At 73.5% G+C, this 57671-nt stretch carries 45 protein-coding genes, 2 pseudogenes and 1 riboswitch (1 of these 48 only partly in view); of the genes and pseudogenes, 25 read left to right on the top strand and 22 right to left on the bottom strand.

The features are described from left to right. On the bottom strand, positions 1–115 hold the 5' portion of the coding sequence (locus tag ACIQTO_RS20260; protein ID WP_402389641.1) for an AAA family ATPase. It extends 551 nt beyond the left edge of the window; 115 of the gene's 666 nt are visible here — the first part of the coding sequence; it begins with the start codon at positions 113–115; its stop codon lies beyond the left edge, outside the window. Positions 116–581: 466 nt separating this feature from the next. Between ACIQTO_RS20260 and ACIQTO_RS20255 the strand changes: the two genes are divergently transcribed. From ACIQTO_RS20255 to ACIQTO_RS20240, 4 genes are all read left to right on the top strand, one after another. Then, entirely contained in the window at positions 582–767 is a 186-nt protein-coding gene (locus ACIQTO_RS20255) for a hypothetical protein (RefSeq protein WP_402389638.1), read from the top strand. A 97-nt stretch (positions 768–864) separates the two neighbouring features. Then, entirely contained in the window at positions 865–1929 is a 1065-nt protein-coding gene (locus ACIQTO_RS20250) for a TIGR04222 domain-containing membrane protein (RefSeq protein WP_402389634.1), read from the top strand. A 222-nt stretch (positions 1930–2151) separates the two neighbouring features. Continuing rightward, positions 2152–2961, top strand: a complete 810-nt coding sequence (locus ACIQTO_RS20245; RefSeq protein WP_402389632.1) for an aldolase — start codon at positions 2152–2154, stop codon at positions 2959–2961. A gap of 1 nt (position 2962) precedes the next feature. Next, a complete protein-coding gene (locus ACIQTO_RS20240) occupies positions 2963–3850 on the top strand; it encodes a dihydrodipicolinate synthase family protein (protein WP_402389629.1) in 888 nt (295 codons plus the stop codon). A 7-nt stretch (positions 3851–3857) separates the two neighbouring features. Here ACIQTO_RS20240 and ACIQTO_RS20235 read toward each other — a convergent pair whose 3' ends face one another. The 4 genes from ACIQTO_RS20235 to ACIQTO_RS20220 all read right to left on the bottom strand — a co-directional run bounded on the left by ACIQTO_RS20235 (position 3858) and on the right by ACIQTO_RS20220 (position 11791). Next, positions 3858–4433 (bottom strand): helix-turn-helix domain-containing protein, encoded by a 576-nt coding sequence (locus ACIQTO_RS20235; protein WP_402389627.1) that lies wholly within the window; start codon positions 4431–4433, stop codon positions 3858–3860. Positions 4434–4525: 92 nt separating this feature from the next. Continuing rightward, entirely contained in the window at positions 4526–5515 is a 990-nt protein-coding gene (locus tag ACIQTO_RS20230; RefSeq protein ID WP_402389624.1) for an ABC transporter ATP-binding protein, read from the bottom strand. A gap of 154 nt (positions 5516–5669) precedes the next feature. Beyond that, on the bottom strand, positions 5670–8480 hold the full coding sequence (locus ACIQTO_RS20225) for a hypothetical protein (protein WP_402389622.1): 2811 nt from the start codon (positions 8478–8480) through the stop codon (positions 5670–5672). Further along, positions 8477–11791, bottom strand: coding sequence for an FtsX-like permease family protein (locus ACIQTO_RS20220; protein WP_402389619.1), 3315 nt, complete (start codon positions 11789–11791; stop codon positions 8477–8479). Before ACIQTO_RS20220 ends, ACIQTO_RS20225 begins: the two co-directional genes overlap by 4 nt. A gap of 352 nt (positions 11792–12143) precedes the next feature. On the opposite strand from ACIQTO_RS20220, the gene ACIQTO_RS20215 reads away from it, so the two are divergent. Then, a complete protein-coding gene (locus tag ACIQTO_RS20215) occupies positions 12144–12854 on the top strand; it encodes an ABC transporter ATP-binding protein (protein WP_402389616.1) in 711 nt (236 codons plus the stop codon). Between the two features lie 126 nt (positions 12855–12980). Here the strand turns inward: ACIQTO_RS20215 and ACIQTO_RS20210 are convergent, their stop codons facing one another. The 3 genes from ACIQTO_RS20210 to ACIQTO_RS20200 form a co-directional block, all read right to left on the bottom strand. Next, positions 12981–13256: a hypothetical protein gene (locus tag ACIQTO_RS20210; protein WP_402389613.1), complete on the bottom strand. Its 276-nt coding sequence runs from the start codon at positions 13254–13256 to the stop codon at positions 12981–12983. A gap of 607 nt (positions 13257–13863) precedes the next feature. Further along, a complete protein-coding gene (locus ACIQTO_RS20205; protein ID WP_402389611.1) occupies positions 13864–14757 on the bottom strand; it encodes a carbon-nitrogen hydrolase family protein in 894 nt (297 codons plus the stop codon). Then, entirely contained in the window at positions 14751–15404 is a 654-nt protein-coding gene (locus ACIQTO_RS20200; protein ID WP_402389608.1) for a hypothetical protein, read from the bottom strand. Before ACIQTO_RS20200 ends, ACIQTO_RS20205 begins: the two co-directional genes overlap by 7 nt. A 267-nt stretch (positions 15405–15671) precedes the next feature. On the opposite strand from ACIQTO_RS20200, the gene ACIQTO_RS20195 reads away from it, so the two are divergent. After that, positions 15672–16322, top strand: coding sequence for a LysE family translocator (locus ACIQTO_RS20195; RefSeq protein ID WP_402389605.1), 651 nt, complete (start codon positions 15672–15674; stop codon positions 16320–16322). A gap of 49 nt (positions 16323–16371) precedes the next feature. Here the strand turns inward: ACIQTO_RS20195 and ACIQTO_RS20190 are convergent, their stop codons facing one another. Both ACIQTO_RS20190 and ACIQTO_RS20185 read right to left on the bottom strand, forming a co-directional pair. Further along, positions 16372–17097, bottom strand: a complete 726-nt coding sequence (locus ACIQTO_RS20190; RefSeq protein ID WP_402389603.1) for a dienelactone hydrolase family protein — start codon at positions 17095–17097, stop codon at positions 16372–16374. 352 nt (positions 17098–17449) lie between these two features. Continuing rightward, positions 17450–17614, bottom strand: coding sequence for a hypothetical protein (locus ACIQTO_RS20185; RefSeq protein ID WP_402389600.1), 165 nt, complete (start codon positions 17612–17614; stop codon positions 17450–17452). A gap of 282 nt (positions 17615–17896) precedes the next feature. Between ACIQTO_RS20185 and ACIQTO_RS20180 the strand changes: the two genes are divergently transcribed. Next, positions 17897–18178: a nitronate monooxygenase gene (locus ACIQTO_RS20180; protein WP_402389597.1), complete on the top strand. Its 282-nt coding sequence runs from the start codon at positions 17897–17899 to the stop codon at positions 18176–18178. Then, complete coding sequence (locus ACIQTO_RS20175) at positions 18178–18894, top strand: NAD(P)H-dependent flavin oxidoreductase (protein ID WP_402389748.1); 717 nt, start codon at positions 18178–18180, stop codon at positions 18892–18894. Before ACIQTO_RS20180 ends, ACIQTO_RS20175 begins: the two co-directional genes overlap by 1 nt. Before the next feature lie 97 nt (positions 18895–18991). On the opposite strand, the gene folP is transcribed toward ACIQTO_RS20175, so the two are convergent. Further along, positions 18992–19840: a dihydropteroate synthase gene (folP, locus tag ACIQTO_RS20170; protein WP_402389595.1), complete on the bottom strand. Its 849-nt coding sequence runs from the start codon at positions 19838–19840 to the stop codon at positions 18992–18994. Between the two features lie 130 nt (positions 19841–19970). On the opposite strand from folP, the pseudogene ACIQTO_RS20165 reads away from it, so the two are divergent. After that, positions 19971–20735, top strand: a pseudogene (locus ACIQTO_RS20165) (methylenetetrahydrofolate reductase). Positions 20736–20863: 128 nt separating this feature from the next. Here ACIQTO_RS20165 and metE read toward each other — a convergent pair. Further along, a complete protein-coding gene (metE, locus tag ACIQTO_RS20160) occupies positions 20864–23173 on the bottom strand; it encodes a 5-methyltetrahydropteroyltriglutamate--homocysteine S-methyltransferase (RefSeq protein WP_402389592.1) in 2310 nt (769 codons plus the stop codon). Between the two features lie 137 nt (positions 23174–23310). Further along, positions 23311–23535, bottom strand: a riboswitch (cobalamin riboswitch). 43 nt (positions 23536–23578) lie between these two features. Between metE and ACIQTO_RS20155 the strand changes: the two genes are divergently transcribed. The 3 genes from ACIQTO_RS20155 to ACIQTO_RS20145 all read left to right on the top strand — a co-directional run bounded on the left by ACIQTO_RS20155 (position 23579) and on the right by ACIQTO_RS20145 (position 26942). Then, positions 23579–24082, top strand: coding sequence for a hypothetical protein (locus tag ACIQTO_RS20155; RefSeq protein ID WP_402389589.1), 504 nt, complete (start codon positions 23579–23581; stop codon positions 24080–24082). A gap of 499 nt (positions 24083–24581) precedes the next feature. Beyond that, entirely contained in the window at positions 24582–25652 is a 1071-nt protein-coding gene (locus tag ACIQTO_RS20150; RefSeq protein ID WP_402389746.1) for a serine hydrolase domain-containing protein, read from the top strand. Positions 25653–25766: 114 nt separating this feature from the next. Continuing rightward, positions 25767–26942: a serine hydrolase domain-containing protein gene (locus tag ACIQTO_RS20145; RefSeq protein ID WP_402389586.1), complete on the top strand. Its 1176-nt coding sequence runs from the start codon at positions 25767–25769 to the stop codon at positions 26940–26942. A gap of 148 nt (positions 26943–27090) precedes the next feature. Here ACIQTO_RS20145 and ACIQTO_RS20140 read toward each other — a convergent pair whose 3' ends face one another. Continuing rightward, a complete protein-coding gene (locus ACIQTO_RS20140) occupies positions 27091–27294 on the bottom strand; it encodes a hypothetical protein (RefSeq protein WP_402389584.1) in 204 nt (67 codons plus the stop codon). A gap of 18 nt (positions 27295–27312) precedes the next feature. On the opposite strand from ACIQTO_RS20140, the gene ACIQTO_RS20135 reads away from it, so the two are divergent. Further along, entirely contained in the window at positions 27313–27624 is a 312-nt protein-coding gene (locus ACIQTO_RS20135) for a transposase (RefSeq protein WP_402389581.1), read from the top strand. A gap of 857 nt (positions 27625–28481) precedes the next feature. Here ACIQTO_RS20135 and ACIQTO_RS20130 read toward each other — a convergent pair. Continuing rightward, complete coding sequence (locus ACIQTO_RS20130) at positions 28482–30110, bottom strand: FAD-dependent oxidoreductase (protein ID WP_402389579.1); 1629 nt, start codon at positions 30108–30110, stop codon at positions 28482–28484. A gap of 886 nt (positions 30111–30996) precedes the next feature. On the opposite strand from ACIQTO_RS20130, the gene ACIQTO_RS20125 reads away from it, so the two are divergent. Beyond that, positions 30997–34878 (top strand): Pls/PosA family non-ribosomal peptide synthetase, encoded by a 3882-nt coding sequence (locus ACIQTO_RS20125; protein ID WP_402389577.1) that lies wholly within the window; start codon positions 30997–30999, stop codon positions 34876–34878. Positions 34879–34955: 77 nt separating this feature from the next. Beyond that, positions 34956–36287 carry a M1 family metallopeptidase gene (locus ACIQTO_RS20120; RefSeq protein ID WP_402389574.1) on the top strand — a complete coding sequence of 444 codons (1332 nt, stop codon included), beginning with the start codon at positions 34956–34958 and terminating at the stop codon, positions 36285–36287. An 87-nt stretch (positions 36288–36374) separates the two neighbouring features. On the opposite strand, the gene ACIQTO_RS20115 is transcribed toward ACIQTO_RS20120, so the two are convergent. Beyond that, positions 36375–37454 carry an alpha/beta fold hydrolase gene (locus ACIQTO_RS20115; protein ID WP_402389571.1) on the bottom strand — a complete coding sequence of 360 codons (1080 nt, stop codon included), beginning with the start codon at positions 37452–37454 and terminating at the stop codon, positions 36375–36377. Between the two features lie 270 nt (positions 37455–37724). Then, positions 37725–39398 (bottom strand): carbohydrate binding domain-containing protein, encoded by a 1674-nt coding sequence (locus ACIQTO_RS20110; RefSeq protein ID WP_402389568.1) that lies wholly within the window; start codon positions 39396–39398, stop codon positions 37725–37727. Between the two features lie 330 nt (positions 39399–39728). On the opposite strand from ACIQTO_RS20110, the gene ACIQTO_RS20105 reads away from it, so the two are divergent. Continuing rightward, positions 39729–41108 (top strand): serine hydrolase domain-containing protein, encoded by a 1380-nt coding sequence (locus ACIQTO_RS20105; RefSeq protein WP_402389566.1) that lies wholly within the window; start codon positions 39729–39731, stop codon positions 41106–41108. A gap of 4 nt (positions 41109–41112) precedes the next feature. Here ACIQTO_RS20105 and ACIQTO_RS20100 read toward each other — a convergent pair whose 3' ends face one another. After that, a complete protein-coding gene (locus tag ACIQTO_RS20100) occupies positions 41113–41664 on the bottom strand; it encodes a hypothetical protein (RefSeq protein ID WP_402389563.1) in 552 nt (183 codons plus the stop codon). Between the two features lie 227 nt (positions 41665–41891). Here ACIQTO_RS20100 and ACIQTO_RS20095 point away from each other — a divergent pair, with 227 nt between their 5' ends. The 3 genes from ACIQTO_RS20095 to pip all read left to right on the top strand — a co-directional run bounded on the left by ACIQTO_RS20095 (position 41892) and on the right by pip (position 44873). Then, on the top strand, positions 41892–42851 hold the full coding sequence (locus ACIQTO_RS20095; RefSeq protein WP_402389560.1) for a GNAT family N-acetyltransferase: 960 nt from the start codon (positions 41892–41894) through the stop codon (positions 42849–42851). After that, complete coding sequence (locus ACIQTO_RS20090) at positions 42848–43672, top strand: lysophospholipid acyltransferase family protein (RefSeq protein ID WP_402389558.1); 825 nt, start codon at positions 42848–42850, stop codon at positions 43670–43672. The genes ACIQTO_RS20095 and ACIQTO_RS20090 overlap by 4 nt, the downstream gene beginning before the upstream one ends. A gap of 232 nt (positions 43673–43904) precedes the next feature. Further along, a complete protein-coding gene (gene pip, locus ACIQTO_RS20085; protein WP_402389556.1) occupies positions 43905–44873 on the top strand; it encodes a prolyl aminopeptidase in 969 nt (322 codons plus the stop codon). Between the two features lie 162 nt (positions 44874–45035). On the opposite strand, the gene ACIQTO_RS20080 is transcribed toward pip, so the two are convergent. Continuing rightward, positions 45036–45647, bottom strand: a complete 612-nt coding sequence (locus ACIQTO_RS20080) for a MarR family winged helix-turn-helix transcriptional regulator (protein WP_402389553.1) — start codon at positions 45645–45647, stop codon at positions 45036–45038. 76 nt (positions 45648–45723) lie between these two features. On the opposite strand from ACIQTO_RS20080, the gene ACIQTO_RS20075 reads away from it, so the two are divergent. Together ACIQTO_RS20075 and ACIQTO_RS20070 are read left to right on the top strand one after the other, a co-directional pair. Beyond that, a complete protein-coding gene (locus tag ACIQTO_RS20075) occupies positions 45724–47073 on the top strand; it encodes an MFS transporter (RefSeq protein WP_402389551.1) in 1350 nt (449 codons plus the stop codon). Positions 47074–47103: 30 nt separating this feature from the next. Beyond that, positions 47104–48105, top strand: a complete 1002-nt coding sequence (locus tag ACIQTO_RS20070; protein ID WP_402389550.1) for a YdcF family protein — start codon at positions 47104–47106, stop codon at positions 48103–48105. Between the two features lie 107 nt (positions 48106–48212). Here ACIQTO_RS20070 and ACIQTO_RS20065 read toward each other — a convergent pair whose 3' ends face one another. Next, positions 48213–48755, bottom strand: a complete 543-nt coding sequence (locus ACIQTO_RS20065; protein WP_402389547.1) for a PaaI family thioesterase — start codon at positions 48753–48755, stop codon at positions 48213–48215. 188 nt (positions 48756–48943) lie between these two features. Here ACIQTO_RS20065 and ACIQTO_RS20060 point away from each other — a divergent pair, with 188 nt between their 5' ends. Further along, entirely contained in the window at positions 48944–50614 is a 1671-nt protein-coding gene (locus ACIQTO_RS20060) for a PHB depolymerase family esterase (RefSeq protein ID WP_402389545.1), read from the top strand. 122 nt (positions 50615–50736) lie between these two features. Here ACIQTO_RS20060 and mca read toward each other — a convergent pair whose 3' ends face one another. Then, complete coding sequence (mca, locus tag ACIQTO_RS20055) at positions 50737–51618, bottom strand: mycothiol conjugate amidase Mca (protein WP_402389543.1); 882 nt, start codon at positions 51616–51618, stop codon at positions 50737–50739. A gap of 142 nt (positions 51619–51760) precedes the next feature. On the opposite strand from mca, the gene ACIQTO_RS20050 reads away from it, so the two are divergent. The 3 genes and pseudogenes from ACIQTO_RS20050 to murQ form a co-directional block, all read left to right on the top strand. After that, complete coding sequence (locus ACIQTO_RS20050; RefSeq protein ID WP_402389540.1) at positions 51761–52405, top strand: TetR/AcrR family transcriptional regulator; 645 nt, start codon at positions 51761–51763, stop codon at positions 52403–52405. Between the two features lie 159 nt (positions 52406–52564). Beyond that, positions 52565–53245, top strand: coding sequence for a DUF6445 family protein (locus tag ACIQTO_RS20045; RefSeq protein ID WP_402389537.1), 681 nt, complete (start codon positions 52565–52567; stop codon positions 53243–53245). A gap of 252 nt (positions 53246–53497) precedes the next feature. Then, positions 53498–54385 (top strand): annotated as a pseudogene (gene murQ / locus ACIQTO_RS20040) (N-acetylmuramic acid 6-phosphate etherase); the annotation flags it as partial. Between the two features lie 64 nt (positions 54386–54449). Here murQ and ACIQTO_RS20035 read toward each other — a convergent pair. Both ACIQTO_RS20035 and ACIQTO_RS20030 read right to left on the bottom strand, forming a co-directional pair. Further along, the gene (locus ACIQTO_RS20035; RefSeq protein ID WP_402389534.1) at positions 54450–54962 is read right to left on the bottom strand and encodes an isochorismatase family protein; all 513 of its coding nucleotides are present in this window, start codon (positions 54960–54962) and stop codon (positions 54450–54452) included. Between the two features lie 148 nt (positions 54963–55110). After that, a complete protein-coding gene (locus ACIQTO_RS20030; protein ID WP_402389531.1) occupies positions 55111–57603 on the bottom strand; it encodes an ATP-binding protein in 2493 nt (830 codons plus the stop codon). Positions 57604–57671: the final 68 nt, after the last annotated feature.

Raw genomic sequence — 57671 nt, 5'->3', positions numbered from 1 at the left:
CGGTGAAGGCCGCGCCGGCCGCGCCCCTGAGGTCGACCAGGCCTCGCGGTTCCATCCCCGTCTGCGCCCCCTGCCGTACCGCGGTCCGCCCGCCCGTCGTGGTCGGCCTGTCCATGGTGCTCACTCATCCCCGTCGGTGCTCGACCTGGAACGATAACAACACCGACCGCCTGCCGGAGCGCGCGGTCCCCCGTCCGTTCCGCCCCTGGCCCGTTCCCCGGACGACACGATGAGGTGATGGGCGGTCAGTTCGGTTCGGACGCCGGAACAGCCGGACGGACGGGAACGGGCGGACGGTGCCACCGAGCGGGCGGGCGGCGCCACCGAGCGGGCGGACGAGCCGCGCCGGGAGCGGGTGCGCCGGGAGTGCCGGCAGCGGCCGTCCGAAAGAGGCGCACGGACGTACCAGGGGCGCAGGTCGGCGAGCCCCCGCGCGCCGCCAATGCTTCGACCGCCCGCGCACGCGACCACACCCACGGCGGGCGCACCACGGAACCGCCCGTGGACACTCGACCCTGCGGGGCGTCCTGCCGATATCCCCGGCACAACTCCCGTCGCACCGCCCTCCGGAGGCACCTGTCGTGACCTGGCTCCGCGTCCTGACCGCGCTCGGCATCCTCGCCGCGGCGGCCAGCGCCCTGCTCGTCTTCGCCCTCTGCACCGCCGCCGCCCGGGGCGACCGCGGCAGCCGGGAGGACCCGCAACGGGACCTGCGCGCGGACGCCGAGCGCAGCGGGCTGATCCGGCGCCCGGGCGGCGACCGCTGAACACTGCCACACACCCCCAAAGCCCTTGCGGGGAAGGGCTGGTGACGAGACCCTCACATAACGGGCGCGCGGGGCGCCGCGGCAGGGGGGCCGGCGGGTGTGGTGTGACAGGTACGTCTGGATCGCGGCCGGGCTGACGCTGGCGGCCTGGGCCATCGGCCTCGGGGGCGCGCTGGCGAGGGACCACGCCGTCGACCGGGCAGACATCCTGCGCCGCGATCTGTCGCTGCTCGACGTGGCCTTCCTGGCCGGCGGTCCGGGCCGAGTGGTGGACACCGTCCTGGTCACGATGGAGGGTCAGGGGCGGCTCGTGGTCTCCCGGGCGGGCCGGGTCACCCTGACGGACGCCGGAGCCGGCGGAACCGCTGACGGGACCGCGGCGGCCGACCCGGTCGAGCAGGCGCTGATCACGGCCGTCGGCCCGCTGCGCGGCGCCGAGCTCACCACCCTGCGGGCGGCGGTCGCGCGCAGCGCCGCCGTCCAGGGCATCGGCGACCGGCTGGAGGCGGACCGGCTGCTGATCGGCCGCTCGCTGCGGCGCCGCTACGCCCGGACCCGGCAGGTGGTGCTGGCCGCACCCCTGGCTCCCGCCCTGGTGCTCGGCGTCGCCGGGGCGGTCGCCCTGATCGACGGCTCCGCGCACCGGCCGACCTGGTGGGTGCTGCTGATCGTGATCGCGGCCGCCGCGGCCATGGCGCTGCTCGTCCGGCTGGTCGGCCCCGGGCGGGACCGGGTCCCGGTCTGGGTGCGCCGCGAGCTCTACCAGATCCGCAGGACGACCGTCCGCTCGACGCCGAAGGTGCGGCCGCACATCGCCACGGAGGTGGTGTCCGTGGCAGGGCTGACACTCCTCGGCGCGGTGGCGGTCAACGGCGCGCTGTCGGTGGCGGATCCGGCACTCCAGACCGCGCTGCTCACCGCCTCGACGCAGGAGGAGGCGGTGCGGGCCCAGGCCGCGTCCGGCACCGGCCGGCAGTCCGGCGACGGCGGTGCGGGCGCCGGCGGCTGGTGCGGGAGCGGCGGCGGCGATTCGGGCGCGGGCCACGGGTGCGGGGCGTCCGCCTGCGGCGGCTCGGGGTGCGGGGGGTCCTCCGGCTGCGGGGGCGGCTCGGGTTGCGGGGGCGGCTGCGGGGGCTGCGGGGGGTGCGGCGGCGGCCTCTGACCCCGGGGCGGGCCGGACGCCCGGGCGGGAACGGCACGGCGGACCGGGGCGCGCGAGGCACCCGGCCGTCTCACCACCGGGCGATGTCGACGCAAGGACACAAGGTGTCCTATGGTGAACGACGTGTCCATCCCGCGGTTCCCCGGCGGGTGACACGGCGCCGGCGCCGGCCCGACGGCCGCGCCGCGCCCGGGCGTTCCCGAACGAAGGAGAAGCACGGCCATGGCAGAGACCCTCGCCGCCGCCAAGGCGGACCTGGTGGACCTCGCCCACCGGAGAATGCTGACCGCCATCCCCGACAACGACTGGACGATCAGGCAGAAGCTCGCGCTCACCTGCCGGATCCTGTTCGACGCCGGCCACGACTCCGGGCTGGCCGGCCAGATCACCGCCCGCGCCGAACAGCCCGGCACCTACTACACCCAGCGGCTGGGCCTGGGCTTCGACGAGATCACCGAGTCCAACCTGCTGCTGGTGGACGAGGACCTCAACGTGCTGGCGGGCGAGGGGATGGCCAACCCCGCCAACCGCTTCCACAGTTGGGTGTACCGGGCCCGCCCGGACGTCACCTGCATCATCCACACCCACCCGCTGCACATCTCCGCGCTGTCGATGCTGGAGAAGCCCCTGGTCGTCTCGCACATGGACCTCTGCCCGCTCTACGACGACTGCGCGTTCCTGGAGACCTGGCCCGGCATCCCGGTCGGCAACGAGGAGGGCGAGATCATCACCGCCGCGCTCGGCGACAAGCGCGCACTGCTCCTGGCCCACCACGGGCAACTGGTGGCCACCGGCACCGTCGAGGAGTCCTGCGTCCTCGCCGTGCTGTTCGAGCGGGCCGCCGAACTCCAGTTGCTGGCCTCGGCCGCCGGCCGGATCCGGGAGATCCCCGACCTCCTGGCCCGTGAGGCGCACGACTGGATCTCCACCCCCAAGCGCGGCCAGGCCTCCTTCGGCTACTACGCCCGCCGCGCCCTGCGGGCCGGCCACGGCGACGCGCTCGACACCTTCGCCCCGGAAGGCGGTTCCTGACATGGCCGGTCCGACCCTGGAGGGGATCATCGCCTACCCGGTGACCCCGTTCTCCCCCGCCGACGGCGGTCTCGACACCGCCCGCCTCACCACCCTGATCGACCGCCTGGTCGACGCCGGCTGCCACGCCGTGGCACCGCTCGGCTCGACCGGGGAGAGCGCCTACCTGGACGACCAGGAGTGGTTCACCGCCGCCGAGGCCTCGGTGGCGGCGGTGGCCGGGCGGGTGCCCACCGTGGTCGGCATCGCCGACCTCACCACCCGCAACGCCGTCCGCCGGGCCCGGTTCGCCGAACAGGTGGGCGCCGACGCGGTGATGGTCCTGCCGCTGTCGTACTGGAAGCTGGACGAGCGCGAGATCACCCGCCACTTCACCGAGGTCGCGGGCGCGGTCTCCATCCCCGTGATGATCTACAACAACCCCGCCACCAGCGGTGTCGACCTCTCCCCCGAGCTGATGGTCGAGCTGGTCGAACGGGTCGAGAACATCACCATGGTGAAGGAGAGCAGCGGTGATGTGCAGCGGATGCACCGCCTCACCCAACTGACCGGTGGCGAGCTGCCGTTCTTCAACGGCAGCAACCCGCTGGCACTGGAGGCGTTCGCCGCCGGCGCGGCCGGCTGGTGCACCGCCGCGCCGTGCCTGATACCCGGGGCGGTCCTGGAACTGCACCGGGCGGTACGGGTCGGCGACCTGGACGCCGCCCGCCAGGCCTTCTACCGCCAGCTGCCCGTCCTGCAGTTCATCCTCCGGGGCGGCCTGCCCAGCACGATCAAGGCCGGACTGGCCCTGCGCGGCCTGGACGTCGGGCAGCCGCGCCGGCCGCTGCTGCCCCTGGACGACGCGCGCACGCGCCACCTGGCCGAACTGCTCGAGTCCCTGGACTGACCCGCCGTCAGGGCAGGCTGGGCACCCGGTCCGACGGGCCGGCCGGGTCGTCGTGGATCACCACGAGGATCGCGGCCGGCTCCGGGCCGGTGCTCCGGCAGCGGTGCGGCAGCGCCGAGTTGAAGTACACGCTGTCCCCCGGCGCGAGCTCGACCGTCCGCTCGGGGAACTCCAGCTCGACCGTCCCGGCATGGACGAAGAAGAACTCCTCACCCGCGTGGGACTTGAAGGGCGAATCACCCGGTTCGACCGGCGGGTACATCATGAACGGCACCATCCGCTTGCCGCTGAGGCCGGTCGCGATGCCCTCGTAGTGCGGGGCGCCGCGGCCGGCGCCGCCGGCCATCGGCGTCCGCTCACCGGCCAGGACCACCGTGACCAGCTCGGGCTCCACGTCCTCGGAGAACAGCCGGCCGACATCGACGTTCAGCGCGTGCGCCAGCTTGAGGGCGGTCGAGATGGAGGGATCACTGAGCCCCCGCTCCACTTTGGAGAGGTAGCTCTTGGTCACCCCGACCCGCGCCGCCAGCGCCTCCAGGCTCAGCCGGTTCTGCTTCCTCAGCACTCTCACTCGGCTGCTCATGCGGCACCTCTCACCCCGGAACGTCCGGTTCAGTATCCCACCGCCGCCCGGCCCCGGTGCCGTGGGGCCGAGCAGCGGTCCGGCCCCGTCCGTCAGTGACCGGCGATGTCGTCCGGGCGGACGGCGATGTGGTCGGCGCCCAGGTCGACGGCGACCCGGTGCTCCATCCCCAGGGCCTCCAGGAACTTCACCGGCAGCTGCACCCGCCCGGTCCGGTCGAGCATCACGTACTCGCGCTCGTTCACGGACTCCTCGCCGTGCTCGTCCGTCACCGTCCGGCGCAGCACCTCGCTGCTGGTGCGGCCGTCGCGGATGGCGACGGTGCGGCGGACCTCGGTGGCGACCATGGGGTCGTGGGTGACGATCACGACGGTCGCGCCCAGCTCCCGGTTGACGGTCCGGAAGGCCTCGAAGATCCCGGCCGCGGTCTCGGAGTCGAGTTCACCGGTCGGCTCGTCGGCGAGCAGGACGGGCGGGTTGTTGGCCATGCCCACCGCGATGGCCACCCGCTGCTGCTGGCCGCCGGAGAGCTCCGCGGGCCGCCGGTGGGCGAGGTCGCCCAGGTCCATCGCCTCCAGGAGCTCCGCCACCCGGGCCGACTGCCGCTTGGCGCGCGCCGCACCACCGGAGCGGCCGCGCAGCTGCATCGGCAGGGCGATGTTCTCGGCGGCGGTCAGGAAGGGGAGGAGGTTGCGGGCGGTCTGCTGCCAGATGAAGCCCACCACCTCGCGGCGGTAGCGCAGCCGCTCCCGGGCCGACATCTCCAGCAGGTCGCAGCCGGCGACGGTGGCCGTCCCGGCGGTCGGTACGTCCAGCCCGGCCAGAATCGTCAGCAGCGTCGACTTGCCGCTGCCGGACGCGCCCACCAGAGCCACCAGGTCACCCTGACGGATCGTCAACTCCAGCCCCTGCAGCGCCTGTACCTCCACGCCCTCGGCGCTGAAGATCCGCACCAACCGCTCGCAGACGATCGCCGCGTCCCCCGCGGCCACCCGCGGCGCCGCGGCCGCCAGCGCCCGCTGCCGCAACTCGTCGAGCGTCGGGACCTCGACGACCGCCCCGCCCTCGGACACACTGCTCACCACTGATCTCCTGTCGCCGCCGCGCCTGGGCGCGCTCCTGGTCGCGATTGCCGCGAGTCGGTTCCCTTGCCGACCGTCCGGCCGGCTGCCCCGCCGTCGGCCGGTGGCCGGGCGGGCCGGGCTGACCGAGCCGGCCCGGCCGACCGGGCGTCGGTCATCGCTGGTCCCCCACCCGCAGTTCGGTGCTGATCTGGCGCCGGCCGGAGATCAGTGCCTCGGCCAGCACTCCGGTCGTGACCAGCGCCGCCAGGCCGAGGACCTGGAACAGCACCGGCAGCAGCGCCGGCTCCAGCCCGGCCGGAACGGGGGCGCCGACCAAGGCCGACAGGTCGATCGCCGGCCCCAGCAGCGCGACCGCGGCCAGCGCCACCACTCCCCCGCCGACGGCCGCGACCAGGGTCTGCGGCAGGGTCTCGACCACGATCAACGCCAGCCCCTGCCGGGGCCGCAGCCCCATCGTGCGCAGGCGCGCCAGCATCGCCGCCCGCTCCGGAGCCGCCCGGAGCAGCGTCAGCAGGACGGCGAGCAGGGCGAACCCGGCGGCGCCGATCACCGCGGCCCAGAACAGCCGGCCGGCCGAGTGCTGCAGCGGATCGTTGGCCAGCTCGGCGGCCCGGGCCGCACTGGTGCGGAGCAGGTACCCGGCCGGCAGCGCGTCGGCCTCGGCCTCGGCCGACGCCTGGGCCGCCGGGGCGACGGTCGACGGCGCGCCGCCGCCGCGCCGCGCCGGTGCCAGCTCGCGCATCAGCCCCTTCAGCTGCCGCTCGTCGATGTCACCGGTGGCGACCCAGAGGTTGGCGCGCTTGAGGTCGGGCAGCCGCGCGGTCGAAGGGCCGGCCAGCACGACGAAGCGTCGGGTGGAACTCTCCAGCGCCGGGGTGCCGTCGAGGGTACCGGCCGACTTCGCCAGCAGCTCCCACCCGTTGGGCATCCGCAGGCGGTAGCTTCCGCCACCGATCTTCTTGGCGACCTCGGTGCTGAACAGCGCCGGCACGGGGGTGTCGGTCCCGCCGTCGTCGCCCGCCAGGACGGCCGGGTCGAACGCGCCGCGCCCCACCGTCCGGGACAGCTCGGCATACGCCCGCGGGTCCACCACCAGCGCGCTGACCCGGGTCGGGCCGCTGTCCGCGCCGAGCAGGAACACCTCGCTCTCCCACCAGACGGGGGTGGCCGTCCTCACCCCGGGCAGGGCGCCGGCCGCCGCGATGAAGCCGGGCGGCAGCACCGCACCGGTCGGTGCCCCGACGACCGCGTCACCACCGACCGCGCTCAGGGCGGCATGCGCCCGACCACGGTCGACGGCGTCCAGCACGGTGGCGCCGAAGCCCGCCGTCGTCACCGCCAGCATCAACGCCAACAGCGGCAGCACCGACGGGCGCGGCCGCCCGCCCGCCCCGCGCGCGGCCCGGGCCAACCCCAGGAACCCCACGACTCCCGAACCCCGGCCGACCACCCGCGCCAACACGCCGACCAGCACCGGCTGCAGCCGCGCCAGCGCCAGACCACCCGTCAACGCCAGCAACAGCGGCGCCGCCACCAGCATCGGATCCAGCCCGCCCCCCGGCGGCACCACCCCGCGGCGCCGGACCTCCAGCACCGCCGCCACCGTCACCGCCACGACCACGAGCTCCCCGACCAGCCGGCGCCGCGCACCCGGGGCACGCGGCACCGACCACAGCAGGGCCGCCCGGACCGGAAAGCCCAGCAGTGCCAGCAGCGACACCGCCAGCGCCACCACCACGGACCCCCACCACCGCGGCGTCGGCAACAACCACCACATCAGGGCGGTCGCCACCACCGCGGCCGGCACCACGGTCACCGCGCCCTCACCGAGCAGCCGCCGCACCACCCCGCCCCGCGACCCGCCCCGTGCCTGCAGCAACCGCAGCTCGCCGACCCGCCGGTCGCCCGCCAGCCCCGCGGCCAGACAGAGCACCACCACCGCCACCCCGGCCAACCCCGCCGGACCGACCGCCGCCAACGGCGCCGCCGCGTCCCGCCGCGCCACCGCCTGCCCGAACAGCTCCGGCAGCTCCGAGGCGACCCGCAGGTCCTCTCGGCCGGTCAGCGTGGTGAGGCGGGTCCCGGTGGAGCCCGCCACGTAGGAGGAGATCTCCTCCCTGGTCCGGTCCAGCTGGTCGGCGCGCAGGGCGCCGGTGTCGACGGGCAGTCGCCAGAAGTCCGTCGCGCCCCCTCCCCACGGGGCGATCAGGTCCGTCGTGCCGGTGGCGACCACACCGCCGGTGCGCCATGCGCGCTTGGTGGCGGCCTCCAGACAGGCCCGCTCGGGGCAGGGCAGGTCGGCCCAGTACGGGTCCTTCGGGTCGGCGGCGCTGTAGAGGCCGACCACCTCGGCCCGCACCGGGTCGCCGGCCGTCGAGGAGCCGGCGTCGACGACGTCGCCGAGGTGGATGCCGATGGTGTCGGCGGCGCTCCTGCTGACCGCGATCGGGACCGGTCCGCCGCCGCCGCCCGCGCCGGGCCACCGGCCGGCCACCAGGGCGGCACGGTCGGTGAGGCCCTGCACGTAGAGCAGGTCGAGCAGGGGCGGCGCGTCGTCGTCGAGACGGGTGTACCCGGGATTCAGCATCGGACGCGCCTTGTTGCCGCGCGTGCCGTACACCGGACCGCTCGCCGCGAGCCGGAAGGTCTCGTTCGGGTAGGAGGTGAGCTTCGCCGCCACCCGGTCGAGGTCGGCGGGGTCGTTCTGGTGGCGCCCGGTGGCCTGCAGACTGGTCCAGGACGGGCCGCGGTCGTGCAGGAACTCGCGCAGCGCGGCGTCCGTCCCCCGGTCGACGGCGCGGGGGAAGGCGGCGGCGAGGAGGACGGTGACGAAGGCCAGCGCCGCCATGAGCGCGGCGGCCAGCGGTGCCGTCCGCAGCCTGGTCCGCACCCAGGGCGCGGGGCGCAACCCGGCCGTGGTGTCCGTGGGGCTGGGCGTGCCGGTGCCGGCCTGGGTGGTCACATCTCCTCCACATGCCGCAGCCGGGCGGCCACGTTTCGACGGCGGCGCCCACTGAGGGAGGCCGACAGCAGGGCGACGACGGTGATCGCGGCCGCGAGCAGCAGGGCCGGGCCGAACGGCAGGTCGACCAGCACCTCGGGCACCGGCCGGCGGGCGGCCGGGGTGAGCACCACCAGCGGCACCACCAGGTGGACGGTCACGGCGCCGAGAGCCAGTCCGACGGCGCTGCCCAGCGCGACCAGCAGGCCCTGTTCGGCGGCGACCGTCCGGCGCAGCCACCGCCGAGGGGTGCCGAGCGCGAGCAGCACGGTGAACTCCCCCGCGCGTTCGCGGGCCGAGGCCGCCGACGCGGCGGCGAAGCCGATCGCCGCCAGCACGGCGCTGACCACGGCGATCGCGGCGAGCGCGTTCTGCGGTGCGGAGCCGATCGGGTCCGCGAGCAGGTCCGCCGCCACCTCGTCGCGCAGCAGCAGTCGCTGGCCACCCGGTTCGGCCCGCAGCTTGGCCGCGGCCTCGGCGGGCACGGTGTCTCCCGGGCCCGCGGCGGGCAGCCACCACTCGGAGGCGGCCGGCAGCTGCCGGCCGGCGGCCGCGAGCAGCCGGCCGGTGGTGGCGAGGTCGATCGTGATCGCGGTGTCCCCGACCACGGGCAGCGACTCGACCGCGCCGGTGATCCTGACCTGCAGGGTGGTGCCGGCGAACGGCACCTGGACGGTGTCGCCGACCGCCGCGCCGACGGCGTTCAGATAGGGGCGGGTGGCGACCCCGGAGACATGGTCCGGGGCCGTGGTGCCGGCGGGGGCGACGACGGCCTGGAGACTGTCGACGCCGCCGCGCCCCTTCTGGTAGTGGATCTTGAGCAACCGCTGCTCTCCCGCCCCGGCGGGCACGACGGTGGACGCGGACGCGTCCTTGCCCGCGACGGTGACCGTGCTCCAGGCCGGACCGGCCGGCGCGGCGACGGGACCGGCCGGGCCGGTCGCGGTGTCGGAGACACCGATCCGGTGGACGGTCAGGTCGCCGGTGAGCGCGGGAGTGCGGTCCGAACCGAACACGACGACCATTCCGGCCAGCGTGAGCGGCGCGGCGGCGGAGCCGACCGGTGCGTCGGTGAGCGCCGCGAGATCGGCGGTGGCCACGGCGTCGCCCTGGTTGGGGACGCCCGCCAGCGGAGCGCGGAACGTACTCCCGAACCGGTCGCGCAGCACCAGCCAGACGTCCGGGTGCGCATCGGCCTCCCCGGCCGGCGCGTTGGTGAGGTGGACGTCGACGCGCTGGGGGTTGCCGGGCAGCGGCAGCCCGGCCTGGAGGCCGGTCGGCGCCGGCTCGGCCAAGGGCGCGAACACCTCCCGCGCGCTCTGCCCGCCCAGCAGGTCCGCCCGCACCGGCACCCGGTCCGCGAACCCGGCGGCGTCCAGCGCCAGCAGCTGACCCGTCGCACCGCCCGGCAGCGAGTTCTCCTGCCGCACCACCGGAACCACGCGCTCGCCGCCCGGCAGCGCCCCGTACCGGCCGCCCTGACCCATCGACGCCGTCGCCGACCCGAAGATCCGCAGGCCGCCCGCCGACACGAAGTCCGCCTGATCACGCTGCGAACCGGACCAGCTGGCGTGCTGGCCCAACGCCAGCACCCCCGTCGACACCGCGAGCACCAGCAACAGCACCGGCCCCGCGGCGCGCCCGGGCCGACGCGCCAGCTGCCAACCCGCCAGGGCCGGCACCAGACCCCGGCCCCGCGCCGCCGCCCTGCCGCCGAGCCGGGCGGCGAACGGCAGCAGCCGCAGCACCAGCAGCGTCCCCGCGCACAGCAGCAGGGTCGGAGCCGCCACCAGCACCGGGTCCAGGCCCAGCTCGCCGTCGGCATCGGCCGACAGCCCACCGCTGTACCGCGACAGCTGGAAGTAGGCCAGCACCGCCAGCGCCACCACCGCGAGGTCGGCGCCCGAGCGGACCGCTCCCGCCACCAGCGCCTGTCGCCGGCCCGCCCGGCGCAGCACCGCCCCACCGGCGCCGCGGAACACCGCCGGAGCCGCCGTCAGCACCACACAGGCCAGCGCGCACAGACCCGCGACCGGCCACAGCGTCCAGGTCAGCCCGGTGTCCAGCGGTACCCGGGACAACGACCCGAAGCGCGCCAGCACCCGCAGCAGCACCGGTACCAGCAAGGGCGCCAGCACCGCCGCCGGCAGCGCCAGCAGCAACGACTCCGCCGCCGTGAACGCCCCCAGCCGCACCCCCGAGGCACCTCGCGCCGCGAGCAGGGCGTTCTCCCCCACCTGCCGGGCCGCCATCAGGTGCACCACCAGCAGCAGCACCGCGGCGGCGAGCACCACCAGTTGCCACGCACCGATCAGCAGGGTGGACCGGGCGACCAGCGCACTGGAATCCAACTCCTGCAGAAGCAGCGGAAGTTCGGTCGCGACCTGAAGGCCGGCCGTCCTGCCCAGCTCATCGGCGAGGCCGGCGGCCCGGCCCCGGAGGGCGGCGGCCTCGGAAGCCCGGACGGTGGAGAAGTCCGCGCCGAGCAGCCAGCTCCGGCCGTTCTGCGGAACGCCGGCGGCGGTGAAGGCACTGTCGTCGACCAGCAGCGGCCCATAGGTGGCGAACCCGCCGACCAGGATCTCGCGACCGCCCACCGGGTCCAACCGCCAGTACGGGTCCGCGAGATCGGTGGCACGGTAGACGCCCGTGACGCGGACGGTGAGCGGCGCACCGCCCAGGCGGTCGTCCAACCGGACCTCGGCCGGCAGCGCCCCGGCGGTCAGGCCCAGCCGCACCAGCGCCGCCTGCGGGACAGCCACCTGCACCGGCCCCGCGCCGGCCGCTGCCGCCGCCGGCCACGACCCCGCCACCAGGGTGACCCGGTCGCGGGCGAGCGTGGCGAGCAGGGTGAGATCGGTCTGCTTCCCCGCCGCCTGGGCGCCGCCGGGAGCGGGCGCGGTGGCAGGCGCGCCGCCGGCAGCGGGCGAGGGCGTGGGCGCGGTGGCGGCCGCGGCGGCCGGGAGCCCGTAGGAGCGGCTGCGGGCCAGACTCTCACCGTGCACGGGCAGGCCGCCGAAGAGCCGCTCGGCGTAGCCGGCCACCGCCGCGTCGTCCGCGGCCCGCTTGTCCTGGCCGTGCTCGGCCTTCACCAGGACGGTGCTCCGGGCCTGGCCCGACACCTGGAGCGACTGTCGAAGCCCCGCCTCCCCCACGGTGCGGTTGAACGCCACCAGTGCGGTGAGCACCGCCGTGGTGATCAACACCGTGAGTAGGACGGCGGTGGCCAACGGCAGTCGCCCGCGCAGACGGCGCACGACAAAGCCGAGCATCCTCTTCCTCCCCCGCTGCATCCCGGTCGCGTCCGGCACCTCCGTCCGGTACTCGCTGCCCCGGGATGGATGTCTGTCGCGCACCGCTACGGTGATCACCGGCGCTTGATCACCGGATAGCGGACGATGCTGTCAGATTCACTCTTCAAACGGAAGGGACTTGCGCGAATCATGTAACTAGTGAGCAAATTCTCCGCGTTGGCAGCAGATCGAATCGGCACCGGCGACACGTCAACAACGTCACGCCCGTGCCGCGCGGTTCAGTGGCCGATCAATATGCCATGTACAGCTCATTTGTTTCGCCCGTCATGAGTACTTCACTTCAGCCGAGGAACACCCAGGGGGACGCCCAATGACGCAGCAACCGGCCGCCACCGTCACCACCGGCATGGTCACCGTCACCGACCTCACGCACAGTTTCGGCACCGGCGACCGCACCGTGCACGCGCTGCGCGGCGTCTCCTTCACCGCCCGGCGCGGCGAACTCACCGCCCTCAAGGGCCGCTCCGGCTCCGGCAAGACCACCCTGCTCAACCTCGTCGGCGGCCTCGACACCCCCACCGGCGGCACCATCACCCTCGACGGCACCGACCTCAACCAGCTCGACGAGAACGGCCGGCTGGCCCTGCGCCGCGACCGCATCGGCTTCGTCTTCCAGTCCTTCGGCCTGATCCCCGTCCTCACCGCCGCCGAGAACGTCGGCATCCCCATGCGCCTGCGCGGCACCCCCGCCCAGGAACGCGAAGAGCGCGCCCGCACCCTCCTCGCCCTCGTCGGCCTCACCGAGCACGCCCACCAGCGCCCCGCCGAACTCTCCGGCGGACAGCAGCAGCGCGTCGCCATCGCCCGCGCCCTCGCCAACGAACCCGACCTCATCATCGCCGACGAACCCACCGGCCAACTCGACTCCGAGACCGGCCGCTCCATCATGGAGCTCCTGCGCGCCGTCGTCCGCAGCCAGGGCGTCACCGCCCTCGTCGCCACCCACGACCCCACCCTGATGGAACTCGCCGACCGCGTGATCGAACTCCGCGACGGCCACATCCACACCCCGGAGGCCTGACCGGCTCGGCCCCTCCGGGCAGCGCCGAGGCCGGCCCGGGCAGCAACCGGTTGCCCGTCCGGCCCCACCCGCGCCGGTCCGGGCCGGCGGCGCCGGGGACCGGACGGGCAACCCCGGGGCGGGCGGTCAGAGCGCCCTGAGCGCGGCCTCGCACTCGCGGCACCGCCGTGTGCGCTGGGACGGCGGGTACCAGGGCTCCCCCGGACCGGACGGCCGGTAGCCCTCCCGTTCGAGATCGCCCGTCCCGATCCCGCAGAAGGTGACCGGCCCCGGGTCCTCCGGCACCTCCGGGTCGGCCGGCGCCGCGTGCACCCAGCGGATCCGCGCGCCCACGTCGACCTCCTCCGCGTCCAGCACCTCCGTGGACGGCTCCAGCTCGACCAGCACGATCACTCCGCTCATACCTCGACCCTGCCCCCGGCCCGCACGAGCCGCATCCCGGCCGCCGGGGGCAGCCGGCCACGACCGCACGTGGTGGCGCGGCCACGCCCCGTCCCGGATCCTCCCGGTCTTCCGGAGCCGGGCACGGTTCTGCCCGCCGTCACGAGGCCGACGTCTCCGCCCGGCCCAGGAGCGTCACCACGCGGCGGGGCCGGCCAAGGGTCAAGCCCGTGCCCGCACGCCCTCAAGAACGGGTCACGCACCACGCCGGCGCCGCGGACCGGGGAATGCGGCTCCGGCCCGCAGGAAATGCCCGGGACCCCCCTCGCCGAGGTCCGCCGCGCGCACAAGAACTCGCCGCCGTTCCCGCTCAAGGCGGAACGCATCAAGAACTGCGACATACGCCCTTCACAGCCCGTCCCGCCGAATGGCGGAAAGGCCGACGGCACCGGATTCCGGCCTCGCCGCGGAACGGCAGGCCTGGTGTTCCCGGCGCATATGAGCACCGTTGTCGCCACTCGCCGAACGCGGCATCCTGCCGACACGGCACCCGTCGCCGGCTCAGCGGGAGACCTGACGGCGGCGGTACTCGATCACGCCTGTGCCGGCCTGTCGCACCAGCGGGGTCTCAGAAGAGTGTGCCGGTGTCGCTGCGGGGGTCGTCGACCGGAATCCGCGCGTCGTAGAGACCGGTTCGGGCCGAGCGGCGCCACGGTCGGGCGTAGCGGACGGCCATGTCGATGTCCTCGTCCTTCGAGTCGAGGTCGATGTCCGCGATCGCCAGGGCGGGACGTCCGTCCGTGGGACAGCGGGCGAGCCATCGCCCACCGGGTGCCACGATCCCGGCCGGAACCGTCGTGCTGAACTGCGCCGGTACGGAGTAGCCGAGCCAGTAGGTGTAGAGCGTCCCGTACGCCTGGGCGACGCGCGCCCGGGGCGCGTCGTCCACCATGACCGACAGCAGGACGCAGTCGACCTCCAGGCGCTCGTACTCGGCGAACACCTCCGGGAAGTTGGCCTCGATGCACAGCGCGAAGCCGAACCGGATGCCGTCCACCTCGACGACGAGCGGTCGCTTCCCCGGGGAGTACAGGAAGGAGACCTCGGTGTGCGAGAGGAATCGCTTGTCGTACCGTGCGACCAACCGGCCGTGGTCGTTGACGACGTAGAGGCTGTTGTGCGGCCGGTTGGGCGGTGTGAGCGGGTGGATCGATCCGAATACCGTCCACAGCCCGAGTTCCCCGGCGAGCCCGGCGATCGACTCCGCTTCCTCGCGCAGGACGTCCCATGCGGCACGACTCCAGTCGGCCGGGACGAGAGCGCCGGCCGGCCCCGCCGCCATCACCTGCTTACTGGGATAGGTGATGGCCCCCTCCGGGAACTGCGCCAACCGCGCGCCCGCCGCGGCGGCCTCGACCATCAGGGCCCGGATCTCCAGCCCGGCCGCCCGCAGCGCTCCCCGGTCGGTGGGATCCTCCGGCACCGTGCTCTGTGCGACTGCGATCCGCAGCGTCCTCACCACGCCGTGGACCGTACGGCATGCCCCGAGACAAGACCAGCGCCTTGGCGGAACCCGGCCGGATACGGAAGCGATCTGCCCGACGACGTATCAGGACGTCGCGCTGCACGGGCAGTGTGACGGAGTCGGCCGACCTGGTCCGCGAACCGGATGAGCGGAGCTTCCCGCAGGGCCTTCAAGGAGAGCGCGACCTGCCCGGAGCGCGTCTCGGCGATGATCACCTCAGCGGTGACGCGCCGGCCTGCTTCGACCGCCTCGGACGGGTGGCTGATCAAACCCCACGTCAGGTCCGGCCCCCGGATGAAGCCCGTGCAGAGCCCGTCGGGTTCGCCATCGACGTGGACGAGGACCCCGAAGCCGTGCACCTCGGCGACCGTCCCGGCGACCAGCTGCCCCGGTTCGAGCGCGAGGAGGAAGGACCGCAAGGCCGGTATCTCGCACGCCCTGGCGGAGAACTGACGTTGGCCTTCGCGCCAACGCCCGATCTCTTCGGCACTGATCTCCCGGCCGACCTCGAACAGCCGGGACGGATGCTCCCTGCGGAGCATCGACGCCTCGTGCCCGGGAATCCGGCCGATCTCGGCTCCCTCCCCTTCGGCAGCCATGAGTTGGACCAGGACGTCCGCACCGTCGAACCCGGTGACCTTCACCGTCCTCACGGCCCCCGGCCGGAGCTGGTTCATCACGGACTGCGGGCGCGGGTCGGGGCTGGTTCGGACATGGAGGTGAGCCCATTCGGCGCCGGCCGACGGGTTCCCGCCCTCGCGACCCTGTCTCACCCGGCGTGTCACGGCACACGGCTGCGGCCGGTTCCGCGCACCGCCGGGTGACAGCTGCCGCGGCCCGGCACTCCGCGCCGCACAGGGCCGCGACCTGCTACGTTGCGCCCAAGCGAACGCGCGTACGGAGGTAGTGCTGTGATCGGGCTGGGAGCAATAGCGGGGATCGCGCTGGTGGAACTCGGCATGGTGCTGACACCGGGGCCGAACATGATCTACCTGGTTTCCCGCTCGATCGCCCAGGGCCGCCGGGCGGGGCTGGTCTCGCTGGCCGGGGTCGCCCTCGGTTTCCTGGTCTACCTCTTCGCGGTGTCCGCCGGTATCGCCACCGTCTTCGCGCTCGTGCCGGAGATCTACCTGGCGATCAAGCTGGCCGGAGCGGGCTACCTGCTCTGGCTGGCCTGGAAGGCCGTCCGACCGGGGGGCCGATCCGCCTTGGCGAACCAGGAGTTGGCGCAGGACGGGACCGGCAAGCTGTTTCTGATGGGCTTCCTCACCTGCCTGCTCAATCCCAAGGTGGCCATCCTCTACATCTCCCTGCTGCCGCAGTTCGTCGACCCGGCGCTCGGCCATGTCGGCCTGCAGGGGGTGCTCTTGGGGCTGACCCAGATCGCGGTGGGGGTCGCGGGCAACGCGTTCTTCATCGTGACGGCCGGCTCCGTCGCCGGGTTCTTCGGCCGGCACCCGCTCTGGCAGCGCCTGCACCGCTATGTGATGGGCACCGCGCTGGCGGGCTTCGCCGTCAGGATCGCCACCGAGCGGACGGGCGCGGTGGCCGCCCTGCGCTGACGGCCGGCCACCGGCCGCCGGGACCCGAGGGACCGGCGGCGGCTCCGGATCACTCCGTGACCGGCAGGCACTCGGCGAGCAGGTCGACGATGTCGCGCCAGGCCCGCCGCGCGTGCCGGGGGTGGTGGCCGACTCCGGGCACCACCGTCTGGTCGACCGGCGGGTGATGGAAGGCGTGCAGGGCGCCGCCGTAGACCACGAGGCGCCAGTCGACGCCCGCGGCCTGCATCTCGGCGGCGAACGCGTCCCGTTGCGCGGCGGGCATGATCGGGTCCTCCGAACCGACCCCGGCCCACACCGGGCAACGGATGCGCGCGGCCTCACCCGGTCGGCCCGTGGTCAGCGCGTTGACCGTCCCGATCGCCCGCAGGTCGACACCGTCGCGCCCCAGTTCCAGCACGATCGCGCCGCCGGTGCCGTAGCCGACGGCGGCGATCCGGTCGGGGTCGGTCCGCGGTTCGGCGCGCAGCACATCGAGTGCCGCGTGACCGATTCCCCGCATCCGCTCGGGGTCGGCGAGCAGGGGGATCGCGCGCGCCAGCATCTCCGCGGGATCGGTGAACCAGCGCCCGCCGTTGATGTCGAAGGCCAGCGCCACGTAGCCGAGTTCGGCCAGGGCGTCGGCCCGCCGGCGCTGGAAGTCGTTCAGGCCGGGCCCCTCGGGCCCGAGCAGGACGGCGGGCCGGCGGTCGGCACCCGCCGGAAGCGCGAGGTGTCCGACCATCGTCAGACCGTCGGCCGGATACTCGACCGTGTGTGTGGTAACCGTCGGCATGGGTCCAGACTGTAGTGACCGCCGCGCCCGATCGGGCCGGTGTTAGCCGGCGGCAGAACTGGGCGGCACCGCCAGGCACTCGACGCACGCACGCCCTGCGCGGCCCTCACCACACCGTCGGCCCGCTTCTGCCCTCGGACCTCGGGCATCGTCGCGGGCCACCTCACCCCCGGGTCCGCGGAGTCCGTGGGTGTGGTCGGCCGGGCCGCCGGACAGCGGAAGTGACAGGTCGTCCGTCCAGGGGCACGGCGGCACTTCGGGCCCCTGCCGTCCGGTCAGGTAGACCTGGACGCGGCGAGCGGGGCCGTCGCCGACGCTGGCCGGGCGTCGGCCGGCGCCCGGCGCGTCGAGCTCAGGATGCCTCGGCCGGGGCCGAGGTGTGCGTCACGGCCACGGGTCGGGCGGTGGGCGCGGTCCGCGAGCGGTCGCGCGCGAGGACGGCCAGGCCCAGCACCACGAACCGCGCGGTGCCGGCGAGTGCGGAGGCCGACAGGTAGACGGCCTGTTCGAGCGGCACGCCGGGCGATGCCACCGTCTGCCGCGGGAGGGCCGTCGCCGCGCGGGTCATCGCGGAGCCGGCCGCCGCGCAGGCGGCCGGCTGGACGTGCTGACGCCGGGTCGCGCGCCCGCCCGCGCCGAACGCCGGATTCCCCGTCCGCGGCCAGTTGACGGGGAGTCGTCCGGCCGCGGATGTCACGACACGTGGTCGCCGACGGGCCGGCGGTTCGATGTGGTGCTCGTGGAGGCGGGTCCCCCGATTCCTTCCCCGTTCGTCGCGGCAGGAGCGATCATGAGGGCCATGGCATTGTCGACGGAGTTCACGGAGTTGTTGGGCGTGCGGCACCCGGTCGTGCTGGCGCCGATGGGCGGTGCGGCCGGGGGCGCGCTGGCGGCGGCCGTCTCCCGGGCGGGCGGGTTCGGGCTGCTGGGCGGCGCGTACGGGAACCGGGAGTGGTTGGCGCGCGAGCTGTCGATCGTGGCGAAGGGCACCGATCAGCCGTGGGGTGTCGGCTTTCTGACCTGGGCGGGGTCGACGTCGGCGCAGTGGAGCAGGCGTTGGAGGCCCAGCCCGCGGCAGTGATGCTCTCCATCGGGGACCCGAGCCCGTTCGCCGATCGAATCCGCAGGTCGGGTGCGGTTCTGATGGTTCAGGTCACTGATCTGGACGAGGCCGGGCGGGCTGTGGACCTGGGCGCCGACGTCATCGTGGCGCAGGGAACGGAGAGCGGTGGGCACGGCGCCCGCCGCGGGCGGTCCACCCTGCCGTTCGTGCCGCTCGTGGTGGACCTCGCGGCACCCGTACCCGTCCTGGCGGCCGGCGGGATCGCCGACGGCCGGGGCGTCGCCGCGGCACTGGCCCTGGGCGCCGCCGGAGCTCTCATCGGCACCCGTTTCCAGGCCACGACCGAGGCCCTGGTCGACCCCTCCGTCAGCAAGGCCCTCATCGAAGGACACGGACAGGACACCGAGCGCAACAGCGTGCTGGACATCGCCCGCGGCGCGAGCTGGCCGACCGAGACGTACACGGCCCGCACACTCGGCCACCCCTACCTCGACCGCTGGCGCGGCCGGGAAGCCGAGTTGGCCCGCGACCTGCGGGCCCGTCAGGACTACCGGGACGACGTCGCACGAGGGGTCATTCCCCCGATGCCGGTCTGGGCGGGCGAGGCGGTCGACCTCATCACGGATCTACCGTCCGCGGCCGACCTCGTCACCACCTTGGCCGCCCAGGCCGAGGACGCCCTGTCCCGAGCCGGAAAGCGCGGGCCGGAGAACCGGCCACGAACCCGCGACTGACGACGCCCGCCCGCTCGCACGTCGCGGGCTCGGCGGCGACCTCGCCAGGCAGGCCCGTCACTCCCGTTCCCGGCCACGGCGCGAACTCGGCCACCGGTCAGCCGGCCGCCGCTCGCAGGGCGGCCACCACGCGGACCGCGTCGGCGGTGCCCGGGACGTCGTGGACACGCACGGCCCATGCGCCCTGGACCGCTGCCAGCGTGGACACGGCCGCCGTGGCGGCGTCGCGGGCGCGGGCGGGCCGGGGCTCACCGGTCGCCGGGTCGGCGAGCAGTGTCCCGAGGAAACGCTTCCGGGACGCCGCCACCAGGACGGGGCGGCCGAGGGCGGCCCAGGCGTCGAGCCGGGCGAGCAGGGCCCAGTCGTCCTCGCGGCCCTTGGCGAAGCCGAGGCCCGGGTCGACGACGAGCTGGTCGAGGTCCACCCCGGCGGAGACCACCACGGCCATCTGGTGTGCCACCTCGCTGATCGCCTCGGCCACGACGTCCTCGTACTCCGCGAGTTCGTCCATCCCGGCGGACTGTCCCCGCCAGTGCATCACCACGAAGGGAACACCGGTACGGGCCACGACGGACGCCATCCGCGGATCCGCCCGGCCTCCGCTGACGTCGTTGATGATCCGCGCGCCGCAGTCCACCGCCGCCTCGGCGACGTCCGCGCGCATCGTGTCCACGCTGACGGCCACTCCGGCGGCGACGAGTGCCCGCACCACGGGAAGCACCCGTCTCGTCTCTTCCTCCGGGGTCACCCTGACGGCACCCGGACGGGTGGACTCGCCGCCGACGTCCACGATGTCGGCGCCCTGCGCCGCCAGCCTCAGCCCGTGGGCGACCGCCCGGCCGGGATCGAGCCACAGGCCACCGTCGGAGAACGAGTCGGGAGTGACGTTCACGATTCCCATCACTCCGCAGCGACCCCAGTCGTCCACTCCGGGCAGCTTGTCCATGCGCATATGCGTGGGACCATTGTGACTCATGGTGCCTCATTCACTTCCCGACTCAGCTCCGGCCTCAATTCGGTGTATCAACAAGTGGACAGGGTGAGCCAGCACCACCGGCCGACCCGATCATGTCCCCATGGCTCTCGGAACCCCCAGCACAAGGACTGATCGGGCACTCTCCATCCGCGAACTCCTGGCAACGGGGGAACGCTCGTACTCCTTCGAGTTCATGCCACCCCGAAGCGCGCAGGCGGAAGCGGGACTGTGGAACGCGATCCGCAGGTTGGAGGTACTTCCTCGGTCACTATGCTGACCAGGGAGTTCGCAACGTCCTCGCGCTGCGCGGCGATCCGCCCGGCGATCCGCTCGGCGCGTGGGCGCGCCACCCGGACGGCGTGGAGTACGCGGCGGAACTCGTCCGGCTGATCAAGGAGTCGGGGGACTTCTGCGTCGGGGTGGCCGCCTTCCCGGAGCTGCACCCCCGGTCGCCCGACTGGGACAGCGAGATCCGGCACTTCGTGGAGAAATGCCGGGCGGGGGCCGACTACGCGATCACCCAGATGTTCTTCGACGTGGACGACTATCTGCGCCTTCGGAACCGGGTGGAGAAATCAGGATGCGACATCCCGATCATCCCGGAGATCATGCCGATCACCACGACGCGGTCCCTCGACCGTATTCCGGCGCTCAGTACCGCGGTCATTCCGAAGACATTCTCCGACCGCATGAGAGCCGCCCGGGACCGCCCTGACGAGGTCCGCGCCATCGGCATCGACCACGCCACGGAAATGTGCCGGCGACTGATTTCCGAGGAAACCCCGGACTGCATTTCATGACCATGAACTTCTCCACGGTCACGACGGAGATCTACCAGAACCTGGGCCTCGACGGCCGGGGGTGAACGGTGACCGTCCCGTGGAGCGCGGGACGGTCACCGCACCGGCGGCGCCCGGCCCGCACGTGACGTTCTGCCCCGGACGGTGCCGGGGCGGGTGGTCGCGAGGTCGCACCCGCCCCGGCAGGACGACGTCAGCCGGCCAGCTCCCCCCGGACCGCGCGGGCCGCGGCGACCAGGTTCTCCAGGGAGGCGCGGGTCTCGGTCCAGCCGCGGGTCTTCAGACCGCAGTCGGGGTTGACCCAGAGCCGCTCCGCCGGAATCGCGGCCAGGCCGGCCCGCAGCAGCGAGGCGGCCTCCCCGGCGCTCGGCACCCGGGGCGAGTGGATGTCGTAGACACCCGGGCCGACCTCGCGCGGGTAGCCGGCCTCGGCGAGCTCGTGGGCGACCTCCATGTGCGAACGGGCCGCCTCCAGGGAGATCACGTCGGCGTCGAGCTCGTCGATCGCGGTCATGATCGCGCCGAACTCGGCGTAGCACATGTGGGTGTGGATCTGGGTGTCGGCACGGACCCCGGAGGTGGAGAGCCGGAACGACCCGGTGGCCCACTCCAGGTAGCCGGGGCGGTCGGCCGCCCGCAGCGGCAGGGTCTCGCGCAGCGCGGGCTCGTCGACCTGGATGACGGCCGCGCCGGCCGTCTCCAGGTCGGTCACCTCGTCGCGCAGGGCGAGCGCGACCTGCCGGGCGGTGTCGCCGGTCGGCTGGTCGTCCCGGACGAAGGACCAGGCGAGCATGGTCACCGGGCCGGTGAGCATGCCCTTGACCGGACGGTCCGTCAGGTCCGCCGCGTAGCGGTACCAGTCGACGGTCATCGGGTGCGGGCGGGAGATGTCGCCGGCCAGCACCGGCGGGCGGACGTAGCGGGTGCCGTAGGACTGCACCCAGCCCTGCTGGGTGGCCAGGTAGCCGGTCAGCTGCTCGGCGAAGTACTGGACCATGTCGTTGCGCTCGGGCTCGCCGTGGACCAGGACGTCGATGCCGGCCTTCTCCTGGTAGGCGATCACCTCGCGGACCTCGGCCCGCATCCGGTCCTGGTAGGCGCCGTCGTCGATGCGGCCGGCCCGCAGGTCGGCGCGGGCCGTGCGCAGTTCGGTGGTCTGCGGGAAGGAGCCGATGGTGGTGGTCGGCAGCAGCGGCAGGTTCAGGCGGGTCCGCTGCGCCTCGGCGCGCTCGGGGTAGGCCTGGGCGCGGTGGGCGTCCGCGGGGGTGGTGGCGGCGACGCGGGCCCGGACGGCCGGGTCGTGGGTCAGCGCGGAGGCGGCACGGGAGGCCAGGTCGGCGCGGTTGGCGGCCAGTTGGGCCGCGATGGTGTCGACTCCGTCGCGCAGGCCGCGGGCGAGGATGGTGATCTCCTCGGTCTTCTGGCGGGCGAAGGCGAGCCAGCGGGCGACCTGCGGGTCGAGGTCGCGTTCGGCGTCGGCGTCGAGCGGGACGTGCAGGAGGGAGGAGGACGGCGCGACGTCGACCCGGTCGGCCAGCCCGAGCAGGGTACCGAGGGTGGCGAGGGACTTCTCCAGGTTGTTGATCCAGATGTTGCGGCCGTCCACCACGCCCGCGACCAGGCGCTTGCCGGGCAGGCCGCCGACGGCGGCAAGGTCGTCGAGGTTGGCGGCGCCCGGGCCGGTGAAGTCCAGGCCGATGCCCTCGATCGGGGCCTTGGCCAGGACGGGGAGGGCCTCGCCGAGGCGGTCGAAGTACGTCGCGGCCAGGATGCTCGGCCGGTCGGTGAGCGCGCCGAGTTCGCGGTAGACGCGGGCGGCGGCGTTCAGCTCGGCCGGGGTGCGGTCCTGGACCAGGGCCGGTTCGTCGAGCTGGACCCACTCGGCGCCCGCGGCGCGCAGGTCGGCGAGGAGTTCGGCGTAGACGGGCAGCAGCCGGTCCAGCAGGGTGACCGGCTGGAAGTCGGCGGCCACGCCGGGAGCGGGCTTGGCGAGCAGCAGGTACGTCAGCGGGCCGACCAGCACCGGCCGGGCCCGGTGGCCGAGGCCGAGGGCCTCCCGCAGTTCGGCGACCGGCTTCGCGGAGTTCGCGACGAAGACCGTGTCCGGGCCCAACTCGGGTACCAGGTAGTGGTAGTTGGTGTCGAACCACTTGGTCATCTCCAGCGGCGCGACATCCTGCGTGCCGCGGGCCATGGCGAAGTAGCCGTCCAGCGGGTCGGCCTCGACGGCGGCGCGGTGGCGCGGCGGGATCGCGCCGACCGCGACCGTGGTGTCCAGGACGTGGTCGTAGAGCGAGAAGTCGCCGGTGGGGACTTCGGTGACGCCCGCCCCGGTCAGCCGGCGCCAGTTGTCACGGCGCAGTCCGGCGGCGGTGGCGTGCAGGGCGGCGGCGTCGACACGGCCGGCCCAGTACCCCTCGACGGCCTTCTTCAGCTCCCGGTTCGGGCCCTGCCTCGGGTAGCCGTACACGGTGGCCTGCGGGGTGGTGGAACTCGATGACACGGAACTCTCCTTCGCGAGTCGCGCTGCGATCCCGGGAGAGCACGACGGCGTGGAGGTACGACAGTGGGGGCACGGCACCAGGATGGGCCCGCCCGCTCCGCCGACCCGCCCTCGAGGTCACCGAGATCACCGCGTGCGGGGTGCACGCGGACAGTGGCAGGTCTTCGGACTCGCGGGCACATCCACCTGTCGAACCAGGCGGACCCCTACTGGCCGTCGCTTCCCGGACCCCGCTGGGGCCCAGTGCATGTGACGGCGGTCGTTCCCACTCACCGCTGCGGGGCAGTCCCGGATTCCCACCGGGTTCCCTCTTACGACGCCATGGCTGGAGGACACGGCGAACCTACTGCGAGGCCCAGCCTAGGCCCAGCGAGGCGCGCCTGTCGCCGCTTGTCCGGATACCGGATGGCCACGTGGACCGTTTCCGGCCACGCAAGCGCCCCGGCGCGCTCCGGCGCGGCCGGGCCGATGGCCTCGGCGGTGAAGGGCCCGGCTCCACCGGCGTCGGCGGCCTTGCCCCGCCGCAGCCGGACCGCCACGATCACCAGGCAGGCCGTCGGCGTGTTGAAGGTGGCGAGGACGGGTGCAGGGCGCCTTGAAGCGTCCGACCTCGGCACCCTGCTTCGCACGACCGTAGACGCGCCGGTGGGTGGGGTCGATGTCGACGAACGCGACCTTGTCCGCGCCCGGCAGCAGTGGCGTCGTCCGGGCCAGTCGGGCAAGGAAGTGCCTGTGCACCGCGTGGAGTTGCCGGTTGTGGCCGTGCGTGAAGGCGCGCAGGGAGGTACCCAGCGTCGAAGGTGCGCGCTCCCCGCCGAACAGCAGGCCCAACGCGCCGTGCCGCAACCGGTCGGTGTCGTCGATGGGGGCATCTCCGCTTTCATGTCCGGGCCCTGGACCGGCCATTGACCGGTGGATTCGGACTCAGGTCGCGGTTGCTCGTCATCCCTGTGACCCCGGGGGGGGTGAGCTGCCGGGCTGTCGAGCATGGCCACGAACTGGTCGACTCGCGTCGGCCAGGAGGGGGAGCCCCACCAGTCCTCGACACAACGGTTGCGCCACGCACTGTCGGTGCTGTCGATCGCGAGAACATCCAGCAGCGCGTTGAGGTCGGCGGGATCGATCCCCGCCCTCGCTTGAAGCATCTCCTCGACGGCTCCTTCGGTCGGCGTCGGTGGCCAGGAGCACGGTCCTGGCCGGGGGCGGTTCCCGGAGCCTGCTCCCGGGTGCGGTCTCGTCCTGGGTGCGGACGAACTCCCCTGCCCTCGAATGGTCCTCTTGATCAAGGCCGGGAATCACCGGCGCCATTCATCGGAGGGTTCCTTTCGTGTACGAGCATGCACCGCACAGCCGCTTTTTGAACCGGCATCGGGTGGTGGCGGTCGTGACCGCCGTGGCAGCCGGGGTCATGGCGGCCGGAGCACTGGCACCGACCGCGGCGTTCGCGGGCGGCAGGCCGGACAGTGTCCAGTCGAGCCTGAACGCGCTGGTGAAGGACGACGGCCTGCCCGCCGCGCTGGCCGCCGTCAAGGGCCGTGACGGCCGCACCCGCAACTACACGGCCGGCGTCGGCAATCTCGCCACCGGGGCCAAGGTGCCCGTGGACGGGCAGGTACGGATCGGCAGCAACACCAAGACCTTCACCGCCGTCGTCGTGCTCCAGCTCGTCGCCGAAGGAAAGGTGGGCCTGGACTCCCCCGTTGAGACCTACCTGCCGGGTCTCCTGCGCGGTGACGGTATCGACGGGCGCCACATCACCGTCCGTCAGCTGCTGCAGCACACCAGCGGCCTGCCCGAGTACGTGGACAAGGACTCGATCCTCACCAGTCCGACGCGGTACTACGAACCGCGTGAACTCCTTGACGTGGCCCTCGCCCAGAAGGCCCACTTCGCCCCGGGCACGCGGTGGGAGTACAACAACACCAACTACCTGCTGGCGGGCCTGATCATCCAGAAGGTCACCGGGCGGCCGATCGGTGAGGAGATCAACCGGCGCATCGTCGACCGCATCGGCCTGCGCCACACCTACTTCCCCTCCCCGGGGGACATGAGCATCCACGAGGACCACCCCAAGGGCTACAACCGGGACGCCGACGGCTCGCTCCGCGACTACACCGAACTGGACCCGTCCTGGGGCTGGGCGGCAGGCGCAGTCGTCTCCACCAACAGCGACATCACCCGCTTCTACACCGCGCTCCTCGGCGGCCGTCTCCTGCCCGCGGCGCAGCTCGCCCAGATGCGCACCACGGTCTCTGCCGACGAGGTAGGTCCGGGCGCCCGCTACGGGCTGGGCCTGGTGAGCCGGCCGCTGTCGTGCGGTGGCCTGTACTGGGGCCACGGCGGGACCATTCCGGGCTACGACACCGCCGGGGGTGCCACCGATGACGGCCGCGCCGTCAGCATCGCCGTGACCATGATCCCGAGTGGCGCGGCCGGGCAGCACGTGGAGGCCACGGTGGACTCGGCCATGTGCCGCTGACCTTCCCCGATCCGGCCTGAGCGTCCGCACCGGTACGACCAGCGGGTTCTGCGCGCACCTGCGGGCAGAACCCGCGCGCCCCCCAATTCCACTCTCCAGCAGAGGAGTTCCTCCGTGAACGAGCACGTACAGCCCGCCCGGGCCCACCGCCGCCGCCGTGGTCGGCGCGGGGTGGTGGCGGTCGTGGCCTCCGTGGCCGTCGGCGTCGTGGCGGCCGGAGCACTGGCACCGACCGCGGCGTTCGCGGGCGGCAGGCCGGACAGTGTCCAGTCGAGCCTGAACGCGCTGGTGGAGGACGACGGCCTGCCCGCCGCGCTGGCCGCCGTCAAGGGCCGTGACGGCCTCACCCGCAACTACACGGCCGGCGTCGGCAATCTCGCCACCGGGGCCAAGGTGCCCGTGGACGGGCAGATACGCGCCGGCAGCAACACCAAGACCTTCACCGCCGTCGTCGTGCTCCAGCTCGTCGCCGAAGGAATGGTCGGCCTCGACGCGCCCGTCGACACCTATCTCCCCGGCCTGCTGCGCGGCGACAGCATCGACGGACGCCACATCACCGTCCGCCAGCTGCTCCAACACACCAGCGGCCTGCCCGACTACATGGACGCCCCCGCGCTCTCGGACTTCACCACCGTGCAGTACCGCTACTTCGAGCCCCGCGACCTCCTCGACGGTGCCCTCGCCCAGAAGGCCCGCTTCCCCGCCGGTACCAGCTGGGAGTACAGCAACACCAACTACATCGTCGCCGGACTCCTTGTCCAGAAGGTCACCGGACGACCCGTCGGCGAGGAGGTCACCAAGCGCGTCATCGACCGCATCGGCCTGCGCCACACCTACTTCCCCGCCCCCGGGGACACCGGCATCCACGAGGCCCACCCTCAGGGCTACTTCCGCAGCTCGCCGGATGCGCCTCCGATCGACTACACCGAGATGGACACATCGATGGCCTGGGCGGCCGGGGCGATCGTCTCCACCAACACCGATCTCAACTCGTTCTTCACCGCGCTCCTCGGCGGCCGACTCCTGCCCGCAGCGCAGCTCGCCGAGATGCGGACCACCGTCCCCGCCGAGCTGCTGGGCCCCGGGGTCCGCTACGGGCTGGGTCTGCAGAGCAAGCCGCTCTCCTGTAGCGGCCTCTCCTGGGGCCACGGCGGCACCTCCCCGGGCTACCGCTCCCGCGGCGGCGTCACCGACGACGGTCGCGCCGCCACCATCACGGTCACCACCATCCCGGGCGGGGTCGGCGCGCAGCACATGGCGGACGCCTTGGACGCGGCCCTCTGCCGCTGACTCACCCCTCGGGCCGGTCACCTCTGCGTACAGGTGCCGGACACCGGGCGGACGGCCTCGCAGCTCCCGTGGACGTGGGTCGCGAGGCCGTCCGCGATGTAGCGCTCCGGTGCCGTGGCCAGGAATCGCGACTGGCCGCGAGGCGGCTTCAGAGCAGGCCGAGGAGCGCGCCGCCCACCACGAGCGCGGCGGCTTCGCCCAGACCGCCACCGACCTCTACGTGCCTGGCTTTCGATGCCTTGGTCGCCGTCACGCTGATGGCGGCGCAGATCGGCAAGCCGGTGCCCGCCTGGGAACGGTGTGAGGTTCCCCCGGCGTGCGGAAGGTTGCCGGAGATGGCCTGATGGGCCATGAGAAGGGAGCCTCTGCCATGGCTTCACCGATGAAGTACCCACCCGAGTCGCGACAGCGAGCTGTTGCCACGTACCGCGCCGCCGCCCCGAAGCCGGTGATCCGGCAGATGGCCCGCGACCTCGGGGTACGCCACGAGGCCGTGCGCAACTGGATCCGCCAGGACAAGGCGGACCGGGGTGAGCGCGACGACCGGCTGACCACCATCGAGAAGGAGGGGCTGGCCGCTCTACGGAAGGAGAACGCCGAGCCCCGCCGGTCCTGCGAGATTCCCAAGGCCGCCTCGGCTTCCTTGGCCCAGGAGCTCGACCCGACCCGGCGACGGTACTGAAGCTCATCGACGAGCACCAGGACCGCTTCGGGGCCGAGCCCGTCCTCCGGGAACTGCACATCCCCGCCTCCACCTACTACCGCTGGCGCCGCGACGTCCACGAGCCCGGCGAGCGCAGACGCCACGACGCCGAACTGACCGAACACATCCGCCGCATCCACGCCGACTCCGACGAAACCTACGGCTCCCGCGCATCCACGCCGTCCTGCGACGGGCAGAGGTGTCGATCACCACGTCCGAGGGGCAGTGCCGGGCGAGCCGGCGAGGCCTTCAGGCTGCTCGCGATCTCCGCGCAACGCGATCGCACCGGGCACCAGGTGTCCGGACCAGCCCCGCGTGAAGGTGCTCACCTCACAGTTCTGTTCCAGCACGCCGGTCACGATGGCCAGACCCCAAACTGCCGGCCAGGACCAGAATCCGCATGGAGGTGGCCATGCCAGCCGCCGCCCTCGGCTGCAGCTCACTCCCGGGCCCGCACACCAGCCCGCCCGGGTGCCGATCAGCAGCCAGGCCATTTCCGCGCATGCTCATACAGAAGGCGACACAGAACGATTCCAGCCCTCGCCCGGCGTCTCCGACCGCTGCTGCTCGAACAGCTGCCCCTCATGCCGACCTGACCTGACTGACCATCAGGTCAGGTCAGGTCAGCAAGTCAGCATCAGTCCGAGCCCACCCTCACAGATGTGCGCATACCTGAGAGCTCAGCGCAGGGCACGACGGACTCGCGCCAGCGCTGTGAGGTGGTCCGGCCGAGCCCGCCGCGCTCGGGGTAGCACCCTACGCCGACCCCTTTGCCCGCATGATTCGCCCCGATGTCATCGGTTTTCCGGATGGTCGGCGTGGCACTGCGTACCGGGTCAGGACGGCAGGGTGATCGACTGGGCGTGGTGGAACACGTTCTTGTCGTCCCAGGTCTTCTTGGTCCGCTGCAGTCGGCTGTAGTTCCGTTTGTAGTAGAGGCGCTGGTAGGCCGGGTGCGCCTGGTCGGCCGTTCCGAGGTCGACGTCGGGGTAGTTCACGTAGGCGCCGTCGGTGTCGGTGTCGATCTCCGGGATGCCGTTGGTGGCCTTGTACACCGCCCGGTAGAGCCCGCTGAGGTAGGCGAGGTGGGCGGAGTCCTTCGCGGGGTCCGTCCAGTACGTCTGGTACTGGAGTTTCATCACCGAGTCGCGCTGCGGGATCGCGGTGTCGGCCGGCTTCCGCTCGTTGATCCTGCAGCCGTAGGAATCGATCTGGACCAGCGTCTGCTGGAGGTCCAGGCCGGGGACGGTCTTCGTCAGCCACTCCCAGAACGCGTCGATCTGCGTGCCGGTGAAGCGGCGCCGGTGGTAGGCGGACTTGTACTTGCCGCGCTGGTTCTCCCCGGACGGGTTCAGTGTCATGGTGGCCTGGAACCAGGGCATCTGCCGGCGCTTGTCCGGATAGGGCAGGAACAGACCGCCGGCGGCGTTGGTCTGGACCGTCGGCCTACTCGTCAACCCGGCCTCCATGGCGGCCAGGAATTCCTCCAGCGGCGCCGGATCGTCCTCGTCCCACTGGCTGAGCAGGACGACGTTCCCGTTCGACCAGTGGGTGAGCTTGAGGATGGAGAAGAGGCCCCGGTAGACCGTCTCCTCCTCCCCGCTGTGCTGGGCGAAGAAGGCCCCGAAATTGTCCACCAGCCGGCGGAAGTCCTCCGGGTGCTTGAGCAGGTCGGCCCAGGACCAGGCCACGCTGCTCAGCCAGACGCGTGGCGGCGGCTTCGGGAGATGGCCGAAGTGGTAGCGCATGACGACGCCGAAGTTCCCACCGCCACCACCGGTGTGCGCCCAGAAGAGGTCCCGCTCCGGCGAGGCCTCGGGGTCGTCCCGGTGGGCCCTGGTGACCTCCACCGTGCCCCCGCGGACCGTGACCACGTCCACCTGGACGAGGTGGTCGACCGTCAGCCCGTCCCGCCGGGAGAGCAGTCCGTACCCGCCGCCGCTGATGTGGCCGCCCGCCCCGACCGAGTAGCAGGACCCCGCGGGCAGCGTGACGCCGAAGGTGCGGAACAAAGTGGTGTAGACGTCCCAGTTGGTGGCGCCGCCCTCCACGCAGTACGTGGGCGCACCGAACTTGTCCCGCGCCGCGCGGACCCCGCGCAGGGTGCTGAGGTCGAGGATGACGCCCCGGTCGTTGTCGACGAACCCCTCGTAGCAGTGCCCCCCGGCGCGGATCGTCGGACGCAGCCCCTTGTCGAGCGCCGCCCTCAGCTCCGTCACCGTGTCCGCGTCGTTCCCGACCAGCCGGATGTAGGCCGGCGTGCTGGCCCACCGCTGATTGAAGCCCTGACTGAGCGTCTGGTACCGCGAATCACCCGGGAGCACCGACTGACCCTCGGGAGCCTGGGCCGGCTCGGCCATGGCCCGGCCGGTGGCCGCACCCAGGCCGAGCGGGACCGCGGAGGCCCCGGCGGCGGCCATTCCGGCGCTGCCCAGGAATCCACGACGGGAGAATTCTTGACTCATATCAGGACCCACTTTCTCGACTCCGAGCAGCTGGAATCCGCACGCTAGCACGGACATTCGGCCCTGTGAATACCTGTACGAATTAGTGTGACTGTAAGCCCTTTCGGTCCCCCTTTCCACGACTCCGGCCACGGCCCCGTTGTCAGTGGCGCCGGTTAATGTCCCACCATCGATCGAAATCCCGATCAGGGGCCAGGTTTCAGGAGAATGCCATGCGCAATACGAATGTCCATATGATTACTCGCGCCCCGAATGCGAAGATCCGCCGCCCGCCGTCCGGCGATCGGCGCGGAGCACCCGTCGGCCCGTCCTGCGCCACGCCGACCGGGCACCGCCGCGCGTCACCCCGGCCCGAGCCCGACCCCGACCCGGCCCGTCGCCGTACACTCGCTGGAGAAGGCCTCTCGGGAGCGGCCCGCCGGACACCGACGGCCGCGGCCGTCGGCCGCTCGCCCGCCGCCGCAGGTCCGCGGGGCCCGCGGGGCGGAACGGCAGCACCTGAAGCGACGACCGGACCCACCCGGGAGCACGGCCAGGAGTCGACCGGAAGCAGCGGAGTCGGCCCCGCCACCCGAAGGGAGCACAATCCGGTGTGGCGTGGCTCACTTCCGCACAATTCATCTGACGATCAGTCAAGTCGACTGACGTGTCGTCACATCAACCCCAGGGCAGATCAGTTAATGACTGACGATCTGTCAGATTCGGCCATTTCAAGGCAAGTTGATTGAAGTGTCGGGCAGTACGCCGTTCATCACCCGGGGCTACCATCGGTCGGGTTGTCCATTCCGTCCCCGGAGTGGGGTCACCCGATCACCGAGTGCTCCCACCGCCCCAAGGGCCGGACACGGTCGGAACCAGGGGCGAGGACGAGGAGCGCACGGCTGCCATGACAGCTGAACCGAGCCAGACAGAGCAGAGCGAGCGGTCACCGCGGGCCCTCTTCCCCGGACGCCCGGCCCCGGCCCCGCGCACCCTGGTCGACGTCCTGGACGCCGCCGTCCACGCCCACCCGAACGAGCCGGCCCTGGACGACGGACACGCCGTCCTCGGCTACCGGGCGCTCGCCGCCGAGGTCGAACAACTGCGCCGCCGACTGGCCGGCGCCGGAATCGGCCCGGGCGACCGGGTCGGCGTCCGCGTCCCCTCCGGCACCAACGACCTCTACATCGCGATCCTCGCCGTGCTGGCCGCGGGCGCCGCGTACGTCCCCGTGGACGCCGAGGACCCCGACGAGCGCGCGCAGCTGGTCTTCGAGGAGGCCGCCGTCGCCGGGGTGCTCGGGGCCGGGCGTGCCCTGACCCTCACCGGCGACCAGCGGCCCGCCGTGCCCGCGGACACCCGGCCGACCCCCGAGGACGACGCCTGGATCATCTTCACCTCCGGCTCCACCGGCCGGCCGAAGGGCGTCGCCGTCACCCATCGCAACGCCGCCGCGTTCGTCGACGCCGAGGCCGCGCTGTTCCTCCAGGAGGAACCGATCGGCCCCGGCGACCGCGTGATGGCCGGCCTCTCCGTCGCCTTCGACGCCTCCTGCGAGGAGATGTGGCTGGCCTGGCGCTACGGCGCCTGCCTGGTGCCCGTCCCCCGTTCCCAGGTGCGCAGCGGCGCCGACCTCGGCCCGTGGCTCGCCGACCAGGAGATCACCGTCGTCTCCACCGTCCCGACGCTGGCCGCGCTCTGGCCCGCCGAGGCGCTGAACGAGGTCCGGCTGCTGATCTTCGGCGGCGAGGCCTGCCCGCCCGAGCTGGTGCAGCGCCTGGTCACCGAGGGCCGCGAGGTCTGGAACACCTACGGTCCGACCGAGGCGACCGTGGTGGCCTGCGCCGCGCTGCTCACCGGCGACGGCCCGGTCCGGATCGGTCTGCCGCTGGACGGCTGGGACCTCGCCGTGGTCGACGAGGCCGGCGAGCCGGTCGCCGCGGGCGGCACCGGCCAGCTGGTGATCGGCGGCGTCGGCCTGGCCCGCTACCTGGACCCGGTCAAGGACACCGAGAAGTACGCGCCGCTGCCCTCGCTCGGCTGGGACCGCGCCTACCGCAGCGGCGACCTCGTCCAGGCCGACCCCGCGGGCCTGCTCTTCCTCGGCCGCGGCGACGAGCAGATCAAGCTCGGCGGCCGCCGGATCGAACTCGGCGAGGTCGACGCCGCGCTGCAGGGCCTGCCGGGCGTCGCCGGCGCGGCCGCCGCCGTCCGCACCGCGCGCGGCGGCAACCAGCTGCTGGTCGGCTACCTGGTCACCAAGGACGGCTGGGACCGCGAGCTGGCCGTCGAGCGGCTGCGCGCCGAGCTGCCCGCCGCCCTGGTGCCGTTGCTCGCCCCCGTGGACTCGCTGCCCACCCGCACCTCCGGCAAGGTCGACCGGAACGCGCTGCCGTGGCCGCTGCCCGACCTGGAGGCCGCCGGCCCCACCGAACAGCTCTACGGCACCGAGGCCTGGCTGGCCGAGCAGTGGTCCGAGATCCTCGGTGTGCCGATCAGCGGCCCGCGCGAGGACTTCTTCGCCATCGGCGGCGGCAGCCTGGCCGCCGCCCGGCTCACCACCCTGCTGCGCACCCGCTACCCGAGCGCCGCCGTGCTGGACATCTACCAGCAGCCGACCCTGCGCAAGCTCGCCCGCCATCTGGAGCGGACGGTGGCGGACAGCGGCGAGAGCCGCACCGTCGCGCTGGTGCCGACCAGGGCCAAGCTGCTCCAGCTGCTCCTGCTGGTCCCGCTCTTCACCGTGGTCGGGCTGCGCTGGACGGTCGCCCTGCTGGCGCTCGGCAATGTGCTCACCTGGTTCGGGGACTACCCGTGGGCGCCGACCGCCTCCTGGTGGGCGATCGGCGCCGGCGCGCTGGCACTGTTCTCCCCGGCCGGCCGGCTCGCGGTCGCGGCCGGCGGCGCCCGGCTGCTGCTGCGCGGCCTGCGGCCCGGCAGCTACCCGCGCGGCGGCAGCACCCATCTGCGGCTCTGGACCGCCGAACGGCTGGCCGAGGTCAGCGGCGCCACCTCGCTCTCCGGGGCCTGGCTGACCCGCTACGCGCGGGCGCTCGGCGCCAAGGTCGGCCCGGAGGTCGACCTGCACTCGATGCCGCCGGTCACCGGCATGCTCAAGCTCGGCCGGGGCTGCGCCGTGGAGGCCGAGGTCGACCTCTGCGGCTACTGGCTGGACGGCGACCGGCTGGAGATCGGCCAGGTCAAGGTCGGCTCGGGGGCCGTGGTCGGCACCCGCTCGACGCTGCTGCCCGGCGCCCGGGTCGGCAAGCGGGCGCACGTGGTGGCCGGCTCCAGCGTCACCGGACAGGTGCCGACCGGCCAGCGCTGGGGCGGCGCGCCCGCCGTCAAGCTGGGCCGGGCCGAACGGACCTGGCCCAAGGACCGCCCGATCCGCCAGGCCCGCTGGGCGGCGCTGTTCGGCGCCAGCGGCACGGCCCTCAGCCTGTTGCCGGTGCTCCCCGCGCTCGCCGGGCTCGCCGTGCTCTCCCGCTTCGTCCTCCCCGGCCAGGACCTCGGCGCCGCGCTCGGCGGCGCCCTGCTCGGCCTCCTCCCCGCCACCCTGGCGTACGGCGTCGTGTACGCGGCGCAGCTGGTGGCGGCCGTGCGGCTGCTGAGCATCGGGTTGGCGCCGGGCGTGCACCCGCTGCACGGCCGGGTCGGCTGGCAGGCCTGGACGGTCACCCAGCTGATGGACCAGGCCCGCGAGATCCTGTTCCCGCTGTACGCGGGTCTCGTCACGCCGCTGTGGCTGCGGGCCCTGGGGATGAAGGTCGGCCGCGGCGCCGAGGTGTCCACCGTGCTGGCGCTGCCGAGCCTGACCACGGTCGGCGACGGCGCCTTCCTGGCGGACGACACCCTGATCGCCCCGTACGAGCTGGGCGGCGGCTGGCTGCGGCTCGGTGAGGCGAAGGTCGGTGAGCGGGCGTTCCTCGGCAACTCGGGGATGACCGCTCCCGGGCGGGCGGTCCCGGCGCGCGGGCTGGTGGGCGTGCTGTCGGCGACGCCGAAGAAGGCCAAGAAGGGCAGCTCCTACCTGGGTATGCCCCCGATGCGGCTGCCGCGCTCGGCCGACCAGGCCGACCAGAGCCTCACCTACGAGCCGCCGGCCCGGCTGCTCTGGGCCCGCGGGCTGGTGGAGGTGGCCCGGCTGCTGCCGGTCCTGGCCTCCGGCGCGCTCGGCGCGCTGACCCTCGCGACGCTCTCCTGGCTGGCGGCGAACTGGTCTCCGGTGGCGGCGGCACTGCTGTCCGGGCTGGTGCTGCTCGCCGCCGGCGGGCTGGCCTGCGCGGTGGCGGTGGCGGCGAAGTGGCTGCTGGTCGGGCGGTTCCGGGCGGTGGAGCACCCGCTCTGGAGCGGCTTCGTGTGGCGCAACGAGCTCGCGGACACCTTCGTCGAGGTGCTGGCCGTGCCGTGGCTGGTGGGCGCGGTCCCGGGCACGCCGGTCCTGAACGTCTGGCTGCGGGCGCTCGGCGCGCACGTCGGGCGGGGCGTCTGGTGCGAGAGCTACTGGCTGCCGGAGGCCGACCTGGTCACCCTCGGGGACGGGGTCACCATCAACCGGGGCTGCGTGGTGCAGACCCACCTCTTCCACGACCGGATCATGCGGATGGATACTGTCATCCTCCGCGAGGGCGCCACCCTGGGCCCGGGCGGCATCGTGCTGCCCGGCAGTACGGTGGGCGCGCGCAGCACGCTGGGCCCGGCCTCGCTGGTGATGCGCGCCGAGTCCGTCCCCGCCGACACGCGGTGGCTGGGCAATCCGATCGAGGTGTGGCAGGCCACCTCGTGACCGCCGTGTCCGCAACGCCCGCCACTTCCACGTCCCCCAGCTCGCAGGGAGCGCACGACCCGGTGAAACCCCGCCCGGTGAACCACCAGCACGCCTCGGCGGCCCCCACCGCCGCCCCGGACCCGTACTTCCCCAACAACGGGGATCCCCGCTACAAGGTCCACCGCTACGAGCTCGCCCTGGACTACCGCCCCGGGCCCAACCGGCTGGGCGGTACGGCCCGGCTCAGCGCCGTCGCCAGGACCGCGCTGTCCGAGTTCGCGCTCGACCTCGCCGAGTTCCGGATCGGCCGGGTCCTGGTGGACGGCAAGCCCGCCCGCTACACCCACCGGGCCGGCAAGCTGCGGGTGCGTCCGGTCAAGGCCCTCACGGCCGGCGCCGCGTTCACGGTCGAGGTGCACTACACGGGGAACCCGCGCCCGGTGCGCAGCCCGTGGGGCGGACTCGGCTGGGAGGAGCTGACCGACGGCGCGCTCGTCGCCAGCCAGCCCGTCGGCGCCCCGTCCTGGTTCCCCTGCAACGACCGGCCCGCCGACAAGGCGACCTACCAGATAGCGGTCACCACGCCGTCCGTCTACACCGTCGTGGTCGGCGGCCGGCTGCTCACCCGCACGACGCGCGCGTCCAGCACCACCTGGATGTACGAGCAGAGCGCACCGACCTCGACCTACCTGGTGACCGTCTCGATCGGCCAGTACCGGCCGGTGGTGCTCGCCGAGCGCCCCGCCGTCCGGCAGACCGGCTACGTGCCCGAGCGGCTGGGCACCGAGTTCGCCGCGGACTTCGGCCGGCAGCCGGAGATGACGGCGTACTTCGAGGAGGCCTTCGGCCCCTATCCGTTCGGCGAGTACGCCGTGGTCGTCGCCGACGAGGAGCTGGACGTCCCGGTGGAGGCGCAGGGCGTCGCCACCTTCGGCACCAACCACCTCGGCGGAGGCTGGGAGCGCGAGCGGCTGATCGCCCACGAGCTGGCCCACCAGTGGTTCGGCAACAGTGTGTCGGTCGCCGACTGGAGCCATATCTGGCTCAACGAGGGCTTCGCCAAGTACGCGGAGTGGCTCTGGTCGGAGCGGGCCGGCGGCCCGGCCGCCGCCGTGCACGCCGCGGCCGCGCACGGCCTGCTGGCCGGTCTGCCCCAGGACCTCCGGCTGGGCGACCCGGGGCGGAAGCTGATGTTCGACGACCGGCTCTACCAGCGCGGCGGCCTCACCGTCCACGCCCTCCGGCTCACCCTCGGCGACGCCTCCTTCTTCCCGATGCTCAGGGACTGGGCCACCATCCACCGGCACGGCGTCGTCGGCACCGCCGACTTCCGCACCCACGCGGCCCGCTACTGCGACCACTCGTTGGACGCGCTGTTCACGGCCTGGCTCGACCGCACGGAACTCCCCCCGCTCCCCCGGGGCTGACCGGCGGGACGGCGGGTCCGACGACCCCGGGCCCGGGCAACGGGGGTGCGCCCGGGCCACGAGGGGGTCTCACGCCCAGGGGTTGAATCAGAGCCGGTCGGCGTCGACGACGGCCTCGGCGAAGGCGGCGGGAGCCTCCTGGGGCAGGTTGTGTCCGACGCCCCGGAGGGTGCGGTGCAGGTAGCGTCCGGTGAACATCTCCCGGTAGGAGGAGCCGTCACCGGGGGCGGTGAACGGGTCGCACTCGGGGTCCAGGGTGACGGTGGGCACCGTGATGACCGGGCGCGCGGCGAGTCGCTCCTCGATCGCGTCGTAGCGCCGTTCGCCGTCGGCCAGGCCGAGCCGCCAGCGGTAGTTGTGGATCACAACGGCCGCGTAGTCGGGGTTGTCGAAGGCCGCGGCGGTGCGCTCGTAGGTGGCGTCGTCGAACGCCCAGGTCGGTGAGACCGTGTCCCAGACCAGGCGGCACAACGCGCGGCGGTGGTCGCGGTCCTCCATCGCGAGACGACCGCGTTCGGTGGCGAAGTAGTACTGGTACCACCAGCTGTGCTCGGCCGCGGGCGGCAGTGGACGCCGCTGGGCCGCACGGTCGGTGATCAGGTATCCGCTCACGGACACCAGCGCCTTGACGCGTCCGGGCCAGAGGGCCGCGACGATGTCGGCGGTGCGCGATCCCCAGTCGAAGCCGGCCAGCACGGCTCGGTCGATGCCGAGTGCGTCCATGAGGGCGACGATGTCGAGGGCGATCGCCGACTGCTGGGCGTTCCGGACGGTCCGGGCGGACCGGAACCGGGTGGTGCCGTGGCCGCGCAGGTAGGGGACGATCACCCGGTAACCCTCCGCCGCGAGCAGGGGTGCCGCGTCGGCGAAGCTGTGGATGTCGTAGGGCCAGCCGTGCAGGCAGACGACCGCCGGGCCGTCGGCCGGGCCGGTCTCGGCGTAGCCGATGTCGAGGACGCCGGCCCTGACCTGGCTCGGCCGGGCGAAGGCGGCCCCGGCCGCCGCGGGTTCGGCGGGTGCGCCGGGTGCGGTGGGTGTCGCAGGTGCTGCAGGTGTGGCAGGTGCTGCGGAGTCGGGTGCGGCCGTGGCGGGCCGTGGGCCGGCCGTCGACGCGGCGGCCGCGCCGAGGCCGACGACGGTCCTGCTGAAGGTGCGCCTGTTGAACATGGGAATCCTCCGTCATCCGGGCACGGGGTACCCGGTACCGGGCCCCACTGTTCCGCGCCGCTCACCCCGGGACATCGGTCATCCGACGGCGTGCCACGACTCTCCGCCGACCGGCTGCGGGCCGGCGCCGGGACCGGGACCGGGATCGGGATCGGGTGGGTGGAAGGACGGCCGGTGGCGCGGGCGGGCGGCCGGAACGGACACCGGCCGGCCCGGACGCTCCGCGGGGGAGACGTCCGGGCCGGCCGGAGCAGTACTGCGGACGACGGGTCAGCCGGTGAAGCCGGCCGTGATGGAGGTGAACTGCCAGTCGTTCTGGGCGATGCCGGAGCAGGTCTCCTGGAGGCCGCCGCCGGCGCAGCCGCGGTCGCGGTTGACGGACCAGAAGGCGAGCCGGGCGATGTGGTGGCTGTTGGCCCAGTCGCGGATCGCGGTCCAGTTCTGGACGGTGGTGACCTCGTTGGTGTCGCTGAGGCCGTTCATCCCGGAGATGCCGACGTGCGCGTAGGCGGTGGCGTCGTCCCAGCCGAAGGTGGACTTGAGTTTGGCCTTCAGGCCCTCGGCCGCGCTGACGGTGGCGGCGTACATGTCGGTGGAGGCGTTGCCGAAGTCGAACGGCATGATGGTGAACACGTCGATGTCCGCGCCGAGCGCCTTCGCCTGCTCGATCAGCCGGTTGCCGTAGTAGGTCGGGCCGGTGGTGTCGGTGCCGAAGGTCAGGATGGTGCGCAGACCGGGGTTGTTCTGCTTGACGATCTTCAGCGCGCCGAGGATGCGGTCCTGGACCGCGGTGTTCTCGAACTCGTCGGTGTTCTCGATGTCGACGTCGATCGCCTTCAGGCCGTAGGCGTCGATCACCTTCTGGTAGGCGGCGGCGAGGTCGGCGGTGGTCGCGCAGTTGGGGCCGAGCTTGTTGCCGCTCCAGCCGCCGATGGACGGGACGACGTCGCCGCCGGCCGCGCGGACGGCGTTGATCGTCGCCTGGTCGACCCCGTTCAGCAGCGGCCGCTGGCTGTCCCAGGTGGGGTTGCAGCCGTTCTGCGCGAGGATGAAGGCCAGGGTGAACCACTTGACGCCGGTGGCGTTCATGACGGTCGCCGCGGCGGGCGGGTTGCCCCAGCCGTTGTAGAGGTAGGGCGCGGCCTGCTTGAACCCGGTCGGGGTACCGCCACCGCCCGGGTCGGTGGTGACGGCGAGCGCGGCGGAGGAGCCGGAGGCGTTGCCGGCCGCGTCGCGGGCCTTCACGGTGAAGCTGTACGCGGTGGCGGCGGTCAGTCCGTTGACGGTGGTGGCCGTACCGGTGGCGGTGGCCACCTTGGTGGCGCCCTGGTAGACGTCGTAGCCGGTCACGCCGACGTTGTCGGTGGCGGCGTCCCAGGCGAGGCCGACGCTGGTGGCGGACTTGCCGGTGCTGCGCAGGTTGCCGGGGGTGGTCGGCGCCTGGGTGTCGGCGGGGGTGCCGCCACCGGGGCCGTCCAGGCTCAGGTCGTCGGCGTGGTAGGTGCCCTGCCCGTACCAGCCGTTGAGGTAGACCTCCGCGCTGGTCTGGGTGGCGCCGGTGGTGAAGGAGACGCTCAGCTTGGTGTAGTCGGCGGCCGAGGTCCAGGCGGAGCCGCCGCCGGTGACGCCGAGGTAGACGTAGCTGCCGCGCACCCAGCCGGAGAGCGAGTACGTGGTGTTGGGCTGGACGGCGACCGTCTGCGTGCACTTGGCGTTGTCGCTCGCGGTGGCGGCGCCGGCCAGCGCCTTGCCGCCGCCGTGCACGGGGGTGGACACCACCGAGCCGAGGCCGCCGGAGCAGGACCAGCCGGACAGGGTGCCGGTCTCGAACCCGGGGTTGCCGAGTTGGTTCGCCGCGTGGGCGACGGTGGGTGCGGTGAACGCGGCGGCGGCCGCGAGCAGGGCGGCCGCGCCGACGGCGGGCAGTCGGGTGCGCTTGAGCACCGGTGACCTCCAGTGGGGGTGTGGGGGTGGAGGTGCGGGGAGGAGCCCAAAATGGACTGGACCAATTCATGCTGTCAAGTACCGTCCGGCGAGCGGACGGTGACCGGCCGGCGATCGGACGGTGGCCGGACCGCGATCGGGCGATCAGTGGCTGTCACGGCGGTCCCGTCACCGCGGAAAGGGACCGCCGGCGCCCCGGGGCGGCCCGGGAAAGCAGGTGAAATGCCATAGGTGTCCGAAGTAGGTTGAAGGAGCCGCCCGGTGACGGTCGACCGCGCTGCGGTCCGGCCCACCTGTTCAGCCGCTTCATCAGACGATTCAGAGGATCAGATGACCGACCAGTACGACGAGCTCCTCCCGACGACCCGCCGCGCCCTGCTGCACCGGGTCGCGGTCGCGCAAGCCGAGGGCCGCACGCCCTCCCTGGTCGCCGCGGTGGTGCGGGAAGGCCGGCTGGTCTGGAGCGGCGCCCGCAGCATGATCGACGATCACGCGCCCGACACCGACGTGCAGTACCGGATCGGCTCGCTGACCAAGACCTTCGTCGCGGTCCTGGTGCTCCGCCTTCGTGACGAGGGCCTGCTCGACCTGGCCGACCCGCTGAAGCGGCACCTGCCCGGGACCCCGGCCGACGAGGCCACCGTCGCCCAACTGCTGGCCCACTCGGCGGGCCTCGCCTCCGAAACCCCGGCACCCTGGTGGGAACGGACCGACGGTTCGCTGCGCCCGGAGCTCGGCGACGTCCTGGAGCGCGAACACCCGCTGAAGCACCCGGCCGGGCGGCTCCACCACTACTCCAACCCGGGCTACGCCCTGCTCGGCGCGCTGGTCGAGCGCCTGCGTGGCGAGCCGTGGGACGAGGTGCTGCGCCGCGAGATCCTCGCGCCGCTCGGGATGGACCGCACCACCCTTCTCCCCCAGCAGCCGCACGCCGGCGGCTTCGCCGTCCACCCCTGGGCCGACGTCATGCTGCCCGAACCGCTGACCGACACCGGGGTGATGGCACCGGCCGGACAGCTCTGGTCGACCGCCGCCGACCTGGCCCGCTGGGCCGCCTTCCTGACCGGCGGTGACCCGAAGGTGCTGGCCGCCGACAGTCTCGCCGAGATGCGCCGGCCCGCCGTCGGCCCGGAGGGCGAGAACTGGTCCGGCGGGTACGGGCTCGGGCTGCAACTGCTGCGCCACGAGGGCCGCGTGCTCTACGGCCACACCGGCTCGGTGCCGGGCTTCACCGCCGGGCTCTGGGTCAGCGAGACGGACGGCCTGGCGGCGATCGCCCTCGCCAACGCGACCAGCGGCGGCAACACCCCGCGGGTCGCGGCGGAGCTGATCGCCCTCACCGCTCAGCACGAGCCCCGGCTGCCCGAGCCCTGGCGTCCGCTGCCCTCCCTCGACAAGGACCTGCTCGCACTCACCGGCCCCTGGTACTGGGGCGCCGCCGGGCACACGCTGCGCCTGAAGGCCGACCGCACCCTGGAGCTCGCACCGCTCACCGGCGGCACCCGCAGCTCGCGGTTCCGCGCCGAGCCGGACGGCACCTGGACGGGGCTGGACAACTACTACGCGGGCGAGACCCTGCGGGTGGTCCGGTCCGCCGACGGGTCGGTCAGCCACCTGGACCTCGGCTCGTTCGTCCTCACCCGCGAGCCCTACGGTCCGGCCGACGCCGTCCCGGGCGGGGTCGACCCGGCCGGCTGGCAGACCTTCTGAGGCGTCAGGGCCCCCTGGTCTCGCCTGTGGTACGGCGGGCCTCCGGCGCGGTACGGCGGGCCTCCGGCGCTTCGGCGGCGGCGGCCCGCGTCCCCTCGTCCGGGGCCCCCGCCCCACCGCCGGCCGGCCACCCGACCGGCCCCGGGCCCGAACGGCGAGCCAGGCGCACCAGGTGGGCCGTGCGCAGCACGTGCGAGGCGAGCAGCAGACCGACGACCGTGCTCGGGGGCAGGGCCGCGTCCGTCGCCTCCTCGTCCCAGTCGAGGAGGGCACCGACCGCCAGGAACGGGACCACCCCCACCACGGGGGCGACCAGCAGCGCGAACACGAGGGTGCTCCGCCGACGGCACTCCTCCCAGCACCGGTCGGACGTGATCTGGAGAGCGCCGGCCATCGCCACCACCAGCATCCACCAGGGTGAGGCGGGCAGTCCGACGAGCCTCGCCAGCAGGTGCAGGAGCAGCAGGACGACCGCCAGCTGTACCTGCACCCGCAGGACGTCCCGCAGCTCCGCGGTGATCGGCCGCCGCCGTGCCGCCCCCGGTTTCCACCCCATGGAGCGGAGCATACGGTGGCGCCCGCACACCGGACAGGTGTCCGGCAGACGGTGAGTGGCCCCATTCAGCAGGTGCACATCTGCGCTCCGCCGAACCGCAACGTGGACGCCAGCCGACCCGGAGAAACATACGGATACCGGTTCGCACGCCCCACGACCGAGCGGTGCGGGCCGGTGCCACGGCGTTCCGTGGCTGCCGTCGTCCGTGCCGCCCTGGAGGGTCCGCCATGACCACCGTCCCCACGTACGCTCCGCCCGCAGTCACCCCCGGCCACACCTCGGTACTCCCCGCCCCGCTCCCCGTCCAGCTCCCCGCGCAGCCGGCCGGCGGCCGGCCGGTCGCCGGCCGCCCCGCTCCCGCCGGCCCGGCACCGACCGCCCCGGCACCGGTCCTGCTCGGCGGGGCGCCCGCGTACACCGTCGCGCTCGCCCGCGACGAGGACGACGTACGGGCCGCCCAGCTGCTGCGCCACCAGGTCTTCGCCGCCGAGCTCGGCGCCCTGCTGCACAGCCCGGTGGCGGGACTGGACGTCGACCCGTTCGACGAGTTCTGCGACCACCTGCTGGTGCGCGAGGGCGAGGACGGCCCGGTGGTCGGGACGTACCGGCTGCTGCGGCCGGAGGCCGCGCGCCGGGCCGGACGGCTCTACTCCGACGGCGAGTTCGACCTGCGCAACCTGACCCCGCTCCGCGACGGCCTGGTGGAGCTGGGCCGCTCCTGCATCCACCCGGACCACCGGGGCAACGGCGCCGTCATCAACCTGATGTGGGGCGGCATCGCCCGCTACCTCGCGGACACCGGCAACAGCTGGGTCGGCGGCTGCTGCTCGATCCCGCTGGACGACGGCGGCGCCACGGCGGCGCGGGTCTGGGACACCGTCAGCGCCAAGCACCTCGCCCCCGAGGAGTACCGGGTCACCCCGCACCGGCCGTGGGACCCGACCGGGCTGCCGCGGGCCGAGCGGGCCGCCCTGCCCGCGCTGCTCCGCGGCTACCTGCGGCTGGGCGCCTGGGTCTGCGGCGCTCCCGCCCACGACCCGGACTTCGCCACCGCCGACCTGTACGTGCTGCTGTCCCTGGAGCGCACCGACCCGCGCTACCTGCGGCACTTCCTCTCCGGGATGACCGCCGGTACCCCGGCCACCGCGCACAGCGGTGCGGAACCCGCTCCCGGGCCGATCTCATGAGTGCCTGGCTGCCGACGGCCCCCTGCACGCCGGAGTCCTGTCTGACCGAGCCCGGCCCGGTGGTGGCGGTCCCCCGGCGAGTCCTGCGGCTGGCCGCCTTCCTGGCCGTGCTGGTGGTCGGCCTCGCGCTCACCCCGTCGGTGCGGGCCCTCCCCGGGGGGCCGCGCGACGGACTGGTCCGGTTCTGGGCCCGCACCCTGCTCGGCGCGCTCGGCGTCGCCGTCCGCCTCGCGCCGCCCCCGGCCGGCGGGGGCGGCGTCCTGGTGGTGGCCAACCACGTCTCATGGCTGGACATCCCGCTGATCGCGGCCGGCCGGCCCGGCCGTTCACTGGCCAAGACCGAGGTCCGGCGCTGGCCGGTCCTCGGCCCGCTGGTGGCCTGGGGCGGCACCGTCTTCCTCGACCGCGACCGGCTGCGCACCCTCCCGGGCACCGTCGCGGCGGTCGCCGAACTGCTGCGCGCGGGCCGGCCCGTGGTCGTCTTCCCCGAGGGGTCGACCTGGTGCGGGCGGGAGAGCGGCCGGTTCCGCCCGGCGCTCTTCGAGGCCGCCGTCCAGGCCGGGGCGCCCGTGCAACCGGTGACGGTCCGCTACCGGCTCGCGGACGGACGGGCGACCAGCGTGCCCGCCTTCGTCGGCGAGGACGGGCTGCTCGCCTCGATCGCCCGGGTGGTGTCGGTCCGTGGACTGGTGGCCGAAGTGACGTTCCTGCCCCCGATCCCGGCCCCCGAGGCCCGGACCGGACGGCCGGTGGACCGGTGGCAGCCACGCCGAGAGCTGGCACGCGCCGCCCAGGCGGCCGTGGAGGCGACCGGCCGGTGACCTCCGGCCGGCGCGACCGGGTGCCCACCGCGGGCACCCGTCGCGTCCGGCCACCGTCCGCGAACCGGCGGAGAGCGGGACCGGCGCAGAGCGGGACCAGCCTCCGCCCGGGACCGGCGGACGATCGACGGGCCGCAGACCGGGCGGGTAGCCTCACGACGTCCCGTCCGTTCAGCGCCACCGGCCGCCCGTCACCGCGGTCGGCCACCGATCGCCCAGGAGGACTTCCGCCGTGCCCGAGTCGTACCCGATCGGCAAGCCGTACGCGCAAGGACTGCTGGAGGTCGGCGACGGCCACCGGATCCACTGGGAGGCCTCCGGAAACCCGGCCGGCAAGCCGGCCGCCGTGGTCCACGGTGGGCCCGGCTCCGGGCACAACCCGGGCAACCGGCGCTACTTCGACCCCGAGCGCTACCACCTGGTGCTGTTCGACCAGCGCGGGTGCGGGCAGAGCCTGCCGCACGCGTCCGACCCGGCGACCGGCCTGGAGCACAACACCACCGCCCACCTGATCGCCGACATGGAACGGCTGCGCGAGCACCTGGGCATCGAGCGGTGGCTGCTGTACGGCGGTTCCTGGGGGTCGACCCTGATCCTCGCCTACGCGCAGGCCCACCCCGAGCGGGTCTCGGAGATCGTGATCTGCGGGGTCACCATGACCCGCCCCGAGGAGACCGACTGGCTCTACCGGGGCGTCGGCCGGCTGTTCCCCGGCCCCTGGGAGGCTTTCCGCGACGCACTGCCGCCCGCCGAGCGGGACGGCGACCTGGTGGCCGCCTACAGCCGGCTGCTGAACAGTCCCGACGAGACCGTCCGACGCGAGGCCGCCCGGTCCTGGGCGACCTGGGAGGACGCGGTGATCGCGCACGAGTCGCTCGGCAAGCCGAACGCCTACTCGGACCGTCCGAGCGACGCGCTGATGGCCTTCACCCGGATCACCGCGCACTACTTCGCGCATGACGCCTTCCTGGAGGACGGCCAACTCCTGCGTGACGCCGGGCGGCTGGCCGGGATCCCGGGCGTACTGATCCACGGCCGGCTGGACCTCGGCTCGCCGCTGCGGACCGCCTGGGAGCTGGCGAAGGCCTGGCCGGACGCCGAGCTGACGGTCATCGGGGAGTCCGGCCACACCGGGAGCCCGGCTATGACCGACGCGGTGTTCGCCGCCATCGAGCGGTTCGCCGGCCCCGCCGGGCACTGACCACGACAGCGCGCACTGCCCGCACTGCCCGTACCGCCCGCACTGCCCGTCCCGTGCCACCGGGCGGCGCGGGCTCCTGGGCCGCCCCTGCCACGGCCATACCGCTGCGGCCACGCCTCCGTGACCGCTCCGCCGGTTCGACCCGGAGTCGGCCGCGACCGCTCACGAACGGGCGGCCGGCCTGTCCGCCCGCGTGCCGCCCGGCCCAGGGGCCTCCGCCGCGAGGAGGACCCGCCGCAACAGGTCGGAGAGCAGCCGGCGCTCGTCGGACGCCAGGACGCCCAGCAGCCGGCGCTCCTCCCGGCCGACGACGTCCAGCGCCTCCCGCCAGGCGGCCCGACCGGCCTCGGTGAGTTCGATGTCGACCCGGCGCCGGTCCTCCGTGGAGGGGGTGCGGACGATGAACCCGCGCCGCTCCAGGGCCTCCAGCCGGCCCGTCACCGAGGCCGGCGCCAGGCTGAGGTCGTCGCGCAGATCGGACGGGACGGCCCGGCCGCCGCGGCCGGCCAGGACGTGGAGCGTGTCGAACTCGTGCTTCTGCAGTCCGTAGTCGGCCACGCCCTGCTCACGCACCCGGCTCAGATGCCGCACCAGCTTGGTCATCCGGGTGACGGCACCCTCGATGTCCGGGTCGAGGTGCGGCAGCACCGGGCGCCAGCGCTCGACATGACCGTCGGTCCAGTCACGCGGCCGGTCACCCTGCCCGTGCTCACCCAGGGGCGCTTCCCGCAGCTCATCGCGTGTCTCGTCGGCTCGTCGCTCGGGGTGCTCCATGCGACGAGTCTAGGCTCCACCGAAGCCCGCATATATTTCGTTGCCGAAATTTCGGTGCCGAAATATAGTTTCGCCCGTGACCCATCCACTGAGGCTCCCCGACTTCCGGCTGCTCTTCCTCGGCCGGACCATCTCCACCCTCGGCGACGCGATCGTCCCCGCCGCCCTCGCCATCGCCATCACCCGGGCCACCGGCTCCTCGGGCGCGCTGGCCCTGGTCCTGGGCTGCGCCATGGTGCCGAGACTGCTGCTGCTCCCCCTGGGCGGCGTGGCCGGGGACCGCTTCAACCCCCGGGCGATCGCCCTGACGACCGATCTGGTGCGGGCCGCCGCCCAGGTGTTCGTCGGCATCGAGCTGCTGGGCGGGGACCCCGGCCTGGCCCAGATCGCCGCGGCCGAGGCACTCGGCGGCATCGCCTCCGCATTCGCCCTCCCGACCGCCTCCCCGCTGGTCGCGGCAACCGTCGAGGGAGCACTGCGGATGCGGGCCAACGCGCTGCTCGCCTCGGCCGGCAACGCGGGCCGGCTCTGCGGCCCCGCACTGGCCGGGCTACTGGTGTACACGGCCGGCGCCGGCTGGGCCTTCGTGCTGAACGGCGCCTCCTTCGTGATCAGCGCCGCGCTCCTGACCCGGGTCACCGTCCGGCACACCCCCGCCGAACGCCGGCCGCTCTTCGCCGAACTGGCCGAGGGCTGGAACGAGCTGCGTACCCGGAGCTGGTACTGGACCAGCCTGGTCGGGCACGGCATGTGGAACGGCGCGGCCGCGGTACTGCTCACCCTCGGCCCGCTGATCGCCTCCCGGGACCTGGGGGGCGACGGGGTCTGGATCGCCATGACGCAGGCCGGCGCGATCGGTGTGCTGGCCGGATCGCTGATCGCCGGGAAGGTCAGGCCGAGCCGCCCGGTGCTGATCGCCAATCTCGGCCTCGCGCTGTACGCGCTCCCCCTGGCCGCCCTCGCGGTCGCCGCCCCGGCACCGGTGACGGTCGCCGCCTACACGCTCGCGATGGCCGGTCTCGGCTTCCTCAACCCCGTCTGGCAGACGGTGGTGCAGCAGGAGTTCCCCGCGCAGGTCCTGGCGCGCGTCACCTCCTACGACTGGCTGCTCTCGCTGGCCGCCGCCCCACTCGGGTACACCCTCGCGCCACTCGCGGCGGACGCCTGGGGCAGCACCGTCCCCCTGGCGGTGACAGCCGCACTGGTGGCGCTGGCCTGCGCGGGCACGGCGGCCGTGCCGGGCGTGCGTCGGATCGGGCGCAGCACGGCGAAGGCGACGACCGCGACGGCGAGTGCCCCCGCGCCCACCGGAGCGACCGGGCGGACCGGCGGATCCGGGGTGCCCGTCCGACCGGACGGGCCCGCCGCCGGAGCGGAACCTGCCGTGCTGGAGACGGGGAGCGCGGTGCCCAAGGGCCGTTCATGACCTCCCGATCGGGCCCCCTACGATACGAGCATGATCGCCTATGCCCCAGCGGCCCTCTTCTTCGTCCTGTGCGGGATAGGGGTCCTGCGCGACCGACGCCGGTTCAGCAATGCCGTCCTGCTCGGCATAGCCGTCTCCTTCCTCGCGCTGGCGCTGCTCGCCGAGTTGCGCAAGGCCCCGACACTGGTCGCCGAAGTGGCGGCGGTCGCCATCATCCTGCTGCCGGCGATCGGGACGCTGGCACTGGTCGGCTTCCTGATCGCCAACGGCCTGACCATGGTGCGCAAGGAGGGCAGACGGCCCGCCAACCTGCTCTCCCTGCTCGCGGGGCTCGGCATTCTCGCGGTGATCACCCTGCTCGTCGCGGCGGTGATCACCCGCTCGTACCGGCTGGGCGTCCTCGCCGGCACCGCCGTGCTGGTGGTCGGTTACATCTCCTTCCTGTTCGTCTGTTTCGTGGGCTACGCCTTCCTGTACGGCCGTCACCGGCCGCGCCGGGACGTCGACTTCGTGGTGGTGCTCGGCTCCGGTCTGATCGGCGGCGACCGGGTGCCGCCGTTGCTGGCCAGCCGGCTGAACCGGGGCCGCGACGTGTACCTGAAGCAGGCCGCGCGCGGCAACCCGCCGGTGCTGATCACCTCGGGCGGGCAGGGCCCGGACGAGAAGCTGCCGGAGTCGCACGCGATGGCCGACTACCTGCTGGAGCGAGGCTTCCCCGAGGCGCACCTCGTGCGCGAGGACCGCTCGCGCACGACGGAGGAGAACCTGCTCTTCTCCAAGGTGCTCATGGAACAGGCCAAGCCCGACTACCGCTGTGTGATCGTCACCAACAACTTCCACGCCTTCCGGGCCGCGCTGACGGCCCGCAAGACGGGTGTGACCGGCCAGGTGTTCGGCTCCCCCACGGCCGCGTACTACTGGCCGAGTGCGACGATCCGCGAGTTCGCCGCCGTCTTCCTCTCCCACAAACTGATCAACTTCGGCATCTGCGGCTTCCTCGCCCTGTGCGGGGTGCTCGCCGCCGCCCTCTGAGACCGCGACACCGCCCCTCCCGAGCCCCGGCCGCCGAAGCGGACCGGGGTCCGGCGCGTCACGGGCCCGGTGTGCAGCGGGTCCGGCGCGTCAGGCCGTCGGGCGTGTCAGGCCGTCGGGCGCGGGGCCAGGACCGCACACGTGGTGCTCCCGTGCGCGTACAGCTTGCCGTCCTCCACTCCGACTACCCGCGCCTCCGCCGTCGCGAGGGTGCGGCCGACGTGCAGGGCGACCCCCTCGCAGCGCAGCTTCCCCGTGGCGGCGAACACCGGGCGCACCATGTGCACGTTCAGCTGGGTGGTGGTGTAGCCGGTACCGGCGGGCAGCAGGCTCATCACGGCGCAGCCCAGCGCCGAGTCGAGCAGGGTGGCGAGGTAGCCGCCGTGAACGGTGTTCATCGGGTTGAAGAGGTGATCGCCGACCTCACCCTCGAAAGCCGCCGTTCCCGGCCCGGCCGCGACCAGGTCGAAGCCCAGCGTGCTCGACATCGACGGCGCCTGGATCCGGCCCGCGAGGATCTCGTGCAGGATCTCCTCACCGGTGAGGTGCGCGTAGTCGGAGATCGGCGGCCCGGACTGCCAATGGTGGGTGCGGCTGCGCTTCGACTCCTCCGGCACGGGCTTCTCTCCCTCGCATTCATACGTGGTCATGGGTTCAACCTGCCTCCTCCGCCCGTCCGGCTCAACTGCGATTCGCACCACGGGGGCCGGCCCGCCAATGGCGGCACCGGCCATGACGGGTCGGCCGAGGGCGGGTGACCGTCACATAGCTCCCGGCGGCCGGACGCGCCACGCTGCACGGCATCCCACCGAACTCCTCCCCCACCCAGGAATCCCCCATGGCTCTTCCGTCCGTGCGCCCGTCCGCCTCATCTGCCATGGCCACCTCGCCCGCCTGGTCTGCCGGATCCGCCGGGTCCGCTGCCGTCCGGACCGCCGAGGCCGACCCTGCCGTGCCCGTCGGCCTGCCGCCTCACCGGGGCGGGCGGCTCGCGCGCCGCAGCGCGGCCGCCCTGCTGGCCGCGGTGGCCCTCGTCTCCGCCGCACCGGCCTCCGCCGGTGCGGCGGACTCCTCGAGCCGCCCCGGCCCTGCCACCCTCGCGGCCCCCGGCGGCGGCGCACCCTCCGGAACGTCCACCAGCGGCGCGGCCGCCGACGCGGCGGGCGGGACCTTCCAACACGTCACCGGGTTCGGTACCAATCCCGGAAATCTGGCGATGTACTCCTACACCCCCGCGAGCCTGCCCACCGGTGCACCGCTGGTGGTCGCGCTGCACGGCTGCGTCCAGACCGCCACCGACTACTACCGCAACTCCGGCTGGACCGCCTTCGCCGACCGGTACGGCTTCGCGGTGGTGTTCCCGCAGACCGGCACAGCCAACAACAGCCTGTCCTGCTTCAGCTGGTTCGACGCCGCCAAGGACAGCCGGGGCGCGGGCGAGGCCGAGTCGGTCGTCCAGATGGTCACCAAGGCCCGGGCGCTGTACGGCTCGGACAGCCACCGGGTGTTCGTCACCGGCCTCTCGGCCGGCGGCGGCATGGCGACCGACCTGCTGGCCGACTACCCGGACGTGTTCGCGGGCGGAGCGATCGACTCCGGCCTGCCCGCGCACTGCGCCACCACCCAGAGCGCCGCCTCGGGGTGCCAGAACAACGACCAGCGGCTCACCCCCGCCCAGTGGGGGGACAAAGTCCGCCGGGCCTACCCGGGTTACACCGGGCCGTGGCCCCGGGTCGCGATCTGGCAGGGCACGGCCGACACCACTGTGAAGCCGGTGAACGGCACCGAGCTGCGGGACCAGTGGACGAACGTGTGGGGCATCGGCCAGAGCGCCTCCGAGACCCGGAGTCTGCCGGGCGGCACGACCCAGTCCGTGTACGACGACGCGAGCGGCCGGCCCGCCGTGGCGCTGTACTCCGTCGCGGGGATGGGCCACGGACTCGCCGTCAGCCCGGGGCCGGCCGCCGACCAGTGCGGGGCCACCGGCGCCTACTTCCTGAACACGATCTGCTCCAGCTACTACACGGCGCAGTTCTGGGGGCTGGACGGCGGCGGCCCGGGCACCCCCGCGCTGCCCGCGCCCACCGGCCTGGCCGCGACCGCCGCCGGACCGGACTCCCTCACGCTCGGCTGGCAGGCCGTCACCGGCGCCGCCTCCTACCTGCTGTACCGGGACGGACCGCAGGTGGCCGCCCCGGCGGGCACTTCGTACAGCGACACCGGACTGACCCCCGGGACCGCGTACGGCTACACCGTGGCCGCCGTCGACCAGGCCGGCGTGGTGGGCGCCCGCTCGGCAGTACTGACGGCGAGTACCACCGGCGGCGCGCCGCAGTGCTTCACGGACAACAACTACGACCAGGTGAAGGCGGGCCGTGCGACGCAGTCCGGCGGCCTCACCTACGCCCTCGGCTCCGGGCAGGCCATGGGGCTCTGGAACACCTTCACGACCCACACGCTGAGGCAGACCGGGACCGGCTACTTCGTCCTGGCCGACGGACAGTGCTGAGCCGCCCGTGCCGCGGCCGGCCGTGAGGCGGTGCCGGACCAGGCCTCCGCAGGGCTCCGGTCCGGGGCGCGGGACCGCACCGCAGTGCCGGTCGCCCACCTCTCCCCTGCTTCTGAGTCGCCTCACCCGTGCTCCTCCCCGGGACGCAGACCGGCGAACAGGTCGGACTCCGGAAGGGTCGTCTCCACCAGGCTCCGGGCCAGGTGGTAGTCCTCGGTGGGCCAGACCTCGCACTCGATGTCGCGCGGGTGCGCCATGAACCCGGCGCCGGGCTGTATCTGGGTGGCGTGCGCGAGCAACGCCGCGTCCCGGACGGCGAACTGCTCGGCGCAGCGGATCCGGGTGGTGGTGGCGAGGGCCGGCGGGGTGTCGGGCCAGTCGGCGAGCAACTCGCCCATCGACGAGTCGACGCCGCGCGCCGTCATGGCCTCGTGCATGGTCCGGAACCAGGCCCGGGACAGCGCCAGGTGGTAGTAGAGCTTGGCCGCCTGCCAGGGCTCGCCCGCCGCCGGGAAGCGGTCGGGGTCGGCCGCGGCCTCGAAGGCCTCGACGGTGACCCGATGGGTCATCACGTGGTCGGGGTGCGGATAGCCACCCGTCTCGTCATAGGTGACGACGACCTGGGGCCGGAACTCGCGGATCAGCGCGATCAGCGGCTCGGCGGCGACGGCCGTCGGCAGGAGCGCGAAGCAGTCCTCGGGCAGCGGCTCGTCGGGGCCGGGCAGCCCGGAGTCGGTGAAACCGAGGAAGCGCTGCCGGACGCCGAGGATCTCGCTCGCGGCGGCCATCTCCTGCCACCGGATCCGGGCCAGGTCGGCGCGGACCCCGGGCCGGTCGAGCGCCGGGTTGAGGACGGATCCGCGCTCTCCGCCGGTGAAGGTCGCGACCATGACGTCCACCTCCTGGGCGGCGTAGCGGGCGAGGGTGGCCGCGCCCTTGCTGGACTCGTCGTCCGGGTGGGCGTGCACGGTCAGCAGGCGCAGTGCGGAGGGCTGGATGAACATGGGCGGTCCTTCGGTCCGGGGCCGTGACGGCGAGCGGTCGATCCGGCGGTGGTCCGCCGTGGGTGAACTTAGGTCGAACCCACCGATAAGGTCAAGCCTAATTATTGTGCTCGACCCAGTGAACCTGCGCTAGGCTCACCCCATGACCGAGGGCACCCCCAATCTCCGCGAGCTCAACAAGCGCCGCACCCGCGAGGCGATCTCGACCGCGGCCACGCGGCTCTTCATCGAGCGCGGCTTCGACCGGACGACGATCGCCGAGGTCGCGGTGGCCGCCGGAGTCGCCAAGATGACCGTCACCAACCACTTCCCGCGCAAGGAGGACCTGGTCCTCGACCTGCACGAGGAGATCGTCGCCGGACAGGCCCGGACGGTCGCCGGACGCGCGCCCGGCGAGTCCGCGCTGGCGGCGCTGCGGGGTGCGTGCCTGGCGGCGATCGACCGGCACGACCCCGCGCTCGGGTTCTCCGACCAGCCCTTCGCCCGCACCGTCTCGGAGAGCCCGGCCCTGCTCGCCCGCCTGCGCGAGATCCACGAGCAGAGCGAGAACGCGCTGGCGGCAGCCCTCGCCGAGGCCACCGACTCCTCCCCCTGGGACCTCACCGCCCGGCTCGCGGCCGGCCTGCTCGCCGCGATCCACCGGGCCCTGTTCACCGAGGTGTTCCGCCGGGTCCTGGCCGGCGAGGAGCACGAGACGATATCCGACGCCATCCGCCCGTCCGCCGTCGGCGCCTTCGACCAACTGCGCGGCGCGCTCGACGGGTACGCCGTCCGACCGGCCGGCTGAACCGGCACCGCGCACCGGCGGCGAACCCGCCGTGCGCGTCCCGCTCCGAGCCGCCCCGGACACCGGCACGGCGGCGACAACGCGCAGGTCCCGGCACTTGACGAAAGGTTGACCTGTTCACGGCAGAACGTTGGCGGGCCCCGACCCTATGGTCGGCGCATGCCCCCACAGCCCATCGGACGGACGGCCCTGCCCGTCCTGCCCTACCGCAAACCCACCCCCGGCCGGGACTACTGGGTGCTGGACGACGTTCTGCCCGATCCGGACGCGGTCCGCGAACGCTGCCTGGCCCGGGAGGACTGGACCGAGGGTTACCCCTACCGGCCAGAGACCTGGCCCGGCCTGCGCACCATGCCCGGGCTGGAGCCGGAGGAACTCGCCCGGGTGGAGGCACTGGTCCGCAAGGCCACCGGCGCGTCCAGGCTCTGGGTCCAGAGCACGCCCGGCGGCGGCACACTCAACCACAACTGCGTCCAGCTGGTCGGCGCCGGCGAGTCGGAGTCCCGTCCGCACACCGACTCCCGAGCGCTCTGCCGCTACGCCGCCGTCCTCTACCTCAGCCCCGGCGCCCCCAAGGAGGCCGGCACCAGCTTCTACCGTCAGCAGTTCCCGGGCGGACGCCTCGGCGGCAACCTCGTCGACGCTCCGCACAACAACCTCGTCGAGGCGCTCGGCACCCGGCGCGTCCCGGGCGATGCCTTCGCCGAGGACGTCCGGGTCCCCAACCGCTACAACCGGCTCCTGCTCTACCGCGCCAATCTGATCCACAGCGCCACCGGCTACTACGGCATCCCGCTGGAGGAACGGCGGATGACGGCCGTCTTCTTCTGGATGGCCTGAACCCGGGAGGCCGCACCCCGGCAGCCGGCCGGGTTGACGACACGCGTGCCCGGGGAGACAGCGTTCATGAACAGCGACCTCCCGCCGGACGCGGAGCCCGGCACAACGGAGCCCCGCACAACGGAGCCCGGCACAACGAGAGCCGCCCCGACGACCGGTGCGACGAGGACGGCCGGTGCGAGGACGACAGCCGGTGCGAACACCGGAACGGCCGACCCCCGGGCCACCGGTGGCGCGCCCGACGGCCCGGCCACCGAGGTCGTACGCCCCGAGTGGTCCGCCATCGACCGGTTGACGACCCTCGACCTCGTCCGCCTGATGAACGCCGAGGACCGCACCGTCGCCGAGGCCGTGGCCGGGCAGCTGGAACCGATCGCCGCCGCGGCCGACGCGATCGCCGACCGGATGAGCCGGGGCGGGCGGCTCATCTACGCGGGGGCGGGCACGGCGGGGCGGCTCGGGGTCCTGGACGCCAGCGAGTGTCCGCCGACCTTCAACACCGCTCCCGGCCAGGTCGTGGGCCTGATCGCGGGCGGGGCGGCGGCCCTGGTCGGTGCCGTCGAGGGCGCGGAGGACCGCCCGGACCTCGCCCGCGCCGACCTGGACGCGCTCGCGCCGACCGCCAACGACTGCCTGGTGGGCGTCTCCGCCTCGGGCCGGACGCCGTACACGGTGGCCGCGGTCCGGCAGGCCCGGGCAGCGGGAGCGCTGACCGTCGGCCTGGCCTGCACCCGGGGTTCCGCCCTGGTGGCGGCGGCCGAGCTGGGCATCGAGGTGGAGACCGGACCGGAGGTCCTGGCCGGTTCGACCCGGCTCAAGGCGGGCACCGCGCAGAAGCTCGTGCTGAACCTGCTCTCGACGGCCGTCATGGTCCGCCTCGGCAAGACCTACGGGAACCTGATGATCGACGTGCGGGCGGGCAATGCGAAGCTTCGCGACCGGGCCCACCGGATCGTCGCCCTGGCCACCGGCGCGGACGAGGACACCGTCCGGAGCGCACTGGCCGCCACCCGCGGCGAGGCCAAGGACGCCGTCCTGGTCGTGCTCGCCGGAGTGGACGCTCCCACCGCCGGACGGCTGCTCGCCGCCTCGGGCGGCCGACTGCGCGAGGCCCTGGAGTCGGCCCGGGCGGAGGCCTGACCCGAGGTCGCGGCCACCGGGCCCGGCGCGGCGGGCCCGGCACCCAGCAGGAGGACCGCGCGGGTCACCCGAAGCGGACGGCTCCCCGCTCGACGACCTCGCCGAAGCGGGGCAGGTCGAGGTCGACCGCCGACCGGTGCTCCGCCTCGGTCAGCGCCGTCATGGCGTCCTCGACGAACACCAGCTCGTAGCCGTGGTCGGCGGCCGCCCGGGCGGTCGACTCCACCCCCAGATTGGTCGCGATGCCGCCGAACACGAGCGTGTCCACACCCCGTGCCCGCAACAGCTCGTGCAGCCCGGTGCCGTGGAACCCCCCGATGGTGCGCTTCACCAGGACGGCATCGGCCACCGCCGCCACCTCCCCGACCAGCGCGCTGCCGGGCGGCTGCTCGGCGACGTTCGGACGCTCGACGCGCAGCGCGACGACCGGGGCGCCCGCCGCCTGGAAGAGCGCCGCCAGTTCCAGCGACACCGTGAGGGCGTCGGCGCCCGGTCGCGGGGCCAGCGGCAGTGAAACGATCCGGTCCATCAGGTCGACCAGGACGAGCGCGGTCCGGCCGGAGTCAAGGGTTCGCATGGCGGATCACGCTAGCGGATCACCGGGGCCGGCCGGCCTCGCAATCCCGCTCGGCTCCACCGGCCCGTCCTCCGGGGACCTCCGCGCCGCCCGGCAAGCGTCCGCCCCCGGCAGTGGGCCCACGCCCCGGCGTCCACGCCGTCCGTGCTCATCTCCCCCCGCGCCGGAGGCGATGCCACCACGACCGCACCCCGTCCCGGTCGGGGTCCGGACGCGCGCTGATCACCTCCAGCAACACGCCGAACGCCTCGTCCAACTCGCGCTTCTCCAGATGCCGCAGACCCTGGATCAGCTGGATGCCACCCAGCGCCATCGTCTCGCGCTGCCGCTCACCCAACTCCCGGAAGATCGCCACAGCCGCCTCCAGCGCGCTGACCGCCTCATCCGGGGAACGCGACCCGGGGTCGATGATCAGGCTCATGCCGAGCAAGGCCGAGGCATCACCTTCGCCCAAACGTGGCCCGGTCTCGCCGGACATGTCGACCGCCTCGCGCAAGGACTCCGCGGCCTGCCGGGCGTGTCCGGCCCTGAGCAGAACCGCACCACGGCGCAGGAGGACATCGCCGGACATGGAGTGGGAGCCTCCCTCGGGGAGTTCGGCCCCCACCTCCGGGAGGGAGAAGGGAAGGCCGCCTTCGTGGGCCGCCTCAGCTCCAATGAGATCGAGGTAACTCCGGGCCACGCCTTCCAACCGGGAATCCCCGGTCTCGTGGAATGCCTCGATGGCCTGCCGAAGCACGTCGAGACACTCGTCGCCCCCACGATCCGCCCGGTGCAGCACGGTCCCGAGGGCTTGGAGCGCCTCCCCCTCGCCATGCCGGTCGCCGACCTCCCGGAAGACGGCGACCGCCTGCCGGGCCGTGCGCACCGCGACGTCGAACTTCCCCGCCCCGCCCCACGCCCGCCCGAGGTTGCTCAACGCGAGACCGAGTACCTGGCGCTCCGGGGTCCTCCGCAGAACCTTGACCGCGCGCCGCAGAGGAGGCAGAGCGGACGTGTACTCGGCCATGGCGCCGAGGGAGGATCCGACGCCGCTCAGTGCCATGCCTTCGCCGGACTTGTCCCCCGCCCGGCGGAATCCGTCAGCGGCCCGCTGATACATCTCGGCCGCTCGACGAAACTGCCGGCCCTCCGACAGGGCAACCCCGAGGTTGATCGACGCGGCAGCCGCCATACCGGGATCGTCGATCTCGTGGGAGCAGCGCAGAGCGGACTCCGCCGTTGTCAGCCAGTCCTCCAGGAGCCGACGCTCGTGGAACACCGGGGCCAGGAGGGTCGCGAGGTACAGCCCGAAATCGGGGCGGCCGATGGCCGGTTCCCCCGTCGTGGCGGCGATGAGGCCGGGAAGCTCCTCGTCCATCCACGCGCCGGCCTGTTCCGGAGCGGCGAAGATCCGCCATCCGTGACTGTCGCTCCCCGGGGCGCCGATGTCCGCGTGCGCGGCTTCGGCACCCTGCACGTAGTAGGCACGAAGACGGTCGAGAGCGTCCGACGACGGGACGCCGTGCCCCTGTTCCAGGGCGTACAGGCGGACCAGGTCGTGCATCCGCCAGAGCCGCTCACCGCTCCGCTCGACCAGGTGAGCGCGGGCGAGTGCCGCCAGTCGTCGGCGGGCGGTGCGGCCGTCGATGTCGGCCAGCGCGGCAGCGGCCCCCAGCGAGATCCGCGGACCGGGAGTGAGTGGCAGCAGTCGGAAGAGCTGTGCCTGGTCCGGCGTGAGGCGACCGAGCGAGAGGTCGAACGCCGCGCGGACGCCCAGGTCCTCCCGCTCCAACTCGTCGAGCCGGGACCGTGCGTCGGTCAGGTCCTCGACCGTCGAGGCGAGGGCGCGCCCCGGGTCGTCGGCGAGGAGCGAAGCGACGATCCGCAGTGCGAGCGGGAGGTGGCCACACAACTCGGCGATCCTCGTGGCCTCTTCGGGCCCGTCGTCCATCCGTGTGTCGGCGTCTCCGCGAGCCTGCTGCAGGGCGTCACGCAGCAGCTCCAGGGAGCCGGCGGCCTCAAGGACGTCCAGATCGAGCAGTTGGGCGCCCAGATCGGACAAACGGTGCCGCGAGGTGACCAGCGCGGCCGTGGTCCCGTCGCTCGGAAGGAGCGGTTTGACCTGTCGGGCGGAGGAGGCGTTGTCGAGGACGACGAGCACGCGGAGGCCCTGGTCGGCGTAGTTCGCGAGGACGGTCGCCCAGAGCCGGGAGCGCTCCTCCAGGCCCTCGGGAATGGTCTCGGGTGACACGCCGAGTGCGTGCAGGAAGCCGTGGAGCACGCGCTCGGGCGATTCCCGACCCCCATCGGTACCGCCGTGCAGATCGCAGAAGAGGACCCCACCGGGGAACCAGCCCGACTGCGCTCGGGCTCGCGCGGCCACTTGCAGGACCAGTTCGGTCTTCCCGACCCCGGGCATCCCCGAGACCGCGCACACGACTGCGGCGGAGGCGGACCACCCGGGGTCCAGACACGCGAGCAGCGAATCCAGCTGGTCCTGCCGGCCGGCGAAGGTCCGGGAGGGCGCGGGCAGGCCCGCGAGGGCGGGAACGATCCGGGGTGGCGCGGTGACGTTCCGGGCCTGCACCACGGTCCCGAAGAACGTGCCCCCGGTGATGGTGTTGTGGACCGCGCCACCGGATTCCGCAGGCCCGGTCACCGCGCGACCTCCGGCTCACCGCCGGCGCGCCGTGCCGTGCGTGACGCCGGCCGTCGGCCTCTGGGCGA

The organism is Kitasatospora sp. NPDC091207, from assembly GCF_044768625.1.
GTDB lineage: Bacteria > Actinomycetota > Actinomycetes > Streptomycetales > Streptomycetaceae > Kitasatospora.
Note: the sequence above shows the minus strand (reverse complement) of the source record. Positions and strands in the feature narration are given on the sequence as shown.

Coding starts and splice junctions, on each gene's coding strand:
- ACIQTO_RS20245 (WP_402389632.1), top strand. CDS start 2,152: ATGGCAGAGACCCTCGCCGCCGCCAAGGCGGACCTGGTGGACCTCGCC.
- ACIQTO_RS20240 (WP_402389629.1), top strand. CDS start 2,963: ATGGCCGGTCCGACCCTGGAGGGGATCATCGCCTACCCGGTGACCCCG.
- ACIQTO_RS20235 (WP_402389627.1), bottom strand. CDS start 4,433: ATGAGCAGCCGAGTGAGAGTGCTGAGGAAGCAGAACCGGCTGAGCCTG.
- ACIQTO_RS20220 (WP_402389619.1), bottom strand. CDS start 11,791: ATGCTCGGCTTTGTCGTGCGCCGTCTGCGCGGGCGACTGCCGTTGGCC.
- ACIQTO_RS20215 (WP_402389616.1), top strand. CDS start 12,144: ATGACGCAGCAACCGGCCGCCACCGTCACCACCGGCATGGTCACCGTC.
- ACIQTO_RS20210 (WP_402389613.1), bottom strand. CDS start 13,256: ATGAGCGGAGTGATCGTGCTGGTCGAGCTGGAGCCGTCCACGGAGGTG.
- ACIQTO_RS20190 (WP_402389603.1), bottom strand. CDS start 17,097: ATGCCGACGGTTACCACACACACGGTCGAGTATCCGGCCGACGGTCTG.
- ACIQTO_RS20180 (WP_402389597.1), top strand. CDS start 17,897: ATGGCATTGTCGACGGAGTTCACGGAGTTGTTGGGCGTGCGGCACCCG.
- ACIQTO_RS20175 (WP_402389748.1), top strand. CDS start 18,178: ATGCTCTCCATCGGGGACCCGAGCCCGTTCGCCGATCGAATCCGCAGG.
- folP (WP_402389595.1), bottom strand. CDS start 19,840: ATGGACAAGCTGCCCGGAGTGGACGACTGGGGTCGCTGCGGAGTGATG.
- ACIQTO_RS20155 (WP_402389589.1), top strand. CDS start 23,579: ATGGCCACGTGGACCGTTTCCGGCCACGCAAGCGCCCCGGCGCGCTCC.
- ACIQTO_RS20150 (WP_402389746.1), top strand. CDS start 24,582: ATGGCGGCCGGAGCACTGGCACCGACCGCGGCGTTCGCGGGCGGCAGG.
- ACIQTO_RS20140 (WP_402389584.1), bottom strand. CDS start 27,294: ATGGCCCATCAGGCCATCTCCGGCAACCTTCCGCACGCCGGGGGAACC.
- ACIQTO_RS20135 (WP_402389581.1), top strand. CDS start 27,313: ATGGCTTCACCGATGAAGTACCCACCCGAGTCGCGACAGCGAGCTGTT.
- ACIQTO_RS20130 (WP_402389579.1), bottom strand. CDS start 30,110: ATGAGTCAAGAATTCTCCCGTCGTGGATTCCTGGGCAGCGCCGGAATG.
- ACIQTO_RS20125 (WP_402389577.1), top strand. CDS start 30,997: ATGACAGCTGAACCGAGCCAGACAGAGCAGAGCGAGCGGTCACCGCGG.
- ACIQTO_RS20115 (WP_402389571.1), bottom strand. CDS start 37,454: ATGTTCAACAGGCGCACCTTCAGCAGGACCGTCGTCGGCCTCGGCGCG.
- ACIQTO_RS20105 (WP_402389566.1), top strand. CDS start 39,729: ATGACCGACCAGTACGACGAGCTCCTCCCGACGACCCGCCGCGCCCTG.
- ACIQTO_RS20100 (WP_402389563.1), bottom strand. CDS start 41,664: ATGGGGTGGAAACCGGGGGCGGCACGGCGGCGGCCGATCACCGCGGAG.
- ACIQTO_RS20095 (WP_402389560.1), top strand. CDS start 41,892: ATGACCACCGTCCCCACGTACGCTCCGCCCGCAGTCACCCCCGGCCAC.
- ACIQTO_RS20090 (WP_402389558.1), top strand. CDS start 42,848: ATGAGTGCCTGGCTGCCGACGGCCCCCTGCACGCCGGAGTCCTGTCTG.
- ACIQTO_RS20080 (WP_402389553.1), bottom strand. CDS start 45,647: ATGGAGCACCCCGAGCGACGAGCCGACGAGACACGCGATGAGCTGCGG.
- ACIQTO_RS20070 (WP_402389550.1), top strand. CDS start 47,104: ATGATCGCCTATGCCCCAGCGGCCCTCTTCTTCGTCCTGTGCGGGATA.
- ACIQTO_RS20065 (WP_402389547.1), bottom strand. CDS start 48,755: ATGACCACGTATGAATGCGAGGGAGAGAAGCCCGTGCCGGAGGAGTCG.
- ACIQTO_RS20060 (WP_402389545.1), top strand. CDS start 48,944: ATGGCTCTTCCGTCCGTGCGCCCGTCCGCCTCATCTGCCATGGCCACC.
- mca (WP_402389543.1), bottom strand. CDS start 51,618: ATGTTCATCCAGCCCTCCGCACTGCGCCTGCTGACCGTGCACGCCCAC.
- ACIQTO_RS20050 (WP_402389540.1), top strand. CDS start 51,761: ATGACCGAGGGCACCCCCAATCTCCGCGAGCTCAACAAGCGCCGCACC.
- ACIQTO_RS20045 (WP_402389537.1), top strand. CDS start 52,565: ATGCCCCCACAGCCCATCGGACGGACGGCCCTGCCCGTCCTGCCCTAC.
- ACIQTO_RS20035 (WP_402389534.1), bottom strand. CDS start 54,962: ATGCGAACCCTTGACTCCGGCCGGACCGCGCTCGTCCTGGTCGACCTG.